Source organism: Rheinheimera soli (assembly GCF_031457405.1).
GTDB lineage: Bacteria > Pseudomonadota > Gammaproteobacteria > Enterobacterales > Alteromonadaceae > Pararheinheimera > Pararheinheimera soli_A.
Map to the genome: position 1 here is coordinate 1 of NZ_JAVDWR010000023.1, position 50,547 is coordinate 50,547.

General features: G+C 46.1%; 55 protein-coding genes and 1 pseudogene. 26 read left to right on the top strand and 30 right to left on the bottom strand.

Annotated features, from left to right (window positions below):
• The first annotated feature begins 257 nt into the window (after positions 1–257).
• Entirely contained in the window at positions 258–1,826 is a 1,569-nt protein-coding gene (locus J2W69_RS18805; RefSeq protein ID WP_310281388.1) for a methyl-accepting chemotaxis protein, read from the top strand.
• Between the two features lie 36 nt (positions 1,827–1,862).
• Here J2W69_RS18805 and J2W69_RS18810 read toward each other — a convergent pair whose 3' ends face one another.
• Entirely contained in the window at positions 1,863–4,085 is a 2,223-nt protein-coding gene (locus tag J2W69_RS18810; protein ID WP_310281391.1) for a GspE/PulE family protein, read from the bottom strand.
• A gap of 123 nt (positions 4,086–4,208) precedes the next feature.
• On the bottom strand, positions 4,209–4,730 hold the full coding sequence (locus J2W69_RS18815) for a SixA phosphatase family protein (protein ID WP_310281393.1): 522 nt from the start codon (positions 4,728–4,730) through the stop codon (positions 4,209–4,211).
• 62 nt (positions 4,731–4,792) lie between these two features.
• On the opposite strand from J2W69_RS18815, the gene J2W69_RS18820 reads away from it, so the two are divergent.
• The 7 genes from J2W69_RS18820 to J2W69_RS18850 all read left to right on the top strand — a co-directional run bounded on the left by J2W69_RS18820 (position 4,793) and on the right by J2W69_RS18850 (position 10,446).
• Complete coding sequence (locus tag J2W69_RS18820) at positions 4,793–5,419, top strand: energy transducer TonB (protein ID WP_310281394.1); 627 nt, start codon at positions 4,793–4,795, stop codon at positions 5,417–5,419.
• A gap of 53 nt (positions 5,420–5,472) precedes the next feature.
• Positions 5,473–6,042 carry an RNA polymerase sigma factor gene (locus tag J2W69_RS18825; protein ID WP_310281395.1) on the top strand — a complete coding sequence of 190 codons (570 nt, stop codon included), beginning with the start codon at positions 5,473–5,475 and terminating at the stop codon, positions 6,040–6,042.
• Entirely contained in the window at positions 6,035–6,601 is a 567-nt protein-coding gene (locus J2W69_RS18830) for a hypothetical protein (RefSeq protein WP_310281397.1), read from the top strand. Before J2W69_RS18825 ends, J2W69_RS18830 begins: the two co-directional genes overlap by 8 nt.
• Positions 6,602–6,668: 67 nt before the next feature.
• Positions 6,669–7,175 (top strand): M48 metallopeptidase family protein, encoded by a 507-nt coding sequence (locus J2W69_RS18835; protein ID WP_310281399.1) that lies wholly within the window; start codon positions 6,669–6,671, stop codon positions 7,173–7,175.
• Entirely contained in the window at positions 7,172–7,675 is a 504-nt protein-coding gene (locus J2W69_RS18840; RefSeq protein WP_310281401.1) for a gamma-glutamylcyclotransferase family protein, read from the top strand. The genes J2W69_RS18835 and J2W69_RS18840 overlap by 4 nt, the downstream gene beginning before the upstream one ends.
• Positions 7,676–7,679: 4 nt before the next feature.
• Positions 7,680–8,897 carry a serine hydrolase domain-containing protein gene (locus tag J2W69_RS18845; protein WP_310281403.1) on the top strand — a complete coding sequence of 406 codons (1,218 nt, stop codon included), beginning with the start codon at positions 7,680–7,682 and terminating at the stop codon, positions 8,895–8,897.
• 79 nt (positions 8,898–8,976) lie between these two features.
• Positions 8,977–10,446, top strand: a complete 1,470-nt coding sequence (locus J2W69_RS18850; RefSeq protein WP_310281405.1) for a hypothetical protein — start codon at positions 8,977–8,979, stop codon at positions 10,444–10,446.
• A gap of 218 nt (positions 10,447–10,664) precedes the next feature.
• Here the strand turns inward: J2W69_RS18850 and rlmA are convergent, their stop codons facing one another.
• Both rlmA and J2W69_RS18860 read right to left on the bottom strand, forming a co-directional pair.
• Positions 10,665–11,474 (bottom strand): 23S rRNA (guanine(745)-N(1))-methyltransferase, encoded by an 810-nt coding sequence (gene rlmA, locus J2W69_RS18855; RefSeq protein WP_310281407.1) that lies wholly within the window; start codon positions 11,472–11,474, stop codon positions 10,665–10,667.
• A gap of 19 nt (positions 11,475–11,493) precedes the next feature.
• Positions 11,494–11,880, bottom strand: coding sequence for a VOC family protein (locus J2W69_RS18860; protein ID WP_310281409.1), 387 nt, complete (start codon positions 11,878–11,880; stop codon positions 11,494–11,496).
• A gap of 155 nt (positions 11,881–12,035) precedes the next feature.
• Between J2W69_RS18860 and J2W69_RS18865 the strand changes: the two genes are divergently transcribed.
• Positions 12,036–12,368, top strand: coding sequence for a DUF440 family protein (locus J2W69_RS18865; RefSeq protein WP_310281411.1), 333 nt, complete (start codon positions 12,036–12,038; stop codon positions 12,366–12,368).
• Between the two features lie 139 nt (positions 12,369–12,507).
• The gene (locus J2W69_RS18870) at positions 12,508–14,058 is read left to right on the top strand and encodes a hypothetical protein (RefSeq protein WP_310281413.1); all 1,551 of its coding nucleotides are present in this window, start codon (positions 12,508–12,510) and stop codon (positions 14,056–14,058) included.
• Positions 14,059–14,060: 2 nt separating this feature from the next.
• On the opposite strand, the gene J2W69_RS18875 is transcribed toward J2W69_RS18870, so the two are convergent.
• Both J2W69_RS18875 and J2W69_RS18880 read right to left on the bottom strand, forming a co-directional pair.
• Positions 14,061–14,846 (bottom strand): S1/P1 nuclease, encoded by a 786-nt coding sequence (locus tag J2W69_RS18875; RefSeq protein ID WP_310281415.1) that lies wholly within the window; start codon positions 14,844–14,846, stop codon positions 14,061–14,063.
• A gap of 11 nt (positions 14,847–14,857) precedes the next feature.
• A complete protein-coding gene (locus J2W69_RS18880; RefSeq protein ID WP_310281417.1) occupies positions 14,858–15,700 on the bottom strand; it encodes a 23S rRNA (adenine(2030)-N(6))-methyltransferase RlmJ in 843 nt (280 codons plus the stop codon).
• 190 nt (positions 15,701–15,890) lie between these two features.
• On the opposite strand from J2W69_RS18880, the gene J2W69_RS18885 reads away from it, so the two are divergent.
• Positions 15,891–16,778, top strand: coding sequence for a tRNA/rRNA methyltransferase (locus J2W69_RS18885; RefSeq protein WP_310281419.1), 888 nt, complete (start codon positions 15,891–15,893; stop codon positions 16,776–16,778).
• A 34-nt stretch (positions 16,779–16,812) separates the two neighbouring features.
• Here the strand turns inward: J2W69_RS18885 and J2W69_RS18890 are convergent, their stop codons facing one another.
• From J2W69_RS18890 to J2W69_RS18905, 4 genes are all read right to left on the bottom strand, one after another.
• Entirely contained in the window at positions 16,813–17,073 is a 261-nt protein-coding gene (locus J2W69_RS18890; RefSeq protein WP_310281421.1) for a superinfection immunity protein, read from the bottom strand.
• A gap of 111 nt (positions 17,074–17,184) precedes the next feature.
• Positions 17,185–17,904 (bottom strand): LytR/AlgR family response regulator transcription factor, encoded by a 720-nt coding sequence (locus J2W69_RS18895; protein WP_310281422.1) that lies wholly within the window; start codon positions 17,902–17,904, stop codon positions 17,185–17,187.
• The gene (locus tag J2W69_RS18900) at positions 17,897–19,006 is read right to left on the bottom strand and encodes a sensor histidine kinase (protein ID WP_310281424.1); all 1,110 of its coding nucleotides are present in this window, start codon (positions 19,004–19,006) and stop codon (positions 17,897–17,899) included. The genes J2W69_RS18895 and J2W69_RS18900 overlap by 8 nt, the downstream gene beginning before the upstream one ends.
• A gap of 65 nt (positions 19,007–19,071) precedes the next feature.
• Complete coding sequence (locus J2W69_RS18905) at positions 19,072–19,209, bottom strand: hypothetical protein (RefSeq protein WP_310281426.1); 138 nt, start codon at positions 19,207–19,209, stop codon at positions 19,072–19,074.
• Positions 19,210–19,404: 195 nt separating this feature from the next.
• Here J2W69_RS18905 and J2W69_RS18910 point away from each other — a divergent pair, with 195 nt between their 5' ends.
• On the top strand, positions 19,405–20,025 hold the full coding sequence (locus J2W69_RS18910) for a DUF2238 domain-containing protein (RefSeq protein WP_310281428.1): 621 nt from the start codon (positions 19,405–19,407) through the stop codon (positions 20,023–20,025).
• Positions 20,026–20,040: 15 nt separating this feature from the next.
• Here J2W69_RS18910 and J2W69_RS18915 read toward each other — a convergent pair whose 3' ends face one another.
• Positions 20,041–20,664: a lytic transglycosylase domain-containing protein gene (locus tag J2W69_RS18915; RefSeq protein WP_310281430.1), complete on the bottom strand. Its 624-nt coding sequence runs from the start codon at positions 20,662–20,664 to the stop codon at positions 20,041–20,043.
• Positions 20,665–20,951: 287 nt separating this feature from the next.
• On the opposite strand from J2W69_RS18915, the gene ahpC reads away from it, so the two are divergent.
• The 3 genes from ahpC (at position 20,952) to J2W69_RS18930 (ending at position 24,050) form a co-directional block, all read left to right on the top strand.
• Entirely contained in the window at positions 20,952–21,518 is a 567-nt protein-coding gene (gene ahpC / locus J2W69_RS18920) for an alkyl hydroperoxide reductase subunit C (RefSeq protein ID WP_310281432.1), read from the top strand.
• A 162-nt stretch (positions 21,519–21,680) separates the two neighbouring features.
• Positions 21,681–23,225, top strand: coding sequence for an alkyl hydroperoxide reductase subunit F (gene ahpF, locus J2W69_RS18925; RefSeq protein ID WP_310281434.1), 1,545 nt, complete (start codon positions 21,681–21,683; stop codon positions 23,223–23,225).
• A 243-nt stretch (positions 23,226–23,468) separates the two neighbouring features.
• Positions 23,469–24,050: an excalibur calcium-binding domain-containing protein gene (locus J2W69_RS18930; RefSeq protein ID WP_310281436.1), complete on the top strand. Its 582-nt coding sequence runs from the start codon at positions 23,469–23,471 to the stop codon at positions 24,048–24,050.
• Between the two features lie 3 nt (positions 24,051–24,053).
• Here J2W69_RS18930 and J2W69_RS18935 read toward each other — a convergent pair whose 3' ends face one another.
• The 6 genes from J2W69_RS18935 to J2W69_RS18960 form a co-directional block, all read right to left on the bottom strand.
• The gene (locus tag J2W69_RS18935) at positions 24,054–24,452 is read right to left on the bottom strand and encodes a hypothetical protein (RefSeq protein ID WP_310281438.1); all 399 of its coding nucleotides are present in this window, start codon (positions 24,450–24,452) and stop codon (positions 24,054–24,056) included.
• Positions 24,453–24,523: 71 nt separating this feature from the next.
• Entirely contained in the window at positions 24,524–25,546 is a 1,023-nt protein-coding gene (locus tag J2W69_RS18940) for a GGDEF domain-containing protein (protein WP_310281440.1), read from the bottom strand.
• A 141-nt stretch (positions 25,547–25,687) separates the two neighbouring features.
• Positions 25,688–26,236 (bottom strand): NADPH-dependent FMN reductase, encoded by a 549-nt coding sequence (locus J2W69_RS18945; RefSeq protein ID WP_310281442.1) that lies wholly within the window; start codon positions 26,234–26,236, stop codon positions 25,688–25,690.
• 86 nt (positions 26,237–26,322) lie between these two features.
• Positions 26,323–26,832, bottom strand: coding sequence for an inosine/xanthosine triphosphatase (gene yjjX / locus J2W69_RS18950; RefSeq protein WP_310281444.1), 510 nt, complete (start codon positions 26,830–26,832; stop codon positions 26,323–26,325).
• A gap of 81 nt (positions 26,833–26,913) precedes the next feature.
• A complete protein-coding gene (locus J2W69_RS18955; protein WP_008900266.1) occupies positions 26,914–27,615 on the bottom strand; it encodes a YebC/PmpR family DNA-binding transcriptional regulator in 702 nt (233 codons plus the stop codon).
• 31 nt (positions 27,616–27,646) lie between these two features.
• Entirely contained in the window at positions 27,647–28,039 is a 393-nt protein-coding gene (locus J2W69_RS18960; RefSeq protein WP_310281446.1) for a ribonuclease E inhibitor RraB, read from the bottom strand.
• A gap of 171 nt (positions 28,040–28,210) precedes the next feature.
• On the opposite strand from J2W69_RS18960, the gene J2W69_RS18965 reads away from it, so the two are divergent.
• The gene (locus tag J2W69_RS18965; protein WP_310281448.1) at positions 28,211–28,765 is read left to right on the top strand and encodes a hypothetical protein; all 555 of its coding nucleotides are present in this window, start codon (positions 28,211–28,213) and stop codon (positions 28,763–28,765) included.
• A gap of 6 nt (positions 28,766–28,771) precedes the next feature.
• Positions 28,772–29,242: a phosphohistidine phosphatase SixA gene (gene sixA, locus J2W69_RS18970; protein WP_310281450.1), complete on the top strand. Its 471-nt coding sequence runs from the start codon at positions 28,772–28,774 to the stop codon at positions 29,240–29,242.
• On the opposite strand, the gene J2W69_RS18975 is transcribed toward sixA, so the two are convergent.
• Positions 29,200–29,847: an acyl carrier protein phosphodiesterase gene (locus J2W69_RS18975; protein ID WP_310281452.1), complete on the bottom strand. Its 648-nt coding sequence runs from the start codon at positions 29,845–29,847 to the stop codon at positions 29,200–29,202. The genes sixA and J2W69_RS18975 overlap by 43 nt on opposite strands.
• Before the next feature lie 119 nt (positions 29,848–29,966).
• Here J2W69_RS18975 and J2W69_RS18980 point away from each other — a divergent pair, with 119 nt between their 5' ends.
• On the top strand, positions 29,967–30,569 hold the full coding sequence (locus tag J2W69_RS18980) for a DUF2799 domain-containing protein (RefSeq protein WP_310281454.1): 603 nt from the start codon (positions 29,967–29,969) through the stop codon (positions 30,567–30,569).
• Between the two features lie 28 nt (positions 30,570–30,597).
• Positions 30,598–30,984, top strand: a complete 387-nt coding sequence (locus J2W69_RS18985) for a hypothetical protein (protein ID WP_310281456.1) — start codon at positions 30,598–30,600, stop codon at positions 30,982–30,984.
• 10 nt (positions 30,985–30,994) lie between these two features.
• Here J2W69_RS18985 and J2W69_RS18990 read toward each other — a convergent pair whose 3' ends face one another.
• Positions 30,995–31,861 carry a DMT family transporter gene (locus J2W69_RS18990; protein ID WP_310281458.1) on the bottom strand — a complete coding sequence of 289 codons (867 nt, stop codon included), beginning with the start codon at positions 31,859–31,861 and terminating at the stop codon, positions 30,995–30,997.
• Positions 31,862–32,041: 180 nt separating this feature from the next.
• Here J2W69_RS18990 and J2W69_RS18995 point away from each other — a divergent pair, with 180 nt between their 5' ends.
• Positions 32,042–32,884: an alpha/beta hydrolase gene (locus tag J2W69_RS18995; protein ID WP_310281460.1), complete on the top strand. Its 843-nt coding sequence runs from the start codon at positions 32,042–32,044 to the stop codon at positions 32,882–32,884.
• A gap of 33 nt (positions 32,885–32,917) precedes the next feature.
• On the opposite strand, the gene J2W69_RS19000 is transcribed toward J2W69_RS18995, so the two are convergent.
• Both J2W69_RS19000 and J2W69_RS19005 read right to left on the bottom strand, forming a co-directional pair.
• Positions 32,918–33,610: a pirin family protein gene (locus J2W69_RS19000; protein ID WP_310281461.1), complete on the bottom strand. Its 693-nt coding sequence runs from the start codon at positions 33,608–33,610 to the stop codon at positions 32,918–32,920.
• 84 nt (positions 33,611–33,694) lie between these two features.
• On the bottom strand, positions 33,695–34,144 hold the full coding sequence (locus J2W69_RS19005; protein WP_310281462.1) for a DoxX family protein: 450 nt from the start codon (positions 34,142–34,144) through the stop codon (positions 33,695–33,697).
• A 289-nt stretch (positions 34,145–34,433) separates the two neighbouring features.
• Between J2W69_RS19005 and J2W69_RS19010 the strand changes: the two genes are divergently transcribed.
• Positions 34,434–35,348, top strand: coding sequence for a LysR family transcriptional regulator (locus J2W69_RS19010; RefSeq protein ID WP_310281464.1), 915 nt, complete (start codon positions 34,434–34,436; stop codon positions 35,346–35,348).
• Between the two features lie 64 nt (positions 35,349–35,412).
• Complete coding sequence (locus J2W69_RS19015) at positions 35,413–35,997, top strand: HAD family hydrolase (protein ID WP_310281466.1); 585 nt, start codon at positions 35,413–35,415, stop codon at positions 35,995–35,997.
• A gap of 43 nt (positions 35,998–36,040) precedes the next feature.
• On the opposite strand, the gene J2W69_RS19020 is transcribed toward J2W69_RS19015, so the two are convergent.
• From J2W69_RS19020 to imuA, 6 genes are all read right to left on the bottom strand, one after another.
• Positions 36,041–36,781: a transporter substrate-binding domain-containing protein gene (locus tag J2W69_RS19020; protein WP_310281468.1), complete on the bottom strand. Its 741-nt coding sequence runs from the start codon at positions 36,779–36,781 to the stop codon at positions 36,041–36,043.
• 61 nt (positions 36,782–36,842) lie between these two features.
• Entirely contained in the window at positions 36,843–37,643 is an 801-nt protein-coding gene (locus J2W69_RS19025) for an ion transporter (protein ID WP_310281470.1), read from the bottom strand.
• A gap of 60 nt (positions 37,644–37,703) precedes the next feature.
• A complete protein-coding gene (locus tag J2W69_RS19030) occupies positions 37,704–38,102 on the bottom strand; it encodes a hypothetical protein (RefSeq protein WP_310281472.1) in 399 nt (132 codons plus the stop codon).
• Between the two features lie 24 nt (positions 38,103–38,126).
• Complete coding sequence (locus J2W69_RS19035) at positions 38,127–41,240, bottom strand: error-prone DNA polymerase (RefSeq protein WP_310281475.1); 3,114 nt, start codon at positions 41,238–41,240, stop codon at positions 38,127–38,129.
• A complete protein-coding gene (locus J2W69_RS19040) occupies positions 41,240–42,736 on the bottom strand; it encodes a Y-family DNA polymerase (RefSeq protein ID WP_310281477.1) in 1,497 nt (498 codons plus the stop codon). Before J2W69_RS19040 ends, J2W69_RS19035 begins: the two co-directional genes overlap by 1 nt.
• A gap of 11 nt (positions 42,737–42,747) precedes the next feature.
• A complete protein-coding gene (gene imuA, locus J2W69_RS19045; protein WP_310281479.1) occupies positions 42,748–43,431 on the bottom strand; it encodes a translesion DNA synthesis-associated protein ImuA in 684 nt (227 codons plus the stop codon).
• A 200-nt stretch (positions 43,432–43,631) separates the two neighbouring features.
• Here imuA and J2W69_RS19050 point away from each other — a divergent pair, with 200 nt between their 5' ends.
• Positions 43,632–44,819, top strand: coding sequence for an MFS transporter (locus J2W69_RS19050; protein ID WP_310281482.1), 1,188 nt, complete (start codon positions 43,632–43,634; stop codon positions 44,817–44,819).
• 33 nt (positions 44,820–44,852) lie between these two features.
• Here J2W69_RS19050 and J2W69_RS19055 read toward each other — a convergent pair whose 3' ends face one another.
• Entirely contained in the window at positions 44,853–45,200 is a 348-nt protein-coding gene (locus J2W69_RS19055) for an MGMT family protein (protein WP_310281484.1), read from the bottom strand.
• Between the two features lie 83 nt (positions 45,201–45,283).
• Here J2W69_RS19055 and J2W69_RS19060 point away from each other — a divergent pair, with 83 nt between their 5' ends.
• Positions 45,284–45,454, top strand: coding sequence for an oxidoreductase-like domain-containing protein (locus J2W69_RS19060; RefSeq protein WP_310281486.1), 171 nt, complete (start codon positions 45,284–45,286; stop codon positions 45,452–45,454).
• A gap of 22 nt (positions 45,455–45,476) precedes the next feature.
• On the opposite strand, the gene J2W69_RS19065 is transcribed toward J2W69_RS19060, so the two are convergent.
• Positions 45,477–45,890, bottom strand: a complete 414-nt coding sequence (locus J2W69_RS19065) for a YccF domain-containing protein (protein ID WP_310281488.1) — start codon at positions 45,888–45,890, stop codon at positions 45,477–45,479.
• A gap of 631 nt (positions 45,891–46,521) precedes the next feature.
• Between J2W69_RS19065 and J2W69_RS19070 the strand changes: the two genes are divergently transcribed.
• The gene (locus tag J2W69_RS19070; protein ID WP_310281490.1) at positions 46,522–48,753 is read left to right on the top strand and encodes a S46 family peptidase; all 2,232 of its coding nucleotides are present in this window, start codon (positions 46,522–46,524) and stop codon (positions 48,751–48,753) included.
• A 123-nt stretch (positions 48,754–48,876) separates the two neighbouring features.
• Here the strand turns inward: J2W69_RS19070 and J2W69_RS19080 are convergent.
• A pseudogene (locus tag J2W69_RS19080) lies at positions 48,877–49,920 on the bottom strand (integron integrase).
• A 154-nt stretch (positions 49,921–50,074) separates the two neighbouring features.
• Here J2W69_RS19080 and J2W69_RS19085 point away from each other — a divergent pair.
• Entirely contained in the window at positions 50,075–50,455 is a 381-nt protein-coding gene (locus J2W69_RS19085; protein ID WP_310281494.1) for a hypothetical protein, read from the top strand.
• The last annotated feature ends 92 nt before the right edge of the window (positions 50,456–50,547 follow it).

The following is a 50,547-nucleotide window of genomic DNA, read 5'->3' on the forward strand; positions in this document are numbered from 1 at the left end:
GATCCAGTAATTGGTCTGTAATTGGCATTCTTTATCCCTTCCAAGGAGTTAGGTAGAATGCCACTTACACAGATTTTTTTACACTCTCAATTTTTTGAGTTTTTTTGTAGTGATTTTGTGCGTTTTTTAAAGCTTGTCCTATCTATGCAGTGGATCTACTGCTAACTTTTTATCAGTATTTTCATATTCCTCTATTCAATCCAATCCATACCCTGTTGATTTTAACCTGTTGTGGTCCACTATGGAGAGTGTCACCAATGCGTAAGAACCTACCTGTTACCGAAAAAGAACGTACTTTTCCCAAAGAGCAACAGCTTATTTCCTCTACAGATATCAAAGGCACCATTTTGCATTGTAACGATGCTTTTGCTTCGATCAGCGGCTTTAGCAAAGAAGAATTAGTGGGTAAACCTCATAATATTGTCAGGCACCCTGATATGCCTGAAGCCGCATTTCAAACCATGTGGGGCTATTTACAGCAAGGCAAACCCTGGATGGGACTGGTAAAAAACCGCTGTAAAAATGGAGATTATTATTGGGTCAATGCTTACGTCACTCCTGTTACAGAACATGGTCGGGTCGTAGGTTATGAATCGGTACGTACTGTGCCAAGCAGGGCTCAGGTGGCTCATGCAGAGCAGTTGTATAAAGCTATTAATGCCGGGAAAAATACTGCAAAAGCAGCTTCAGATGTAGCCGCTGATTTACGTTGGGCACTGCTGCCCTTGTTGGCCGTACTTGTCTCATTGCTGTTATGGTGGGCTTTGGGCCCGGTAGCTGCTGCCATTGCTTTTGTTGTCACTGCGTTATTAAGTTATAGCCTGGGTGTCTATCGTTTAAAACAATCCTTGTCGGGGCTGGTTGATTTATTGCCCACAGCTTTTACCGACCCTTTGGCTGTGGCCTCCTATGCAAAACATCAGGGCAGGTTAGGACAGCTGGAAGTGGCTCTGTTGGCAGAGTCTGCTCATTTAAATACTGTATTAACCCGGATTGAAGATGCGTCGACAAAAGTGGCTGTGCAGTCTGATCAGGTACGAAGTTTATCTGTCGATGCTGCTGACAGTATTCGAAAGCAGCAGATGCAAACAGAGCAAGTAGCGACTGCGATGAATCAAATGACCACTACTATTGCTGAAGTTTCATGTCATGTGCAGGACACGGCCAGTAAAGCCGACGACGCCGACGCTTTAGCCCGTTCTGGATCAACTGTGGCGGCACAGACCCGTGGAGCCATGCAACAGTTACAAAAAACAGTCAATGATATCAGTCAGTCAGTGGCAGATTTGGCTGAGCAAACCAACAAAATTGTGGGTGCTGCACAAATTATTGAGCAGATCGCAGAGCAAACTAACTTGCTGGCATTAAACGCTGCTATTGAAGCTGCACGGGCTGGTGAACAAGGCCGGGGTTTTGCCGTGGTCGCTGATGAAGTGCGGCTGCTGGCGTCTCGTACTACCGCATCAACCAAAGAGATTTATGACATTATTCAGCAGCTGTCGACCAAAGCCAAAGCTTCAGTGCTGGTCGCTGAAAATGGTCGCAAAGATGCTGAGCTTGGAGTGACTCAGGTCGCTCAGACTGAGAAGGTGCTGGAAGGTATTAGTGTGGCGGTCAGCAGTATTGCCGCTATGGCGGGACAAATGGCGGCCGCTGTAGAAGAGCAGGCTCATGTGGCTGAAGATATTAACCGGCAAATTGTCAGTATCTCGGATCTTGCCGCTACCTCACTAAGTCAGGGTACGGCTGTCAGCAAAAGTGGTAAAGATTTACAAAACACCTCTGAGCAATTGCATGAGCTGGTGGAGCGTTTCCGCAAAGTTTAACTTGTAGGACCAACAACTAAAGCCGGGGAACCGGCTTTAGTCTTCAAATACCGAAATGGCCTGCAACTGCTTAAAATCTGTCATACCAGACAACACCTTTAAAATGCCATCCTGCACTAAAGTACGCATCCCATCACCTATAGCCTGCTGCTGAATTTGCTCTATGCTGGCTTTGTGATAAATCAGCTGGCGAACCTTAGAAGTGATAGGCAACAGCTCATGCACACCAACCCTGCCTTTATAGCCTGTTTGTTCACAGGCTGGACAGCCTTTGGCTCTGTAGAGTGTCAGCGGAGTTTTTAGCTCCAGTTCAGGTGCAAAAGCCAAACCATAATGCCGCTGTAGATAATCCAGTTCAATTTGCCCGGGTTGATAAGCTTCTTTGCATTTGCCACATAAAGTGCGGACCAGCCGCTGCGCCAGAATACCAATACAGGCATCTGCAAAGTTGATAGGATCTATACCAATATCAATCAGACGGGTTATGGTTTCAGGGGCTGAGTTCGTATGTAGTGTGGATAATACTAAGTGTCCGGTCAGCGAAGCTTCGATACCAGCATGAGCCGTTTCTTTGTCACGCATTTCACCTATTAAAATAATATCAGGGTCTGCCCTTAAAAAAGCCCGTAGTGCGACAGCAAAAGTTAAACCCGACTTATTATTCATTTGTACTTGCTGCAAACCTGGCTGGGTGATTTCCACCGGATCTTCAGCAGTCCATATTTTTTTATCTGTGGTATTCAGCCGGCCTAAGATGGCATGCAAAGTCGTGGTTTTGCCTGAACCTGTGGGGCCGACGACCAGTAACACGCCATGAGGGTGTTTAATCATTTGCGACATCATCTGATAGTTACGGGGACTCAGTTGCAGCTTGTCAAAGGGCAAAGCTTCACCACTGGCTAAAATCCGCATCACCACGCCTTCACCAAATACTGTCGGCAAAGTCGCAACCCTCACTTCGATAACTTTACTGGCCAGCTTCACGCTGAATTTCCCGTCCTGTGGCAGGCGTTTTTCGGCTATATCCAGTCTGGCCATAATTTTGATCCGGGATACTACTGGCGGCATAAAAGCTGGCGGGATTTGGATCAGTTCACGGCACTCACCATCTACCCGCAAACGTACCCGGCAGGAGCTTTTCCCTTTGCCGGATTCAATATGAATATCTGAAGCATTCAGACGCTGAGCGTCCATGAGCACCCTGTTCACCAGCTTAACCACCACAGGGGTTTCTTCAGAAATACCTTCGTCTTCCTGTTGCAGAGTCTCCAGCGTCAGGTCGTCATCGGCTTCATTTAATAAATCGCCCAGTTCAGTTAAGTTATCTTCTTGCTGACCTTTGATGTAATGGTCAATATCATCAGGCAAGGCCACATAGATATCGTAGCTCAGTAAGCCTGTGGCTCGTTCCACTTCCATCAGGGTGTCGGCATGGTTGGGGTTCGTCAGCACTATCACCACTTTGCCTGTTTGATCTTCGAGGATCACCAGATGGTTTTTCAATAGATAAGAGCGGTTCAGTTTGGCGTTTAGTGCATGTAGCTGATATTTTTCCGGTTCAAAACCAATAAAACTAACCTGATAAAAAGCCTCCAGTGATAAACCCAGTTGCTCTTTACTGACTTTATAATCCGAGAGGATTTTATTTACTTGGGTGGCAAAATCCTGTGTCGGCAGGTTTAATTGCTGCAACTGACTGGCGGAAATTAAATTGCGATGCTGCAAATAATCAAAAGGCCCACGGGTGGCGCCTAATTCATAGCGGAATTTCTGCCCCAGTAATTGCGCCAGCTGAGTGGCTTTATCAGAGTCTTCCTGACTGAAAGCTGCAGAATTTTTGGCATTGATCAGTTGGATCACCCCTAACAACACATTTTGTTCGGTAATAGGCACGGCAAGCACAGATTTAGTGCGAAAACCGGATTTCTGGTCAAACTGCCGGGCAAAATTCAGCTTAGGATGGATCTGTTGCAGTTCCTGCTCATCATAAGCGTCTTTGATTAGCACTGATTTTTTACTTAAAGCAACAAAACCTGCGATAGATTGTGGGCCTATAGGCACCCGTATTTCCGTCAGTTCTGAGCCGGTTTTAAAGCGCGAATAAATATCCTGACTGTGATAACTGCGCTGATAAATGGTGATACGTTCAGCCGAAAAAAGCTGCAGTATTTGTGCTTCCAGCTCTGGAAAGACATCCAGAAAACGCTCTGAGTTATGGATGGACTGGAACAGCTCTAACAACTTCTGATAAAACGCCATAAAACCCCTGCACCAGACTGTAGCTTGCCAAAGAAAGGAAAATTTTTACTATGTTCAGTCTAGCATAGGGGATTTTTTTTGCCCTGAGGCGCTGTAGCTAAGTGTTTGATCCTAGAGTGTGATTTAAATAGTTTTCGCCTGGCAAATGGCGGGTTGTGAAATGGCAAAACTAAGCAACTGGTAGCCTTGCTCAGACTGCTTTAACTGATAAACCACGCCGTAGTCCTGCTCGCCGATTTGCGGCGGCGTTAACTGGCTCAGCAGATGAATAAGTTCTGGCGTGGTATTGCTATGGCCTACTACCAGTACCGGGCTGTTTTGTTGTTGGATGGCTTTGGCAAGGGCTGCTAAATCCCGCGCGTCATACGCTTTGACTGAGGCTGTTGGCTGGTTAAGCCGTATTTGCTCTGCTGTTTGTTGGGTTCTTTGATAACCACTGTGGTAAATGCTGGTCAAAGTTGCAGGGATCAGTACAGCCATAGCTTGAGCCTGGGCCAGACCACAAGCACTTAACTCCGGGTCTTTATTCGCAGATTTCACTTTTTCGGCATGGCGCACCAGATAAATTTCAGCGGGCGCTGCCTGCAGCCTGAACACAAAACTGCTTAATACTGTGACTGCAGCTACAGCTATTACTTTTTTCATCACGGCTTAACCCCTTTTTCTCTGCTGTTTCGTCTAACTGAAAAACAACAGGAGAATGCCAGATGAATACTATGGATACCAGCACAGACAGAGCAAAATTGATGGCAGCCGCTATACCGGCTTTACTGATCACTTTTTTATTGTTTGCTTTGATGCAGCAGTTAATAGGAGCTGACAGAGTTTCTATCCGACCAGGCCCCACAGCTATTGAGCATGAACTGCACGAACCGAGAAAAGACAGTCCGGCCAACACCATAATACGAACTTTGCCGGAGCCACAAAAACCTGTGGCAAGACCAGAATCTATGGCGGGAGAAACGACAGGAGACTCAGGGCCTTTGTTGGAGTTGTCTGTGGAACCTGTATTGCCGAGTCTGGATTTAGGTGGATCAAGTGAATTTATCCAGATGGATAAAACAGCCACTGCTATGGTCCGTATTGACCCCAGATACCCGGCAGAGGCAGCTAAAAATGGCATAGAAGGCTGGGTTAAATTAAGTTTTTCCATCGATGTCACAGGCGCAGTGATTGATGTTGAAGTGCTGGACGCTGAACCCAAGCGTATTTTTGACCGGGAAGCGGTAAAAGCCTTACGCTCATGGAAATATCAACCTCAGATGAGCAATGGCAAAGCTGTGGTACAACGTAATTTGCAAGTTCAGCTGGATTTTAGTCTGGATAAAGCATAAAACTCAAAGCCAGCACTTCTGTGGTGCTGGCTTGGCCGAAAGAGGAGTAAGGGATGCTGCTATCCTGGTTTAATCGAAGTGGGGCTCTGCCAGAGTCTGACCCTCAGCGGCTGATGCAAGGTTATATTCAAACGGACAATCCTGCTTACCTTGCCCAACTGATCCAATGTTATGGTGATGATTTGTATCACTTTTTACTAAAGCAAAGTGATGCGGCACTGGCCGCTGATCTGAGTCAGCAAAGCTGGTTAAAGGTCATGGAGCAAAAACAACAGTTTGCCGGACACAGCAGTTTTAAAACCTGGTTGTTTGCTATAGGCCGTCATTTGCTACTGGATGAATTCAGAAAACAAAAACGCTGGGTCTATGAAATCAGCGAAGACTTAGCATCGGACTATAACAGCCCGGCTGCAGCAGTGGAGCAGCAGCAAAGTGAACTGAAGTTGCAGCATTTATTAGAGCGGCTGCCGTTATTGCAACGCGAAACTTTATTGCTGCAACTGGAAGGATTCAGCGTGCTGCAAATAGCGCAGATCACCAAAGCAGAAGCTGAAACCGTTAAAAGTCGTCTTCGTTATGCACGGCAGGCGTTGGCAAAACAGCTTGGAGAGCACGATGAATAAGCTGGATGAAAAACTACAACAGTTGTATCAGCAAAGTAAAACTGAGCAGCCTATGCCTGAACAACTCAGGCAACAGTTGTTACAGCTCAAGCCTGAGCAGCGTAAAACTAACTGGAAATCCTTATGGCCTGCAGTACAGGGACTGGCGGCTTCTGTGGCTTTAATTTGGTTAGCGCAACAAATCTGGTGGCAACCAGCCTATTACCAAATCGTGTTGCAGTCGGATGTGAACTACCATCAGGTGCAGTTGCACAGTCTGGCAAAAAACGAGACGTCGCCACAGCAAACGGCTTATCAGCAACGGTACCAGCAGTATCAGCAAGCCCGTCACCAACTTGAGCAAAGTAAAAGTCTGGTTGGTCAACTCAGTTTTAGTGGTCAGCACTGGCAAGTAGAAGTCTGTGACCAGCTATTGGTGAAAATTGATCAGCAACTGGCACTGGAACTACAAAAGGACCTGCCATGGCATGCCGGACAATGGGTAGAGCTGAAAACGGGTCAGCAGGGGCAAATTCTGGCAATCATCTCTGGCAAAGCGGCTCTGCAGTGCAATAGTTAAAAGAAAGGTTCACGGCAGGGCTTTTATTTTTTACACTAAGCATCGTTTTAGTTGTGGATGATGCTTAGTGGAACCCCAGTTAACTTTTCTGACCTCTTATCCCGAAGCTGTGCGAACGCAGGTGCAGTCGCTGATTGCACAGGGGCGTCTGGCTGAAGTGCTGGCAACCCGCTATCCACAGATGTCGCATGATATTCAGAATGACAAAACTTTGTATCAGTTTACTCAGGAGCTGAAACAACGTTTTGTTAAGTCCAGTCCACCTGTCAGTAAGGTCTGTTTTGATGGAAAAATTCATCTGGACAACAGCTTAGGTTTGCATAGTTTTGTCAGCAGGGTGCAAGGCGGCAAACTGAAAGCGAAACAGGAAATCCGTATTTCTGCTTTTTTTAAACAACTGCCTTTTGCTCTGCTAAAAATGGTTGTGGTGCACGAACTGGCACATTTGCGGGAAAAAGATCATAACAAAGCCTTTTATCAATTGTGTCAGCATATGGAACCCCAGTATCATCAATTGGAATTCGATTTACGTCTGTTTTTAACTTTGAGACAGCTGGAAGGGAAAGCGGTATGAAGCCTGATGGTGATGCAGTTTTTGTGTATGGTTTGTTGATGTTACCCCAAGTCGTTTTTGCTATTACAGGCAAAGACTATGTGGTGCAAGACGCCAGCCTGCCTGATTACAAAAGGTATGGTTTAAGCCAGCAACATGCTAATACGCCTGTGCCTGCCTTAGCTCATTGTCCCGGGCATTTGCAGCATGGAAAGGTGCTTTTGGGGGTATTGCCTGAAGAACTGGAAAAGCTGGATTTTTTTGAAGAGCTGGACTCTGGTTTATACCTGCGCGAGAAGGTAAGAGTACAATCTTTGGGTCTATGGATAGACGCCTGGTGTTATACAGTAGGGCCAGCCTTGCAGCCTTATCTGACCGGAGAATGGTCTTTGCAACAGGTCAGTGAAAGCCATATAGCGCATTTAATTACACAGCTGATACCGTCGATGTTAACGACTTATCATAACTTACAGGCCAATACCGGCACTAAAACAAAGGCAAGCCCTTTGTCTGAGGACTGACACTTTGAAATTAATCCAATTACTGGTGGGCGCATTCCTCGTCCTTTCCCCCCAGTTACTGGCAGCTGATGTTGATAAACTGGCTACCAACTTTGACTGGCATTTCCGCCAGACGCTAAAAAAGAACAATATTCCAGGTGCTGCTTACGCTATTGTCAAAGACAACAGAGTTGTAAAAGTAGGTGCTTATGGAGTGCGAAATATAGACACTAAATCGAATATAGATGCCTATACCGTATTCCGGCTGGCTTCAGTTTCTAAAACCTTTACTGGTCAGCTGTCGTCTTTGCTGGTGCATCAGGGCCATTTTAAGCTGGATGATCCTGTCACCCGCTATGTGCCGGCTTTTTCTTTTAAAAGCCCAAGCCATACCGGTGCTTTGAAAGTGGAACACTTATTATCACAAAGTGCAGGTTTAGTGCCTAATACCTATGATGATCTGATTGAAGCCAACCAGACGCCAGCCCAGATTTTACCTAAGTTTCGGTATTTAAACCCTCGTTGTGCGCCAGGCAAATGTTATGGTTATCAGAATGTGTTGTTCAGCCTGATCCGGCCTGTTATGGAAAAAACCACAGGCAGCAGCTTTGAAAGCCTGATGGAACAAAAACTGTTTAAACCATTAAAAATGCCAACAGCCTCAGTGGGTTACTCTGCATTTTTAGCCTCCAAAAACCGGGCTATGCCTCATGTCAGAATGAAAAAAGGCTGGGCTGAAGCAAAAGTAAATCCAAGCTATTACCGGGTCAGTCCTGCCGCAGGTGTCAATGCCAGCGTCATGGATATGAGTCAATGGCTGATAGCGCAGTTAGGTCATTACCCGGCGGTGCTCAGCCCGGCTATGCTGCAGGATGTGCGCAGCAAAAGAATTAAAGTGGCTGATGATTTAGGTGGCCGCACCTGGGGCCAGTACGTCACCACTTCGCATTATGGTTTAGGTGTGCGTATTTTTAACTTTGGTGGTAATGAAGTCTTTTATCACGGTGGCTGGGTGAAAGGTTATCGTACTGAAATGGCCTATTCCAAAGAAAAAGGTGTAGGATTGGTCGTGCTGATTAACGCTGAAACCAATCTGGTGGGGGATTTATCCACCTGGTTCTGGTCCAATTTACTGGGTGTTAAACCGCAGACCCAAAAACGTATTGCAGCCCAAATGCAGCAAGAATGGGAAATGGAGATGGAATCTGACGTTGAGTGGCAGGTGCCGTTATTGGCAGACTAACACTGGACAGATGCAAAGGACTGCTATACTCACCTTTGGTACAAACAAAGTGGCCCGCTGAAAAGGATAGATGCCCGATATGTCGATGGGAACCATAAGTCAGTCTTCGTATAGTAAAACCGTAAAAACTATCCTGAGCAAAGTCCACGATGCCACAGCGCTGAATGATTCAGTCTATGAAGTGGCGACTGATTATTTTCGTCATGCGAAGCAGCAAGATGAAAAACTTCAGCAATTACAATTGCAAGTACGCAAGCTGGAAAAAAAAACTGATCTGTCTTCCAGTGAACAAAAGCAATTGGCCGAAGCTCAGTCTGCGTTAAAACTTTATATGCGTATGCTTGATGACAGCAGGGTAGAGCGGTACAGAGCCTTAAAAGCTGTGTGTATATCAGTATTGCAGTTAACCGAAGGCGAAAACTTTGACGAGACAGTCCAGATGTCGTCGAAGTTTTTGGGCACTATTCAACTGTTAGCGCCAAGCAACGGCAAATATGTCGCCGCAGTGAACCAGAAGTTTAAACATCTGTACAAAGGCATTTTAAGTTTGCGTTTACTCGACCGCTTGTTGCTGGATAACGAGCTGAACAATAACTATGTGCTGGGCAAGATGCGTGCTGTTAAAGAGATGCGGGATAACTCAGAGGCAGCTTATAAAGCCGACTATTCACCTTTCCGTGATGATGTGCAGCTACCTTTATTGATGGCGGCGATACTGCAGGACATAGGCACCTACCATCCGGATGCTTTGGCTATTCTCAAAGGTGCAGATGGCGATCTGGATGAGTTTCGGGTGTTGGATGATGAAAACCGCGTCGCACTTTTGAAGATCAACTATCAGGAAACTTTAAGTTATGTCACTAAAGGCCTGGCCTGTGACCGTTATGTCGGGAATTCAAAAGAAGAGCGGGAGCTGTTTAATCAAAACGAACAAGACAAGCTGAATTTTGTCTATACCTTGCTTAAAAACGCTATTAAACCCGAAGGTGGCGTAGGTAACTTACTGAAAATTCCGCAAATTTATACCTCTGTTGTATTGTCGACTAAGTTAAACCACAGCTATGAGTCTTTACCTAAAGCTGCTCTTGTGCTGCAAAGTGGTGTAGAGCGAGGTTATTACCATAAAGCTGCTGTTGATTCGCTGATTAAAATTACCGGCCTCTTTCCTCAGGGTTATGGTGTCACTTATATTCCAAAAGATTCAGACAAACGCGATTTAGACAGATACGAATATGCACTGGTTGTATCTTTGTATCCGCCTGCCACTGATATGCCCATATGCCGTGTCGTGACACGCAGTATGGCGTTCAGTAACACAGGCACTAATGTGGTGATCAGTGTGGATAACAATTTGTATTTTCCAACGGCGCGGAAAAAGCTGGAAAAAATGAGCGAAGAGCGTTTATTAGAAATTCTGAGTAAGCTGGTATCCAATTTTGAAGAACGTAAAAATATGGAATTAATCCCCAAATGCTGGTTTCCGGACGAGTATTTTTCCTACAGTAAAAATCAGAATTTATGGAACAGAGTGACCACTATTCAGAATTGATATGGCCTTGTCAGTGAAATAAAAAAAGCCCGGCTACAGAGCCGGGCGAAAAATAGCGGTTCTGGGAGATGAGTGAAACCGCTTGCGCTAAACAGCTTAAAGTCTGCGTAGCATAAAGATGAAGGCGGTTGGTATATAACGCTTTAATTCAATAGCCTCTATCGATTTAACAGATTAAAAGCACAGGGGGTGTTTTACCTTTCTGCTTGGCCCATGTTTCAATGATTTTTTCGATACAAGTCCAGATAAAAATTCAGGCTGATTTGAGGTGAGCTTTGAGCAAATTGCTGCTTTTGTTCGGGTTTGAACTTCCAGGCCAAAGGTGTCATTTCCAGCAGGTTCAGTACCATGTCTGCAGGTACATCAGTCAGTTGCTGTTTTAATTCCTGCCGTTGTTGATGCACAAAACCCGGGATAGTTTCAATTGCATCGCTGTGCAGGCGCACAGAGCTGTAGACCTGCTGTTTGATCTCCACTAAATGTTCTGGTGCTGGTGTGACTGTCAGCAGAGCTCCTTCAGTTTTTAATACCCGCGCCAGTTCTTCCGGCTCGCAAGGCGCACAAAGTTTAAGTGCTGCATCAAAACTCTGATCGGCAAAAGGCAGATGCCAGGCACTGGCAACACAAAAGTGAATAGCAGGGTAGGCTTTTGCCGCCTTTTTAATGGCGGTTTTTGCGATATCCACACCATACATAGTGGCTTCTTTGTCTGCCAGAGCCTGCATCAGCCTGTTGCTGTAATAACCTTCACCGCAACCTAAATCCAGCAGCACAGGTTGTTGTGCTAATACAGAAGCAAAAGTTTGGTTCACCGCATCGGACAACAACTGATAATAACCAGCATTTAAGAAATCACGGCGGCATTGCATCATCAGTGCTGAATCGCCCGGCACTTTGGAGTTCTTTTGTTGGACTGGCAGTAAATGCAAATAACCCTCTTTGGCCAGATCAAAACTATGGCCCTGAGCACAAGCAAAACTGTTGTGGTGTTGAGTCAGGCTCTGTTGGCAAAGCGGGCAAAGGTACATAACAACTCCGGTCACTCAGTTAATTCAGTTGCAACAAGTCCCAGCGGGTACCGTACAAGTCTTCAAACACAGCCACAGTACCATAAGCTTCCTCGCGGGGTGTTTCGAGAAACTTTACGCCTTGTTGTTGCATTTGTTTGTGATCACGCCAGAAATCGTCTGTGTTTAAAAACAGGAATACCCGGCCACCACATTGATTGCCAATTTGTTGCTTTTGTTGCTCATTGCTGGCTTTAGCTAACAAAATAGCAGTTCCTGCTGCGCCCTGGGGCCGCACTACCACCCACCTTTTTTCACCTTGTGGGCTGTCTTCCACTAATTCAAAACCCAGTTTTTGCGTGTAAAACTCTATGGCTTCGTCATAGTCAGCCACTAACAGGCTGATTAAACCTAAACTTTGTTTCATAACCCTTGCTCCGGACTGAAGAAAAAGTGGCGCTATGCTACCGATCCGAAGCAGTGGATACCAGCAAATATTGGCTTTTTAGGGTTGAGTTGCTGGGCAGCTGAGGATGGCTGTTGTTATACTGCGGTCTTTATTTTGTCTGTGTGGAGAAAAAAATGTCTGGTGCAGAACTGGAACTCTGGTCTTTGGATGAGTTGTGTGATCACGCTTTTGCGATTTTTGAAGAGTTAGCAGAAGAGAACTTATCGGCAGAAGATTATGTGTTGTATCAACAACATGCAGCAGCATCTGCTTATGTGGATTTAGTGCCTGCCACCGATGACTGGGTGGATATGATTGCCATGGATATTGACCCTGAACTGCATGTGGAGGCCCGCATTGGTTTGGCTGATGTGAATGCGGTTGCAGAAATAGTTTTGGCCAGAATTTTATTGTCAAAAGAAAAATTTGAAACTTTATGTCATGCCCGCTGGCGCGGACAGGACTAAATCGGGTTAAAAAATTAGCCAAGCATCAGATTTAATACCATTTTTTCTGAATTTTCCTTTTGCGCTCAGCCAGCTTACGCCTACACTCAATAAGTGTTTGTCGAACGATCCTTGATCGATAAGAAAATGAGGCAAAAGCTTGAGTCTGACCCGATTTGATTTTAGTAAGTTATTTGATCTCAATGTATTAGTGATTGAGTCTGATCCCGCCTCTGGTCATCAGTTCAAACAAATACTGACCGGCCTTGGGATCAAAAAAACCGAACTAAGTCGGACTGTGTTGCCTTTGCTTGGCGGTGAAACCTCAACTGCTTACGATGTAATTTTTCTCGATTATGATGTTGAGCCTTCGATATCCGGCACCGATCTGATTGAGCTGTTGCTGCACAAAAATATCGTCAGCCCATTGTGTCGTCTGGTCGTGTTGTCTACTGCTCCTGAACGGCAAAAGTATGGGATGGATTATCCTTTCCATCAGGTTGATTTTCTCGACAGGCCCTGCAATAAATTTCATATCGACGAGCAGTTAAAACTGCATGTGCGCTTAAAGGCCTTTATGGATCAGGTTCTGCCGCTGATCCATAAGCGCCGTTATGTTGATGCTTTTAAGCTGATTAATGAATTACAACAAAAAGCCGGGGCTGACACTCCTGTTGCAGTGCTGCAACTAAAAGCTGAAATTTTGCTGGAAGTGGGGGTGTATGATGCCGCCTCAGCCGTGATTAAATCGGCTTGTGCCAAACAACAAGACTGGGCTTTGTGGCTGCAATTTTTATTGGATTATGAACAAGGTGAGCTGGAGTCTTGCCACAACTTTTTAGCCAATGCTGAAGAGCTGCCACGTTATCAGGAAAGAAAAGAAGTCTGGCAAATTTATCTGGCGTTAGAAAACGAAGACTACGCAGCGGCGCTTCATATCGCATTAAAAATTCCGCCCGCCGCTATGTCAACTCAACTGACTCAGTTAGTGCAACTGGTGCTGATGATGTCGGATAAAGCAGAGCAAGCCATTGAACTGATAGAACGCAAAAGGCGACTGGCGGGCAGTGGTTATCAATTTTGTGTTTTAACTGTGACTTTGTGCAAGTTGTTGTTGTATCTGATGGCGCAAGCTGGTGCAGAGCAAAATCCGACACCCAATCAGGTGATGTTGCAGCAATGCTTCCGCCAGTTGATCACAGATAAAGAAGCCAGCCAGTTTGCGGCTGATATTATCTGGTTGCAGGGCAGTTTGCTGGCTCAGGCCGAAGGCAATGAAGCCGCTATTGTGTTTTTAGAAAAACAGAAGCAGCATTTAGCCGCAATGCAGATGTCTGTGGCCAGCTTGTGTCAGGGCGCAACTTTAATGGCCAGTCTGGGCAAAATGAACGCGGCTTTTGATTTGATGTATTTAGGCAATAAAGCTCTGAATCTGTTGCCACACAGTATGCATAAAGTCTATGCCGGTTCTGTGCATCAGCAGGCGTTTTACCTGATGTATAGCGCACAAGACAGAGGCCAGATCTATGCTCAAATGGGCTTAAGGCACGAAAAAGACGGCGATTTGCGACCTGCGGTAAAAATGTATTACCAGGCTTATCTGGCTGAACCCAGCTACTTGAACCATCAGGAGCATCTGGCCAATTTGCTCCGCCAATTAAAACTGAGCCGATTTAAAAGCTTTGTGCTGGACGACTTTAACCGCCGCTGATGTTAATCAGCGTCAGCTGGATTAAAACTTTGCTCCAGCACTAATGCCAGACGCACAGCAGCTTGCTGCAACCGTTGTTCCAGCTGAGGCAGATGCTGGTGCTGATAACTTTCGCCTATAAGCATACCGGGTTTATAGCCCTGATAAATCAGCTTCACCAGCAAGACCGACTCGTTCGCCCAGTCCAAAACACTGACACTTTGCCATTGCTGTTGTTTGGCCAGCAGCGCCTGATACAAAGCCTGTTGCTTCGCATCATCCTGATAAGAGGCGGCTTCAAGTAAACGGCTGTCCCAGACCCCATGTAAATTTGACGGCTCGCCGGCAAAATACACCGCAGTTCTGTTGCCGCCCAGATCATCGGCATAACCTGCATGCAAAGGCTGATGCAAATCAGCGATAAAGTGCCCTACAAACAACAAGGCTTCTAACTGAGTTTTTGACGGCGCAAAAGGCGTCAGCTTTTTCCGCTCTTGCTCAATGGCAGACAATACACAACCTTCAGCAGGGCAGTGTTGCATGGTCAATTTGCTATCAGAACGTTTGATATTGACGTAATGCCAGACTTTGGTGTGCTGATACTCTGGTAAGGAGCGCACCTGATCCGGCCAGGAGCAGGCTTGGGTAAAATCGGGCTGGTCATGTAACTGCATCAATTGTTGCACTTTATTCTGGCTGACCGGGCTTAACAACTGATAGGCGATAGAGCACACCATTTGATGACCTAGTTCACCAAAAGCAAATACAGGGCTGCAAAACAACGCCAGAGCTAAAACCAGAGTACGCATTGGGTCTTTCCTTATTCATCGACCAGTTGAGTGACTTGCCACTGCGCCGCCGGGCTTTGTGAAAGCAAAGGTGCCAGCTCTTGTAAGCAATTTTCCATATCCTGTTTCAGCGTAAAAGGCGGGTTAATTACCAGCATGCCGCTGCCTGTCATACCAAAACCTTCGTTATCCGGCAAAGGGCTATATTCTATCCGCAGCTGATTACGAATTTGTGTATCCACCAGGGCATCAATAAAGCTTTCAACCGCCTGGCGTTCTATCACCGGATACCAGATAGCATAAGTACCTTGTGGAAAGCGCTGGTAGGCTTGTTGCAGGCCTTTGACCAGATCCTGATATTCAGTTTTTAATTCATAAGGCGGGTCAATCAGCACTAAGCCACGTTTGGATAAAGGCGGCAACATAGCGCGTAAGCCAGCCCAGGCATCCATTTTTTCAATACGACAAAACTTACGACGCTGAAACTGGCTGGCCAGAATAGGCTGATCACTTGGGTGTAATTCAGTGGCCTGGATGGTGTCTGTAGCACGACACAGCAAATCGGCAATTTTTGGTGAACCCGGATAAAAAGCTAAGTCGTCGCTATCGTTCACCCGCCTGATGGTATCCACATAGGCTTTGATATCGGCATTGCTGCCCTGATAGTTCCAGAGTTTGCCAATACCTGTCTGGTATTCCGCAGTTTTTTGTGCCTGTTCACTGTGCAGGCTGTATAAACCTGCTCCGGCATGAGTATCGTGATAGCAAAACGGCTTATCTTTGCGTTTTAAGTAATTCAGAATGCAAATTTGCACCAGATGTTTAATCACATCAGCGTGATTGCCTGCATGATAACTATGACGATAACTCAGCATAAGAAGACTCTTTTAACGGTAATGTTTCAGTGTTTTTCGCAGTAATAGCGGCACAAGGCGCCAGCATACTGCGCCAGAGCAGAAAGGCAAGTATTCTGTGTATCGCGGTAAGTCATAAGTTGCTTGGGGTTCTGGCTGATGCAGTGTTAAAATCTGCCCAATCAGCGACAGCGCCCGTACAGGATCTCCCTTGAATCGCAAAACCCCAGCACCACAGCATAAAAAAGCACAACCTGGTTCAGAATTACAAAAGCCATGGACTAAAACCAAAGCAGCTGCAGCCAAAAAACCAGAAACAAAAGCTGCTCAGCTTAAAACTGTGTCTGCCAAAGTATTAAAACAAAACCGCCAGGAAGAAGCGAAAATTTATGGTGAAAATGCCTGCCGTGTTGCCTTTTTACAGCGCCCTGAAGCTTTGGTGCGTTTGTATTTAAGCGAGCAGATGGCGCCTGAGTTTGCTGATCTGATGAAGTATTTAGCGGCCAATAAAAAAGCCTATCATGTGGTGTCTGAAGCCGAGCTTGAGAAAGTAGCAGGCAGCCAGCATCACGGTGGTGTGGTGCTGTTGGTGAAACGTAAGCCAGTGCTATCGCTGGCCACTTATTTAACTCAAAACGGCCGCAAAAAGCAGGATTGTTTACTCGCGTTAGATGGGGTAGGTAATCCACACAATTTAGGTGCTATAGCCCGCAGCTGCGCTCACTTTGGTATCAGTGGCATAGTGATGAAAGACCCGGATTTACTGGCGCACGGCGCTGCAGCTCGCACTGCTGAAGGTGGTGTTGAGTTTGTCGAAGGTTTAAGTTGTGACAACCTGCCGCTGGCCTTACAGCTGTGTAAACAAGCCGGTTATACCCTGGTAACCACTTCCAGCCATGGCGGCGTATCGCTGTACAGCAGCCAACTGCCCGCTAAAGTCGTGATAGTCTTCGGTGAAGAGATGTTTGGTGTCTCTCAATCTGTGGCTAAATCTGCTGATATAGCGCTGCAAATTCCTGGTACTGGCAAAGTGGAATCGTTAAACGTCAGCGTGGCTGCCAGCCTGATTTTAGGCGAATGGTATCGTCAGCAGCAGTAAAGGCACTACGTACTCCATTTATGAAAAGCCCTGATTAAACAGGGCTTTTTTCTGGTTGTTTTTTTTCCATCATTTTTCCTGTCACAGCCCAGACGATCAGCGCGCCCCAGGCAATGATGGAAAAACCTGCTGGTATATTGGCAACTAAAATCAGTTTTAAATGTTTGCGGTTAAAGGCCAAAGCAAGCAAAGCTGGCAAAAAGTAGACAGCCAGAAACAGGGGTAAAAAAACCAGCCATTGTGTCAGTGAAGCTGCAGCAAAAGCATTGCTAAAGGTCGTTATCATTTCGTTCATCTTTTAATCCTCTGTGTGATCCAAGTCTGTGATAGAACAACTTCAGAGTAAAAGATCCGTCAGATTATGCCTGCTAAAAAGTGATTTTCGGCCAAAATCACAGAAATACGGTTAACCCCAGGCATTAAACAACTGTTTTAGCTGCTGCACCTGACGGCGGCTGACTTCCACTGCAGAGCCATCCTGTAGTACTGCAATCATGGTGCCGGCAGCCAGGCCTGGTTCGATTTGTCTGATAGCATCAATACGCACTATGTCGGAGCGGCTGACTTTAAAAAACTGCTGAGGGTTTAGGCGCATCTCTACCCTGGATAAAGAGCTGTGTAAAAAACTTTTACCATCCTCGCAGTACACAGCGGTGTGGTTGCCAATACTTTCAAAACGCTGAATTTCGTTTAATCTTTTGATCCGGCTTATCTCGCCAAATTTCAGCAAAATGCCGTGCTGTTCAGGCAAATAACTGTGCTGCTGACCTGAAGCCTGCTGTTGCTCCAGCTTTTGAATAGTGCGTTCCAGTCGTTCTGGCGCAACAGGTTTTAATAAATAATCCAGCGCATTCAGTTCAAAAGCGTCCAGTGCGTATTGATCAAAAGCTGTGCAAAACACAAAACGGCAATTCTGTTGTATTTGAGAGGCCAGTTGTAGCCCTGATAACCCCGGCATCTGAATATCTAAAAACACCAGGTCAAAAGCCTGCTGCTGCATCAGCTCCAAAGCTTGCTCCGCTGTACTGGCTTCAGCCTCAATACTGATCCGGGGGTAAGGGCTCAGTAAACGCTTGAGTTCGGCTCTGGCTAAACGTTCATCATCCACCACTAAGGTTTTAAACATAAGGCAGCTCCATCCGTACTTCAAACTGCTGCTCTGTTTTAGTCTGCTGCCAGCGAATGTTATCACCCAGTTGCAACTGAAGACGTTGCTGTAGGTTGTTAAGCGAGCTGCCTGTGCCTTTAAAAGGGCTGGCCGCCTTGTAGCTGTTGCTGACTGACAACACCCAGACGGAGTGGCCTGTTTTTTCTGCTTTTACTTTTAACCAGCCAGGTGCTGCATTAGGGCTAATACCGTGCTTAATTGCATTTTCAATCAGTGTTAAGACAGTCAGCCCCGGCAATTTTTGTGTCAGACAGTCTTCAGCGAATTCAATACAAGTCTCCAGCCGTTGCTCCAGCCTTACCTGTTCTATGTGCAGATAAAATTCTGCGGTTTGCCATTCCTCCGCCAAAGTGGCGACAGGCCGCATCTGAGTTTGTAAATGAATACGCAGCAGTTCAGATAAATGAGTGACGGTTTGTGCGGCCTGCTGCTGATCTTCAAAAATTAAGGCTCGTACAGAATTTAAGGCATTAAATAAAAAGTGTGGACTGAGCTGGTAGGTCAGTTGCTGAATTTGTGCTTGTTGCATCTGGTGTTGTAATTGCTTTTTTTGCTGCATATTGTGCCAAAACAAATAAATCATGCTCCAGCCAAGCAACACGATAAGTGAATTAAAACCACCCAAAAGCCATTGATTAAAATGAGAAAACTCCATCAGAACTTGTTGGTTTTGATGATTAAAGCTGACGGTGTCGATTTGGGTTGTTTTCAAAAATTCCAGATTAGCCGTTAACATCGAAGTGCCTGACCAAAATAACGACAACCCTATTAAATACAAAAAACACCACAGGACGGGTAACAGTTTTTTCGGGGTATTGACCAGATATAATTTCAACACAGGCCTTAACAACAGGTGAGTGAGCAGCAATGAGCTTGCACCGTCAATCAATCCCCGTATTAAAAAGCGTGAGGCTATGTTGTTATTCTGGATGTCCAGGAAAGGTTGCATCATCACCAGGTAGCTGGCAAAAAACAACAAAACAAAAATCAACTGACCCAGCAGATAGGCTTTGCTAAAGCGGGTCGATAACTGAACCGCACGACAAAAAAAATCAGACAAGATAAGATTTCCAAAATTAAATAAACGCAGATGTTTTACCGCAGCAAGGAAAAAACAACAAGGGCTCAGGGCAGTATACTGAGCAAAGTGCCCAAAGCCGGTGCTGTTTTTAACGTCAGGTAAGGACCCATAGCCAGAATACAACTCAGGCTTATAAAACTCAGGACAAAAGCTGTACATCGTTGTTTGATATTTTCCATCATGCCGCCACCATCAATAAAGCTGATATAGAGTGTGTTGCAAGGGCGTGTATTTGTTTTATTAAAAGTGACCGGCGGTGAGTTAAGGGGATAAAAGGTTATTCAGGCAGTTGCACCTGGTGACTGCAACCAGTTCTTGTGTTTTTTCTGCTTTATTGGTTTGATAGAGTTAACTACTTAGGGAAAGGTGATATCGGCATGAAACAAGGCGTATGGCTGGCAGTATTTTTTGTGGTCCTGATATGGTCAGGCATAGAGCCAAAAGACCAGTTCACCTGGTTTCTGGAAGTTTTACCCGCTTTAATTGGTCTGGTGGTGCTGGCTGTTACTAAAGGCCGTTTTCCACTGACACCTTTGCTTTATGGCTTAATTTTGCTTCATTCGGTGATTTTGATGGTTGGGGGGCATTACACTTATGCTGAAGTGCCCTTATTTGACTGGATCCGTGACTGGACGGGCGGCGATCGCAACAATTACGATAAAGTAGGGCATTTAGCTCAGGGTTTTATTCCTGTGATTATTTGCCGCGAAATTATTCTGCGTAAAGGTTTAATTTTTGGTCAAAGCTGGCAATGTTTTTTTAGTATTTGTTTTTGTTTAGCTTTTAGCGCTTTTTACGAACTGATTGAATGGTGGGTCGCCTTAGCTACAGGTGAAGATGCCGAAGCCTTTTTAGGCACTCAGGGTTATGTCTGGGATACTCAGTCCGATATGCTGTGGGCTCTGATCGGTGCTGTGCTGGGCTGGTTTATGCTGAAAAACCTGCATGATAAACAGCTGCGCCAACTCAGAGCTGCTGCAGACAAAACTCCTGGTTAGACAGTGACAAACCTGTCAGCTGGCCTGGACGGCTTGCTGATAGCGGGACCAGAGTAACTGAACCCGCTCTACATAAGTTTGAGTTTCAGCATAAGGCGGAATGCCCTGATGTTTATCCACAGCACCAGGGCCTGCATTGTAGGCTGCCATTGCCAGTTTGATATCGCCTTTATAACGTTTCAGTAAAAACGCCAGATAAGAAGCGCCTCCCTGAATATTCTGCTGTTGATGCCAGACATCGGTTACCCCCACCTCATTGGCTGTGTCCGGCATCAACTGCATTAAGCCAGCTGCACCACTTTTGGATAAAGCTTTGGGATTAAAAGCTGATTCGGCATGAATGATGGCTCTTAAGAGGGCAGGGTCTAACTGATGATGCAAAGCTGCTGCCGCTATTTCATGCTGATACTTCTGTAAAAACAGTGGGGTATTGTGCCAGTTCACTGTGCTTTTCAGGTTGCAGGCAAAACAATCAAAACGAACTTTGATATAAGGTCGGTTTTTGGGGGCTCTGTCGGAAAAGGCTGTGACGCCATTGGCTTGCTGGTAGCGATACACTGCAGGGGGTTCTGCAATCACAGCAGGGGCCAGGAATAAAAAAACACAGCCTGTCAGGGCTTTAGTTGCTTGAAGTTTCAATTTATGCCCCCACTTTATACCTGACTTATTGAGCATAGTCATTCTTTGCCCTTTTTGTGACCTTCATCAGCAAAGATAGATTGCAGTTCAGAACCCTGTGTTTTTAGTGTTGTCATAGTGGCACTTTAGAATAAAGTGGAAAAACAGATAAATAGCTGAGTTGTTCAATCGTAAAAACAGATTAGCTATATAGATTTATTTCGTTATCTCAAATCGTTCGGAGCGGCTATTCTCTCTCCCATCGAAGCGAGTTCAATTTTAGTAACCAACCAACATGGAGTAAGACAATGTCTTCAATTATCAACAGCACCATCAAGCCATTTAAAGCGACTGCCTTCCATCACGGTAAATTTGTTCCAGTGACTGAACAGGATCTGGCTGGCAAATGGTCAGTAGTAGTATTCTACCCAGCTGACTTCACTTTCGTTTGCCCAACTGAATTAGGCGACCTGGCTGATTTCTACCCTAAGTTCCAGGAAATCGGTGTTGAAGTGTACTCAGTATCTACTGACACGCATTTCACTCACAAAGCGTGGCACGATGCGTCAGACACTATCAAAAAAATCAACTACCCAATGATCGGCGACCCAACTGGCGCAATCACTCGTAACTTCGGTGTGATGATCGAGGAAGAAGGTTTAGCTTTACGTGGTACTTTCGTCATCAACCCACAAGGCGAAATCAAAGTTGCTGAAATTCACGACTTAGGTATAGGCCGTAGCGCTGCAGAACTGTTCCGTAAAGTTCAGGCTGCACAATACGTTGCAAACCACGACGGTGAAGTATGTCCAGCTAAATGGACTCCGGGTGAAGCGACTTTAGCTCCATCTTTAGACCTGGTTGGTAAAATCTAAGTCTGATTAAGACTGCAGGGGCTGAGTTCTCAGCCCCTATTCCAAACAAATATGTGAGTTTTGCTCACCAGTATTTACTGGTACGGCGAAGCTTTGTCCAAAAGGGCAGTGGCAATCCACCTGAAGGTGGCTGTAACTGTGGCTATAAGAAAGGGGCCAAATATGTTAGATACCAATTTAAAGAACCAATTAAAAACCTATTTGCAAAACCTGAAAAGCCCGGTGGAGCTGGTAGTTGCGTTAGACGGCAGCGATAAAGCAGCCGAGTTAAAAAGTCTGGCTGAAGATATCGCCGGTTTAAGTTCGCTGATCCATTTAAAAGATGAGACAGACCCTGCAGTATTAAAGCCATCTATGCTGGTGCGCTCTACTGCGAAAAACACTCAAATTCGGTTTGCTGGTGTGCCTATGGGCCACGAGTTTACCTCCCTGGTACTGGCTTTATTGCATTCAGGTGGCCATAGCATTAAAGAAGAAGCTGCTGTACTTGAGCAAATTTCTGCTTTGCAGGGTGAGTTTAACTTTGAAGTTTTTGTGTCGTTAAGCTGCCAGACTTGTCCTGAAGTTGTGCAGGCGCTGAATTTAATGGCGGCAGTAAACCCGAATATTAAAACTACTATGATTGACGGTGCTGTATTCCCTGATGAAGTCAGCAAACGTAACATCATGGCCGTGCCTACAGTCTATTTAAATGGTCAGCAGTTCTCTCAGGGCGCTATTACACTGACCAATATTCTGAACAAAGTCGATAGCGGCGCCGCCTCTCGTCAGGCTGAAGCGCTGAAAACTAAAGACAACTTCGACATGCTGATTGTTGGTGGTGGTCCAGCTGGTTCTGCAGCTGCTATTTATGCAGCCCGTAAAGGCCTGAACACAGGTATTGTGGCTGAGCGTTTTGGTGGTCAGGTGGCTGATACTGTAGGTATTGAGAACTTTATTTCTGTCAAAGAAACTGAAGGTCCAAAACTGGTGGCTAACTTAGAGTCTCATGTTCGTCAGTACGAAGTGGACATTATGAACAGCCAAAAAGCAGTGAAGCTTGGTAAAAACGACTTGTTTGAAATCACGCTTGAAAACGGCGCTGTGCTGAAAAGTAAAAGTATAGTGTTATCCCCAGGCGCACGCTGGAGAGAGATGAATGTGCCTGGTGAAAAAGAATACCGTGGCAAAGGTGTAGCCTACTGCCCACACTGTGATGGTCCTTTATTTAAAGGCAAAAAAGTTGCAGTGATAGGTGGTGGTAACTCTGGTATTGAAGCAGCTATCGACTTAGCTGGCATAGTGCAGCATGTGACAGTGCTGGAATTTGACAGCACCTTGCGTGCAGACGCAGTGCTGATTAAAAAAGCGCAGTCTATGGGCAACATCACTATTATCACCCAGGCACAAACTACAGAAGTGCTGGGTGATGGTCAGCGCGTAGTTGGCTTGCAGTACACAGACCGTACCAATGGTGAGAGCAAGACTGTGGAACTGGCCGGTATCTTTGTACAAATTGGTTTAGTGCCCAATACCGAATGGTTACGTGGTGCTGTGGAATTAACGCCACGGGGTGAAATCATGGTCGACAGCCATGGCCAGACGTCATTAAAAGGCGTGTTTGCAGCAGGTGATGCAACCAATACACCCTATAAGCAAATCATTATTGCGATGGGCAGTGGCGCAACAGCGGCTTTAGGGGCTTTTGATTACCTGATCCGCAACTAACAGCTCACCCCGCTATATACCCAAAGTAATTGGAGTTGCAGGTAGGCGACAAGAGCATGAGACCCCAGGAGCATAGTAGTCCTATGTGACTGGGGCTAAAGCTAGCAGTCAACAAAGCTGTAGCTTCAAGTACGAAGGGGATAAAGGTCGCTTTGAGAAAGGCGGCCTTTTTTTATGCTTGTAAAATAAAAGCGATTTAGGTTAAATAAGGTGTTTTTAAAACAGCAACAACAGGACGTTGACATGTTACATCAGGGAAAGTTAAAAGAGTGGGATAGTGCTCAAGGGACTGGTTTTCTGCAGCAGGATAAAGCAGGACCAGATATTCGGATCTGCAGCAGCGGCTTTCGTAAGAAGCCAGATCAGCTAAACAATGGCGACCTGATCTTTTTTCAGATTGAAGTCGATTCAGAAGGTAAAGCCCAAGCGGCTTCTGCTTACAAAGCGGGTCAACGTTTTGCGCCTGCACCTGCATTAAAAAAGCCTGCGCTCTCCACTCTGCCATTCCAGCAGTTATTATCGGTAGTGGTTACTGTGACTATTCTGGCTTGGCTGGGTTATCAGTCTGTGTATTTGTTTAGTGCACATGCTGCCCCGGCTTTACCTGTGATAACAGAGCCAGCACCGTCAGATGAGCCGGTGTCGCCCGCTAGACAAACCCGGTACGAGCAGCACTTTCAATGTGAAGGTAAGCAACATTGTTCTGAAATGTTATCTTGCGACGAGGCTAAATTCTATTTAAAAAACTGCCCTGATGTGATGATTGATGGCGATAATGATGGTATTCCATGTGAACGCCAGCACTGTGGTCACAGACGCTTTTAATCATCAGCTCAAAGCCTGGCGTTTTTCAAATAAGCTTTTGCTGTATCCGACAGCAAAATAAATCATCAGGCTATGGAACACCATCACGGCAGCATAAGTTAAAGCGGCATTCACAAAATGTTCTGATGCAATAATGCCTTGTGGGCTGCTGAAGGTCAGTACCGCCTGTATCAGCGCATCACTTAAAATCAGTGCATAAATTACTTTATGGCTTTGTGCCTGAGTTAAAAAGGCGTTTTGTTGTTTAGAGTACTGATACACCAGATACACGGTTAAAGCAGGCAATAACAACACATCCTGAATAAATCCCAGCTTTATGGCTGAAAAGTAGTTGGCTAAAGCCAGAACCAGCAGCACCAGAATTTGAAAAGCAAAAAAACGGCTGATAATAAAAGACAACATAAAACACCCCTGCACGAGATTAATTAAGTCAGCTTAAAGTATTACCGGATAAATGGCGCTTCGACTTAAGTCTAAGACGAGTTGCTTTTGTCTGCTTCAGGACCTGTAGCTATCACCACCTGATTGCGGCCCTGATGTTTGGCCTGATACAAGGCCACATCGGCCTGTTGCAGCCAGCTCTCCCAGTCAGTTGCTTGTTGCACTGTGGCAATGCCAATAGAGGTCGTCAGGGCTGAACCGTCAGGTAAAGATAACTGATGCCAAACCGCATGACGGATTTTTTCCGCTAAACGATGTAAATCGGCCAGTTGGATCTCTTTGATCAGCAATACAAACTCTTCACCACCGTAACGGAATACGGAATCCTGCTGACGGATCATTTGTTTTAATAAAGGCACCAACTGACTCAGAATTTGATCGCCGGACTGATGGCCAAAGTTATCGTTGACACGCTTAAAGTGGTCCAAGTCCAGCAGCATTAAGCCACTGACACTATTTTTTTGTTGGTATAAATCAATGGCAGCTGTCAGTTCGTCGGTCAGAGAATGGCGGGTCGCTGCACCTGTCAGTGGATCTGTGGTGGCTAAATGCCTTAATTCTTTACGTTGCAAATGAGTGCGATAAGCAAAAATATAAGCAAAAATACTGGTGATGAAAGTTGTAGTAATAAAAGCCAGCAGTTGAAAGCCATTATTAAAAATGCGGGAATGATCAGCAAAATGCAGTGACACAATAGCGCTGACCATGAGTAACAATAAGAGTAAGGCTTTGATGGGGGCTACTAAAAAGAAGATAAACACCATCAAAGGATAAATCCAGAACAGCACATCCTGCCCGAGCTTCATACAAACTAAAACGGCACCAAAACAAAATACGGCAGCCATCAGAAAGCCCGGCTTTTCGGTATCCCCGGTACGCCACGCCATCCAGACTGAAACTGTACTGACGGCTATCATCAGCAAGTCCACTATGCCGACCAAATAGCTGCCAGTTGCCAAACGGTATAAAGCGTAAGGCAATAAAGTACAGCTGGCGATTACGCCAACCAAAGTAATCATCGACAGGTGGAAATTGTCTTTTAAGCGCTGTAGCAAGTTTCGGTCCTTGGCAAGTTGGGGATGGCTGTGTCAAACCATGTGACTTCTTATGCTGAGTCTTACTCTGACAAAGAAAGCAGATGAACACAACTCTGTTGTTTTATCTGCTTTTTATCAGAGTAAGTTATTGCTAAGTCTTTAGTTTTTAAAACGTAATGCCAACTCTTGTAAGGCAGCCAATTGCTGCACTATCAGGCTTTGAATACGCTCATCGGTCAGTTTGCCGTCGCTATCGAAAGTATTTGCAAAAGCGTTACAGAAGACTTCAGGCTTATTCACCAGATGCAGATCTAAAAATACACAAACCTGACGCAAATGATACTGAGCCCGGGACGTACCCATACCACCACCTGAGCCCATAATAGCTGCTACTTTACCCGCCATTAATTCATTGTTGGGTTCACGGGACACCCAATCCAGAGCGTTTTTCAGCGCAGGAGCAATAGAGTAGTTGTATTCAGGGCAGGCCAGCAGCAAAGCATCAGCTTTAGCAAATTGAGCCAGCAGGCGTTCTACTGCGGCAGGTTTAGCAGGAAGGTCTGCATTGTAAAATGGCAGTTCAGATAAATCCGCCAGTTCAATCTGCATGCCCTCTGGTGCATGCTCAATTGCATACTCTACTAAAGCTTTGTTGGTTGATTTGGCTCTTAAGCTACCGCAGAGCGCCAGTACTTTTAATCCAGACATGTCATATTCCCTTTGATAAATGGTGGGATCTCTACACTAAGTCTGAAGTGGATGAATAACAACCTTAATTCTTTATTTTGCGCCAGTCAGAACAAATCCGGATTTAAAAAAGGGATCATCGCCAGAATTAAGGCCTGATGATACACCGAACTACGGCTGAGTTTGTTGTGGGTCAGCAGGGCAATAGCGCCGCCTTTTTGTTTGATATTGTTTTGCTCAAACATGGCATCCATCACATCCCCCAGCTCTTCACCTGCTTTTAGTTGTGCCAAAGCCACAGGCGGCAACATTAAACTGGCTGAACGGGCTTTGCCTATGTTGCCCTGATGTTCAATCACCATCCAGGCAAAGGTGAAATCCCCATCTAAACCTGCTTCTATCGCCACACGATAATCTGCTTTGCAGTCTGCTAATGCCGCCACTCTGTTCATGGCACCCAATAAGGTTTCATCACTGCTCATGGGCTGAGCTGCAACGCCACTGGGCACAGCTACACCTTGTACATCCAAAGTTTCAGCGGGGAAGAGTTCAGCAAAAGCAGAAGCCACGGCTTTGATTTTGGCCGGATTAGCAGAGGCTACCTGAATCATTAACATCACAACACCTGTTGATCAGAGATCCCGAATTTCAGAAAAAACAAAGGCGACCAAGGCCGCCTTCATTGTCAGTGTGCAGTATTAACCTGCTAAACCCACGTACACATGTTGTACGTCATCGTCGGCGTCAATGGCTTCCAAAAAGGCTTCCACTTCGGCGCGGGCTGCGTCATCTAAAGTCACAGGATTATTTGGACGATACACCAGCTTGGCTGAGGTGACGTTAAAACCAAAAGCAGGTAAAGCTTTGCTGACGGCGTCGAGATCAGTAGGTTCAGTCAGGAACACGCTGTCGCCTTCTTCACCTTCTTCAAAATCCTGTGCGCCAGCTTCAATGGCTGCTACTTCTAAATCGGCATCAGGTGTCACAGCATGAGCAACAATTTCGCCTAAGTATTTGAAGTCCCATGATACTGAACCTGAACCGCCTAACTGACCTTTACGGAACAGCACACGGATACTCTGGGCCGAGCGGTTTTTGTTGTCTGTTAAACATTCAACAATAACAGGCACCTGATGTGGGGCAAAACCTTCATACACGACGGTTTCATAGTTAGCCGGGCCATCCAGTAAACCTGCACCTTTTTTAATGGCGCGCTCTAAAGTCTCACGAGGCATTGAGGCTTTTTTGGCGGCTTCAACTGCAACACGTAATTTAGAGTTCATATCAGGGTCGGCACCGTTACGGGCTGCAACCATAATTTCTTTGGCTAATTTAGTAAAAATACGGCCTTTGGCAGCCGAGGCGTCGGCTTTATGTTTAACTTTCCATTGAGCGCCCATTGCTTCTCTCTCGTATCTGTATCAGTAAAAATTAATGCTGGTGACCACAGTCAGGGTCGCAGTCGTCGCCATGTTCATCATCAAAGTCGTCATCGCCGTCCTGATGTTGCATCACGCCCCAGCCATCATTGTGACCGCTGAATTTTTTAGCGAACTTATCCAGTTCAGCTTCACGTGTGGTAATAGCTGCATGCTCTGGCACCATGGTTTGACTGACAATCAGCTCCCATTGCTCCAGATCGTTGAAGTGCAGTTCTACTTCACCTTGCAGCTCTGACGCTACTAAAGCGGCCATAGCTTTTTCTGCATAGTCTTTGTTTTTAAACACCAGATAAAAATCGATGGCCAGAGGCTGGCTTAAATCTATTCCGGCGTCCATTAAGGCACGCAGCATATCGCCATTGCCGTCATCAGGAAATTGCATGGTCCGCTCTCCACATCAGTTTAATAGGCCGAACCGGTCGACCCGGTGCGGCAAGTGGCCGGATTATAGCAATATTCTCTGGCTGATTGGTATGGCAATCTGGTATTGAACTTGACCCTTGTCACGGATAGTTGCAGACTCATCCAAAGTAGAATTAAAGAGTTTGTCCTGATGAAAGCATTTTTGTTTGTATTGTTTTGTGTGAGCTCACCGCTTTGGGCTTGTCTGCATGCCAGTCATGGCATCCACGGCATGGTATTACTGCAGGTGGAAGATCAGTTCATTGCCTCTCATCTGCCTTTTCCTACAGGCAAACACGCCCATCAGATTGTGCTTCAGGTCAGCAGTGAACTGCCGGAGCAAGTCCTGCAGGCGCTAACAGCAAAAAGCCTGGTCACACTGGAGCCACAGCCTTTTGCGTTACAGGATTTACAGCAGGGCAAGCTAAAGACCTTTAATGCACAAGTCTATTTGGGGCACTTTGAACGGGGTGGCAAAGAGCTTGGCACTGTCACTGTGCTGGTGCAGCAAAAACTGCTGGATAAAGCTGTGGGCGCAGTGGCGGAGCAAGACGGGCTTTATCGCATTGGGCTCAAGCAAGGCGAGCTGCTGGTGAGGGCTATAACAGGCGAAGGTGCTGTGGATGAAATTTTGTATCAGGCCAAAGGCAAAAATGCAGAGCAACTTTATTTTGAAAGTGCAGATTTTGCACCTCAAGCGAAGTAAAACCTGATGCTGCTGTATTTAGTGCGTCACGCTACGGCGCAGGACAGAGCTTTGGGACTGCCGGATCCAAGTCGTGATTTGGTGGATAAAGGCATTAAACAATGCCAAAAACTGGCGGATTTTTGTAAAAAACAGCAGTTAAATCCGCAACTGTTGCTGACCAGTCCTTTCAACAGAGCCGAACAAACAGCACTGTTGCTGCATCAGCATGCCGACTGGCCTGAACCTCAAAAACAAGCCTGGCTGATTATTGATACTCTGCCTGAAGTGCAGCGCAAGGCTTTAACTGAACTGATCAAACAAGGGGTTGAGTCTGTCTGCTGTGTGGGTCATGAACCTGATATTTCTGCGTTGCTGGCGCTGTTACTGAATACCAATGCAGAGCATTTTTATATTAAAAAAGCATCCATTACAGCTCTTGATTTGAGCCCTGATCAGGTGGTATTGCTCTGGTCTTTACCTGTGGCTTTGCTGTAACGCTCAAAGGCCAGTAGTGGGGCCTGTTCTATGGCGGCTTGTTGAATAAAGCTTTGTAACTGCGGGAAAAAGCTGAGAAACACTGCTTCGGTTTCTACCTGCAGCTGTGGCAATTCATCTGCAATAGAGACATAGCGGGCAGTAAAGCGGCCATGCAGCGCCATACGGCGTAAAGCCTGTTGAATACCTTCAAGTTGTGCGTAACGGCCAAACCAGTCTTGTTCAGTCACTGCTTTAAAGGTTCTGGCCATAGCATCTGGCATTTGCGGCAAGTCGTTTTGTAACTGGCGATACAGTTGAGCTTTATAGTCACTAAAGTCTGAAGCAAAAAAGTGGCTCCAGTGTTTAATCAGGCAAAAATCAAACATCATATCCAAAGCTATAGGGGAAAAACGCCGTACTTGTGGGCTAAACAGCAAGCGGGCTGCACGAACGTGCGGATGGTGATCGGTAAACCAGTCCACAGCTCTGTGATTGTATAAACCGGCGGCCATTGCAGGGCTTAATAACTCAAGCCGGGTGCCATGGTAAAAGTCACCCAATAAATTACCAATACGGGAATCAGTGTTGGGTTGTGCTAACAGCAGATGGGCCAGATAATTCATTACACCACGGGATTTCTGCAAAACTGCGTTTAGTCTAAGGCAAAAAAGATGTATTTGCTGAACTAATCCGCTATAAGTAAGTGTCTTAAAATTAAGAGAAATACAAAGGGATAAGTGACATGAAACAAGGTGTTTTACTGATAGCTGTATTGGCGCTTACAGGTTGTAGCAGCATCAGTCCACAGGAATGTCAGATTGGAGACTGGTTTGCTATTGGCAAAACTGATGGCCAGCAAGGGGTCGCCAGCACTAAATTTCGCAGCTACCAAAAAGAATGTGCAGAACATGGGGTAGGGTCTGATTTTAAAGCCTATGAGCAAGGCCATGCTGAAGGGGTTATGTTGTATTGCACTTACGATGCAGGCCGGGAGTTGGGCCAAAGTGGCGGTGCTTATAACAAAGTGTGTACCGGTGCTTTAGAGCCGCAGTTTCGTTTAGGTTATGACAGAGGTCGTAAGTGGTATCAGGCTGAATCTGCGCTGCTGAATTTACAAAAAACCTTGCAGCGAAATGCCGGCACTATAGATCAATTGGAACAACGTATCGACGACAACAGCAAAGAGTTGACTGTGCTGAAGGACAAACAGCAGAAACAAAAGCTGTTGGATGAAAACCGTAATCTGCAGCAACAGCTGCGTGAGCTGAACCAAATGCAAGGCCAGTTACAGCGTGATTTGAAACAAGCCGAATTACAGTTTAGTTTGATCCAGCAAGATGGCTAAAAAGGGAGCTGACTAAGGTGGACAACAGATGAAGCTTTTTTGTGGTCTGTTATTGAGTATGCCTTTGCTGGTGTGGTCTGCACCTTTGGATCTGACCTGGACTACAGAAAAACTGTTGATCGCAGGTCAGCGCAGTCGCTTGCCTCATCAACCCCAATGGCCGGAAAAACAGACAGATTTTGTTGCCTACAGTATGACTGGCGTGTTGCCTGACGGCATCCATTGCCAGTTAGAACTAAGACTGCAGGACGAACTCTTGCTTAGCTTACCTTGCACCAAACGTTATGTGCTGGAACGGCCTTTACGTATTACACCTGCTATGAGGCTGGAGTTGTACCTGCATAACACCAACCTGTTTAGTCCTGGTGAAGAAGTGATTTTACGCAACAGAGTGTCGCTGGATGTAGCTCCTTAGGTTGATTGAATCAGCTTGGCTGTGGGCTTTGGCTTAACCAGGCCTGAGCTACACCAGAAGCCAGAATCAGCAGCGCGCCCAGCCATTGTAAAACAGACATAGGTTCGGCAAACAGCAGCCATGCAGCGATAATAACCACTACAGGTTCCAGATAAGCCAGAGTCCCAAACACTCTGGTGGGTAAATGTTGAATGGCTTGCAATGCAAACACCAAAGCTAAAAACCCCGGAAATAACCCTGCAATCACCAGCCAGACCCATTGATCCGCTTCAGGCCAGGGCTGATCCGCGACCAAAGGCAATACGCAAAGCGAGCCTGTCAGCAACTGATAAAAACTTTTGTGATACAGAGGCACAGTATCAGGCACTTTTTTATTGAATAAAATAAAAGCCGTGTAGGTAACTAAAGAAGCCAATGCAAACCAAAGGCCTTGTTGCTGTTCAACACGGCTGCCAAGCTGAAATTCCTGCAGCATAAAAAAGCCAAAAAAAGCCAGTATGATCAATAATAAAGTGCGACTGGTTAAGCGTTCAGCAAACAGAAAATGCGCGATAATGGCCGACAAGGCCGGAGCCAGATAGACCAGCAAAATAGCCAGAGTTAAAGAGATGGTCTGAATTGCAGATAAAAAACACAAAATAAAACTGGCCAGCAACACACCATTCAGCAGCACTAAGGCTGGTGGTTTCCCCTTTAACAGCCGTAATTGCCCTGTTAAGCTTAAATACAATGCCAGAATACAGGCGCCAAAACCTAAGCGGTAAAAAGTAAGGCTGGCCGGGTCAACAGCACTGTAGCGGGCTATTAAACCTATAGTGCCCATCATAGCTGCGGCTAAAGCGGCCATATAAAAGTAACGGTAAGACGATAAAAACATGCAATAGCCACTGCTGACCAAACCAGGAAGATCGTCACTGTAGCGACCCGCTTTGCACAATTCAAGTGGCTCTTTTAACGACAGTTTTGACTGTATTTAGTAACAACTTTTTATTTGTTGTTTTCAGCGAAGCTGGGTAGGCTCAACTTTTTTGACACTATGTTTGCTGAAGGACATATTATGCGTTCGCTGATTTTTGCTTTGCCTTTGGTCATGTTGATCTCTGCCTGTTCGGAACCAGCACCCCAGCCAAAAGTCTCTACTGCTTTGGCTGAAGTCACAGTACTGACCGAAGCTTTTGCCATGCCGGGTTTGAACCGCCACAGGCAAGTGCGATTGTATTTACCTCCCGGTTATGCCACTTCGGATAAAAGATACCCTGTACTTTATATGCACGATGGTCAGAACCTGTTTGATGAGGCTACAGCTTATGCGGGTGAGTGGGGCGTCGATGAAACATTAAATGAGCTGGCGTCCGCAGGCCAGCTTGAACTGATCGTAGTGGCGATAGATAACGGTGGCGAAAAGCGCATGACTGAGCTGAACCCTGTGGATCATGCGAAGTTTGGTAAAGCCGAAGGCAAAGCTTATGTGGAGTTTATTGCCACTACAGTGAAGCCTTATATAGACCAGCACTATAGAACTTCAGCTGATGTGGAACACACAGCTATTATGGGCAGCTCTTTAGGCGGTTTAATCAGCCATTACGCCATACTGCAATTTCCACAGGTGTTTGGCAAAGCTGGTATTTTTTCACCTTCGTATTGGATCACGGGTGAAGAGGTCAGATGGTTTAAAAATCATCCGGCGGCTAAGGACGCACGTCTGTATTTTTATATGGGTGGTAAAGAAGGCGACTCTATGGTGCCAGACCTGCAAAGGGTGTATCAGGCCGTGCTAAGCCAAGGTCATCCGGCTGAATTGACTCAGTATCATCTGGTGGCTGACGCTGAGCACAACGAAGCGGCCTGGCGTGCTGAATTTAAAACAGCAGTTTTGTGGTTGTTTAGTTCCAACCCATAGCAAAAAGCAGAGTCATAGACTCTGCTTTAAGTTTTAAGGCAAATCAAACCACAAGGCTTGCACTGGTCCTTGAATAGCTAAAGCTTTCAGTTCAGTTTCTTTGCTGATTTTTGCGCCATCACCTGGCTGCATAGCTGTGCCGTTTAACTCCAGTTCCCCTTCAATTAAATGCAGGTAGAAGTTGCGTTTGGCAGTCACTGGCAATTCAATCACATCATGCTCGCTTAACAACAGCTGGGATAAACAGGCATCCTGTTTGATCTGTAGCGTACCATCACGACCATCCGGAGAAATCACCAAAGTTAAGCCTGCTTCGGCCTTAAAGTCTTTTTGCTGATAACCAGGCTCACCACCAAATTGATTGGGCTGGATCCAAATCTGCAAAAATTTTAAGTTGTCTTTATCACTGGCGTTAAATTCGCTGTGATAAATACCTTTGCCTGCGCTCATCAACTGAAATTCACCCGCAGGTAAAGTTTTTACATTGCCTGCTGAATCTTTGTGGGCAATTTGACCTTGCAGCACATAACTGATGATTTCCATATCCTGATGGCCATGGGTGTCAAAGCCTGCAGCTGCATCTACTTCGTCATCGTTAATCACTCGCAGCGCTGAAAACCCCATATGAGCCGGGTCGTAATAACGGCCAAAAGAAAAAGTGTGTTTGCTGTTTAACCAGCCAAAATTGGCTGTGCCGCGCTCAGCGGAACGTCTTAATTCAATCATAATATCCCTCGTACTTGAAGCTACAGCCGGTGGGCTGAGTGTGGACAGGCTCTCTCTTTTGCAGAGAGAGCCACCTGGTTGGAATTATGAGTTCAGTTTTTTCGCGATAATGGCGTCGACCGAAGCTTTACCTGCACCGCTGAATAACAGAGAAACACTGGCTGCTAACAAGGCTAAGGCAAATTCGTAGCCGTTGGTGCTCATAAAGAAACCGTTGGCAAAGTGCACTTTAAAGATGGCCACTAACATGGCGATAATTAAGGTCACTGCTGCAGGGCGGGTTAAAACACCAAACACCAGAGCCAAACCACCAAAAAACTCAGCCGCACCAGCTAAAAAGGCCATCAAAACACCAGGCGCCAGGCCTATGCTTTCCATCCAGCCACCTGTGCCTTCTAAACCGTAGCCACCAAACCAGCCAAATAATTTTTGTGCACCGTGTGCGGCAAAAATAATACCAACTGGAACTCGTAATGCTAAAGCGCCAAAACCTGCGTTAGTACTGAAAATTTGTTGTAAAGTTGCTTTGTTCATTTGTATTCACCTTTAAATAAATTGATGTTAAACCCTTCTTTCTTGAAGCTGCAGCTTTGTTGACCAGACTCTCTCACCCCAATCACATAGTTACCTATGCTCATGGGGCCTCGTTCGCTTGTCGCCTCACTGCAACTCCAATTACTTTGGGTTTGTATTAGGGTTGTCAGACTGCTTTAAACCGCTTGTCAGTTCCGATGTCTGTACTTTAGAGCAGCTTGCATTTTTAAAAAAGCGGAATAAACTGAGTTAATCATTCAAAATATTTGAACATGCAAGTAAAGGTATTATGGCTAATCATCCTATTCTGACGTTGGACGCTTTGCGTGCGCTGGATGCTATCGACCGCAAGGGCAGCTTTGCCGCTGCGGCTGAACACTTATACAAAGTGCCTTCCGCCTTAAGCTATACCATAGCCAAACTTGAGGCTGATCTTGAAGTACAGCTGTTTGACCGTTCCAAACAAAAAGCACAGCTGACACCTGCTGGTCAGTTGCTGTTGCAACAGGGACGTGAATTATTGCAGGCAGCCAGCCGGTTACAGGATGCGATTAAACAAGTGGATACCGGCTGGGAGACGCAGTTTGTGATAGCCAAAGACAGCATAGTGCCGTATCCGCCGGTACTGAGCCTTATTCATGAATTTATGGCGCTTGGCAAAATGACCGAAGTCAGTATGCGTGAAGAAGTGTTAGGCGGTGGCTGGGAGGCGCTGGAAACAGGTCGGGCGCAAATTGCTTTGGGGGTATCGGCCGATATGCCCAAAGGAAAATACGAATTGGTGCCTATAGGCGAAGTAGAGTTTGTGTTTGCGTTGTCGCCGCAACATGAACTGGCCAATATCAACAGACAAATTGATTTAGCCGATGTGGAGCAGGAAACGGCTATAGTGGTATCGGATTCGGCTTTGGATGCGCCTAAACGTAGTTCCGGTTTATTTACCACCCGCCGCGTACTTAGAGTCAGTTCAATGCAGGCCAAAATTGCCGCTCAGGTGCAGGGTTTAGGGGTTGGATTTTTACCAAAACATTTAATTCAGGACGAATTAGCCAGAGGTTTATTAATCGCCAAAAAAACCAGCATTCCACGCGAAAAGGCGATGTTGTATCTGGCCTGGCAAAAACAAGGGCAGGGCAAAGCACTGCAGTGGTTTAGTGAAGCCTTTAGCCACTACCCCTGGTTAAAAGTCTGGTCTGGTGCCTAACTGGGCTATGTTGTGGTTTTGTACGTACTTTAATACCAGGAATACAAAGTGAAAGAGATGGGCATTGAATAAAAAAATTAAAGCTGTAGTGTTTGATTTGGATGGCACTTTGGTCGATTCCAAACTGGATTTTTCCGAGCTGCGTCGCCGTCTAGGCTGGCCTGAGCAAACGCTGATCCTGGAGCATTTAGCCACCTTAGATTGTGCTTTGAAGAAACAACAGGCAGAGCGGATTATTATCGACTTTGAACTCGAGGGGGCACGTAACGCCAGTTGGATGCCTAATGCTGAGGTGTTGCTACAACAACTGAACCGGCAAAATATGCCGATGGCAATCTTAACCCGCAATATGCGGCAGGCCACCGACCTTTGTATGCAGGCGCTGAATATTCCTATTGCTTTGGTGCTGACCCGTGACGAGGCTCCGGCTAAACCTCAGCCTGAAGGTTTATGGCTGATAGCTGAGCAGTTGGGAGTGGCTCCAGATCAAATACTTTATGTGGGCGACTATCTGTTTGATATCCAAACAGCCCGCAACGCAGGTGCCTATTGTTGTTTATACCGTTATGGCGATAACCATATTTATGCGGAGCTGGCTGATGTCGTAGTGGATGATCTGCTGGAGTTAGCGGATTGGTTGCAGCTGTGAGCTGGATTTTTGTTTCTAGTGTGGTTGCGGATGCAACAGGACCTTAATCAGTTAAACTTTCCTGCAGCTTGTAGTGCTGTTTAAGCTGCTTTATCTGTTGGTTGTGGCTGTGTAAAAAACGGTCAAAAGCCTGGATCAGCTCCGGATGTCTGGCGCTGGATAAGTGAAAACTGACAGGGGAAAATGGCAATGCAGTGCCTGGTACTAAAGTGCCGGCTTGCTGCATTTGCTCTAATAAGAAGTTTGCCACATTCAGTTCAACATCGGCTGCGTCCACCCGGCCCATCAGTACCATCTTCAGTGCCGACTCAGCATCCGGAGTTTCTACTAATTTAAAATCATAAGCAGGCTGTACTTTAAGTAAATGATCCGGAGTAAAACCACGTGGTACTGCAATGCTTTTTACTTTATTCAGCGGTAGATGCTGGCGCAACACAGGCACCATGGTAGTTCCGAGTATATGAACTGCACTTTGACTAAAAAACAGCTCAGGTTGGTGTTGCCTCGCCTGTCGCCACAGTGGATTGTCCGGATAGATAAAATCCACTTCGTCTTCAAGATTTAATCTTTTGCCGGGTAAATTTACAATCTTAAATTGTATGTGCTGATGAGTTGCAAAAAGTTGCAATAAAGCTTCAGCAAAGCTGTCGGTTTCAGGGGTATTAAAATCGTAATGGGGTTTATAGCTGATATTGTGCGTACCCAGAGTGTAAGTCGTTTTTTCAGCTGCAGTTGCAAAACCCGCACTACAGAAAATACTAATGATCAGCAACCAGGGGCGCATTGAAACTCACTTTCGCAAAACAAGACCTGTTTAATTTAGCAAACAATACCCTTTGGTTTCATCAAATTTCTCGATCCAGCACTTTTGGCAAGCGACGGTGTTTTTCTTTGGCTTCTTTAATGGCATCACTAAAAGCGGACGCCAGAATACCTGTTGGCACTGCTATCATACAGATACCTGTTACCGCAGTGATACCAGCCAGAATACGGCCAAGCAGGGTAATAGGGTACACATCGCCATAACCTACAGTAGTTAAAGTCGCGACAGCCCACCAGGTTGCGCGGGGAATAGAACCAAAAGCTTCGGGTTGAGTATCACCTTCCACCAGATAGAGACAAGTGGCGGCAAAAAGTAAAATAACCAGCCCAAAAATGGCGCTGACCAGCAGCTCATAAGTACGGCTGCGGATAGCGACTGTTATGCATTCCAGTGCGATGGAGAAGCGGCCAAGCCTTGCCAGCCTGACCACACGTATTAATAACACCAGACGTAAAATGACGCCGCCATTGCCAAGATAAAGCGAAAAAGCAACCAGAATCGCCAGTAAGTCGGCCATAGCAAAAAAAGAAAAAAAATGCTGCCAACGGGTTCTGACCGAATCATTTTCAACACAGGTCCAGAGTCTGGCCATATATTCCAGTAAAAACAGTGAACCTAAAGCCAGCTCAGTGTAACGAAACCAGTGTTCATGGCCTCGGCGGATATTAGGTTCGGTTTGGACAATAGCCAATAAAATACCCAGAATAATCACCAGAGCAATGGCTATATTCAGAGGCGACATACCGCGGCCTGAATACAATACAGGGTCTAACTGATGAGCCAGCCGGTAGCGTAAATGATGTAAAAAACTGCTTTCAGGCATCAGTCACAAAGTAGTAAAGGGTTTTAGTGATTGTCCGGGCTAGTGGCTGATTTAGCAAGACTAAAATCCTGTTAGTACTTGCGCTAAGGTGCCCAGACTATGTTGCGATAACGCCAGTTGCCGTTCCTGCTCAGTTAAAATACCGACAAAAGGAGTGCGGCGGCGTAACTTACGTAAGTAAGGGCTGTCTTCTGTGATGCCTGCACAAAACTCTTTTGGTTGAGAATAAAGCTCTAACACGGACTGCCAGTGCAGATAAGCTCCATAGCCAAGCTGGCCGTTATCGCGTCGTTCTTCCAGTTTGGTTTTGACCTGCTCCAATAAAGCAGGCTCCGCCAGTAATTTAGCCGCAATAGCCTGATGCAGTACCAGAATTTGCCGGTCGATATTTTCATCTTTGATGCCGGTTTTTTTCACCCTGTAGGGTTTGTCTCTGTTTTTGCTTTTAGGTGTCCACATGGTTTTTATTTGTTCTGATTAAAATTAGTGAAACTCTCTGGAATAGGATCTGAGTGATCCTAACAACGGCGTCAGATCGGTTAAACGCCCGGCGATAATATGAATAACACCCTCTTTTTTCTCCAGAATGCCATTTACTTTCAATAGTTTAGATTTTAGATACGGCTGGCGCTGCGCCGAAGCTGTAGCCGACCAGACCACTAAATTGCTAAAACCTGTGCCATCTTCCAGCGTAATAAAAGTCACGCCCGACGCTGTACCAGGGCTTTGTCGTGCTGTGACTAAACCTATTACAGTCACCACCGACTTATGGTTCAGTGCAGGAAGCTCTGCTGTCTGTGCAAATTTTCCCAGCAGCCCTTGTTGCTTTAATAACTGAACAGGATGAGTGCGTAAACTCAGGCCTGTGCTTTGATAATCTTCGACTACTTCAGAGAGCTCAGTGGGCATCGGCAACTGGTACTGAGTTTGATAAGGTTCCGCCGCCAGTAAAGGCAATTTATGTTGCTGATCCAGTAATTGCCAGCGCGCCTGATAACGTTGCCCCGATAGTTGCTGCAAGGCATTGGCACTGGCAAGGGCTGTTAAATCACTATCAGACAAACCCCTTTGTGCTACTTCAGCCAGTTGCTGATAACCTGCTGTGGGTCTGTGTTCCAGTAGCAGCTGTGCACCTTGTCGGCTTAAACCTTTCACCAAGCGAAGGCCTAAACGAATTGCAAAAGCCGATTTAGCTGAAGAAGAGGCAGGAACCATTAAATGGTCCCAATCGGATTGATTCACGCTCACCGGCAACACTTCGACATCATGCATTCGGGCATCCTGGATCAACTGGCTGGGCGCATAAAAGCCCATAGGCTGGCTATTGAGCAAAGCCACATAAAAAGCCACAGGGTAATAATGTTTTAAATAAGCTGAGACATAAGCCAATACGGCAAAACTGGCTGAGTGCGATTCAGGAAAACCATATTCACCAAAACCACAAATTTGCTGGTAAATACGTTCGGCAAATTCTTGCTGATAGCCTCTGCTTAACATGCCGTCTATGAGTTTTTGTTTAAACTGAATAAGCTCGCCGGTTTTTTTCCAGCTGGCCATAGCTCGGCGTAACTGATCGGCTTCACCGCCACTAAAACCTGCTGCTACCATCGCCAGTTTAATCACTTGCTCTTGAAAAATAGGCACACCTAAAGTACGTTCCAGCACGTTTTGCACTGCAGGGGAAGGGTAAGACACTGCTTCTTCGCCATGACGGCGTTTTAAATATGGATGCACCATATCGCCCTGAATAGGGCCGGGTCGTACTATGGCTATCTGGATTACTAAGTCGTAATAACATTGCGGGCGCAGCCGTGGCAGCATCGACATTTGAGCCCGTGATTCAATCTGAAATAAACCTATAGTGTCGGCTTTTTGAATCGCTTTATAAACTGCAGGGTCGTCACCTGCTCTGGTGATGGCCGCTATGCTTAAATCGGTATGCTGGTAACGCCTGACCAAATCAAACGCCTTACGAATGGCGCTGAGCATACCCAAAGCCAGCACATCTACTTTTAACAGCTTTAATGATTCCAGATCATCTTTATCCCACTGGATCACTGTGCGATCGGCCATGGCTGCATTTTCCACTGGCACCAATTCGTACAAAGGCCCCTGGGATATAACAAAACCTCCTACATGCTGAGATAAATGCCGTGGCATGCCCACCAATTGCTGCACCAGTTGTACCAACAGCTGAGCTTTTTTGGCTTGTGGATCCAGCCCCAACTGCGTCAACTGACTACTCCAGTGCTGGCTTTTATCGCGCCTGTGCAGATTTTTTAACAAAAATTCCACCTGATGCAGCTCAAAGCCCAAAGCTTTACTGATATCCCGAAAGGCGCTTTTAAAGCGATAACAAATCACTGTTGCGGCTAAAGCTGCGCGTTCACGGCCATATTTTTGGTAAATATACTGGATCACTTCTTCACGGCGTTCATGTTCAAAATCGACGTCTATATCAGGAGGTTCTGCCCGCTCTATTGAAATAAAGCGTTCAATTAATACCTGAATTTGGCGGGGATCCACAGCCGTAATAGCCAGGCAATAGCAAACCACAGAGTTAGCCGCTGAACCCCGGCCCTGATACAAAATCTGTTGTTTCTGCGCAAATACCACCAAATCGTGAATAGTTAAAAAATAGTAGGGGTAATTCAGTTGCTCTATTAAATCCAGCTCTTTGTTAATTGTTTGCTGGATATCGTCTGGTACGCCTTCAGGGAAACGTTGCTGTTCACCTTTTTTAACCAGTGCGCGTAAATGCTGTATGGCTGTCAAACCTTCAGGTACCAGTTCGGCCGGATACTGGTAACTCAGTTCATCCAATGAAAAGCTGCATAAATCGGCCAGTTTTTGGCTGTTATCCAAAAGCTCAGCCGGAAATAACTGCTGCAGTTTTTTGATAGGCCTTAAGCTTTGTTCGGCGTTGCTTAACAGTTGCCTCGCCATATCAGGCACAGCTTTGCCAGCTTTAATGGCGCTTAATGCATGTTGCAAAGGCAAGCGACTGGCCTGATGCATTAATACTTCACCTGTAGCGCAGCAGGGCAGTTGCAGCTGCTGCGCCAGTTGCTGGCAGTAGGGCAGATAAAACTGATCCTGGCTTTGTAATTTGCGGCTGGCGCCTAACCATAAACGTGCTGCATGATGTTGCTGTAGCCAGTTGCCCCAGTACTGATCGGTCTGATCATCGCCACTGGGCAGCCAGAGGATCTGGCAATGCTGAATACGCTGAATATCCCATTCGGCTAACTGGTAAGATCCTTTTTCAGCGCGGCGTCTGGCCTGGGTAATAATGCGGCATAACTCGCTGTAGGCGGTTTTGTTCGTGCAGAGTAATACCAACCGTAACTGTGGGTTCAGTACCAGCAAAGAGCCAATGATCAGTTTCAGCGGCAACTGTTTTTCTTTGATCTGATGGTGAGCGCGTACTACGCCTGCCAGCGAGCATTCATCAGTGATAGCCAAAGCTGTGTAGCTTAAAACTGCGGCCTGTTGCACTAATTCAGCCGGACTGGAAGCGCCTTGTAAAAATGAAAAATGGCTCTGACAGACTAATTCGGCATAGCCAGTAGTTTTAATGGCGACAGGGCTTTTCATCAGCTGAAGTACCCCTGCAGATACAATTGCTCCGGCTGCTGTAAGTCACGAAACAACCACAACCACTGGCCTTGTGCATTCTGAGCCACATAATAATCGCGGTGTTGGCTCTGTTGTTGCCACCAGCCACTGCTTAAGCGTTCAGGGCCATAGTGTAGCTGCAACTGCTGTTGCTGCTCTGCATCAAGCGCCAAAGGCGGCTCCACTAAAAATGCCGGTCGCACCGCAGCTAAAGCACCGGCAATAACAGCTTGTGGCTCTAAAGCTGAAGCATAGCTACTGGCCTGCTCTGGCAATAAATCATTGTGTAAACAAGGGCTTTTTACCTGTTCTTTACCCAAACGGGCCTGTAGTAATGACAAGAGCTGCAAGGCTGAGTACAGCTGTTCTTTACCGGCGCCCAAATTGCCAGCAAACAGGGTTTTGTACTGAGCGTAACGCGGCCCGGCGCGGCGAAGGCTGAGTTTCAGCTGTATCACGGCGTTGTTCAGCTTTAAGCGTTCCAGCTGCAATTCGCTGATTTTTAGCCAGTCTTTGCTTTGGTATTCGCCCTGAGCTGAATGCAGTTGCAGCTGTTGTTGCTGATCCTGGCGCTGTAATAAACTAAGTTCTAACTGATAGGCCAGTTGATCCCGTTGTTGTAAATACAGCTGCAATAAGCCAAACAAGTGCTTAAGCGGCCCCAGTAACTGGTCGCTGCGCTCCATTTCGTACAGCAGTTCCAGTTGTTGTTCAAACTGCTCAACTGGCTGAATAAACTGCAGCAAACCGGGTTTGGCTCCTGTCAGTTGCTGCAAATACTGCAGCATTTCAACGCCAAAACGCCGCACCAGTTCAGCCTGTGGGATCTTTAACAGATCATCAAGCTGTGTAAGCCCTAGCCGCTGTAATTGTTCCAGTAGTTTTTCTGGTAATTGAGCCTGGTGCAGTGGCAGCGCTTTGAGTTGCTGCTGAATTTTATCCTTTTGCAGTAAAAACTGATCCCAGCCTTGCATCGCCAATAAACGCGCCACTAAAGGCTGCTGTGCTGTAGCAAAATGATACTGATAACCGGCTTGTTGCAACACTTGTTGTATCTGTTGCCAGAACTGCAGAGCCCCCCCATACAAAGCCAGCATAGGGCTGAGTTTTAGTACTAAACCCGAATCCGCTTGCAGCGCTATATCACCGCAGTATTGATACAACAGCTGGGCTAATTGCTGCAGCTGCTGTTGTTCTTGCTCAGCCTGATGCGGCAGAAGTTGCAGTTGATGACATAAAGAGGCGGCTGAAGCTAATCCCATGCCCAAAGTTAAACCAGCCTGGCGCGCAGCTGAGTTGAATTGCAGCAACTGATGGTCAGCGCCTACTATCGCCAGAGGTGCAGTTAAATTGAGGTTGTTATTACTTTTATTCTGGCCTGACAAGGCTGTAGTTGTGTTTTGCAGCAATAACAACTTATCCAGCTGCAACTGCGGGAAATATAAATACAACCAAAACTCCATCCGCTCAGACATAGCAAATAGCCTCAGCTGACTCGTGATAAAGGCGGACGGCCATGCTGTTCGTGCTGTAGCTCCGGCTTTATAAACTGCGGATACAACTCTGCCCATGGCAGCACTAATTCTTGTTGTTGCCAGCCGCCTTTACGTTTCAGAATGCGGATCTGCAACCCAGTTGTAGCTGGAGTGAGTTGTAAACTTAAAGCCCAGGGCAGCAGTTGTTGTTCCGCCTGTGCCGGGCGGAAAAAATACAACTGGCTTTGGCCTTGCTCTGCGGCTAATTGCAAACGTTTGAGCTGAGTTAAATTCAGGCTGTTTTGCCACAGCAATACATCCATACAACTGCCACTTTTTAAGCACAGTTCAGCGGCCCAAAGGGCATCCGCAGAGCGAGGGGCATTCAGTTGTAACACCTGATGCAAAGGCCGTTTTTGCTGCAACAAATACTCAGCACAAAGGCTGGCAGGTGGATTGATCCAGATTTGCAGCAGCTCAGATCCGGATCCTGCCAATGCTTTTTGGATCAATTGCAGTTCAGCACAAGCGCCATGGCTTTGTAATTCAACGACATTATGCTGTGGCCAGCCGCCGCCCAGAAGCTTATCCAAAGCGGTAAAGCCTGTGCTTTGACAATGTTCATAAGGGGCTTGGGTTTGACTGGCCTGCCAGATCAGTTGTCTGTTCTGTAGCTGTTGCAGCAGAGCATTCATGATTTTTATCTCAAAATACTGTATATAAAAACAGTATAAAAGATCTGTTTTGGATCGCAAGGACAAAGTCAGAGTTTTTGTATTCAGCTGTATCTGATGGCTAAGGAGGTAATAATTATGTTAATGTGCGCGGCTTTTCCGCCTCCTGTTTATCTGATCTGCTTTGCCCTCTGGCGGCTGATTTGACTTATGGTACTGATATGACTGAAACCAATAGCTTTACTGCAAAAACCTGGATCCTGATCCTGAGTTTAGTGCTGATTGCCCTGACTTTGCGGCCCTCAATGGCCTCTATCGGGCCTTTATTGCCCTTCATGCAACCTGAATTACATCTGTCTTTTACTCAGGCTTCGTTACTGACGATGTTGCCTGTATTGGCTATGGGTCTTGGCATCTTTTTTGCGCATCAACTGGCGTTATGGTTTGGCTCTTATCAGGTTGTGTTCTGGGCGTCCATCGCTATAGCAGCAGCGACAGCGCAGCGTTATTGGGCTGTGGGCGCTTTGGATCTCACCTTAAGTGCCATAGTGGCTGGTTTAGGTATTGCCATGGTGCAAGCCGTGGTACCTGGGGTGATTAAACAAAAATTTGGCACTAAAGCACCTTTAGTCATGGGCTGGTATATATCCGCCATTATTGCCGGAGCTGCTTTAACTGCATCCCTGGCGGCTTTTTGGGCCGACTGGGCTCAAAGCTGGCGTGTGGCTTTATCCGGCTGGGTAGTTTTATCTGTGTTGGCTTTGGTGTTGTGGTTTTCACAAAAAAACGCCATTCAGAACCTGCCTGTAGCTCAGTCGCAACAAAAACCACTGAGCTTTAGTAAACATGGCCGCTCCTGGACTTTGGCACTATTTTTTGGCCTGGTGACTTGTGCCTTTACCTGTGTGTTGGCCTGGTTGCCAGCTTATTATGTAGAGCAAGGCTGGAGTGAACAAAAAAGTGGTTTGCTGCTGGGCTTGTTGCTTTGTATGGAGGTGGTATCAGGTTTTGTCAGCCCCTGGCTGGCAAGTCGTAAGCTGGATCGTCGTCCTGTGATGCTGGTTTTATTAGTGTTGATGGCCACAGGTTTTGCTGGTTTAGTGGTGGCACCGCAGCTGGGTTTAATCTGGGCTTCGTTATTAGGTTTAGGTATTGGTGGCTTATTTCCATTGTCTTTGATTGTGTCTATGGACCATCAGCATCAGCCTGCTGCTGCAGCCAGTCTGACCGCTTTTGTCCAGGGTATAGGTTATACGCTGGCGGCTTTTTCGCCTTTGATTGCTGGTTTTATCCGGGATTTCAGCCAAAGCTTCAGTATCAGTTGGTTATTGTTAGCTGCTATAGCAGTGCTGCTGATGGTGATGGCTACACGTTTTAATCCTGTATTTTATGAAAGTCGTTTTGAATGATTTTTGTGTTGGCAGTTTTTGCTGAATTTCAGATCAATACTGCAGTTTAAATAACAATTCGGCCAAATCGGGTTGCCACCAGAAGTCTTTGGCTACCCGGCCATTTCGAACTATCACACCTTCAGAGAGCAGCAATTGTTGCTGCTCCAACGCTTGGGGTGTACCTGCAGCAAAAGCCAGCTGGCCACCGGAGCGCATCACTCTGTACCAGGGCAGTTGCAGTTCATCCGGTGCTAACCCCAGGGTTTTACCCACCAAACGGGCACGGCCAGGCAAACCTGCTAAATCAGCTATCTGACCATAACTGGCAATTTTTCCGGCTGGAATTTGTAACACCGTTTGCCAGATCTTTTGTTGTTTAGATGGAGATTGTTGTTGCATCACATCACCAGGTTGAAACGCCGGCTGGCTGATAATTATCGGACAATGCTACAATGCCGCCGCCTTTTTTGCCGGAGTTTTTCATGTTTATCACTATTGACGGAATTCGGCTGCGTATTCCAACCGAAGAGCCTGTAGCGCCAGAAAGCAGCGACTGTTGTGGCAGTGGCAGCTGTTGTCCTTGTGTCTGGGATTATTACCGAGCTCAGCAAAAAGCCTGGGTGGGGCAACAGGAGCAAGAGTCTGATCAGTAACTCTTACTCCTTAAATCGTCGCTTAATAGGCTTTGTTCACTACAGTCCGGCCTATAGGCGCCAGGCTTAAAGTGGCCAGTTTTAAGTGGGCTAAGCCAAAGGGAATACCTATGATGGTAATAAAACAGGCCACGGCATGAAACAAATGGCCCAAGGCCAGCCAGAAACCTGCAAATACAAACCAAATCACATTACCGATAAAACCCAGCGGGCCAGTACCAATATCAGAAATTCGGTTTAAACGCTCACGGTTGACGTGCTCGTTGCCAAAAGGCCAAAACGCCATTTCACCTATGACAAAACAGGCGCGGCCAAAAGGAATAAATACAATACTTACAAAACAGAGTAAGCCAATAAACCACCAGGCCAGCCCCATTAAAAAGCCACCCATCACAAACCATAAAATATTAAATATCAGCCTTAATACACTCATCATAGCTCTCCTTTTTTAGCTTCTGCCAAAAAGGTTACAAGATTAAGGCCAGTTTTAATTTTTTATAAATCAAATAGATAGAAAATATTGATGAAGGCCGAACTGTGAAAAATACCACTTAATAGTGAATTTCACCTCCGATTTGGTTACTGATCAGCAGTGTTTCATAGTCGCTGAACTACAGCAGATGTTCAACTGGCGTCCGTTTACAGCTTGAGGTTTTAAGCTGTCGACAGTTTAGGGCGTGTTGACGTTTCAGGGTTATTTTTGCAGCAGTCTGGCCGGTTTTTATGCAAGGCAGCGCGAGTGCAGTGTAGTTATTCTACATAAACGAGTGCTAACGCAGCAGAAAAGCCGGCCAGGCGCTGCCCTTCGGGTTCGTCTGGCGGCGCCTTGCTCCTTGTCACTCGTCACTCGTCACTCATTTAGAATAACTAAACTTCGCTCCTCGTTTCGCGATCAAAGCGTCGCCAGAACGAACAAATTTAATCTCGAAAGGTCAACACGCCCTAGTTAAATGACGCTTAAATCCTGAGTATTGCCTTAACAAGGTTGCGCCGGAGCTTTTAACATGGATAATTTGCCCTGTGCTTTCAAAGGCTAAAACTACAACTAAAAAATACCAAGGAATTGTATGAAATCTGTATACCTGCTTAGCACTGTGGCGCTTAGCCTCAGCTTTGCCACTCTAGCCGACGAAGGGCAGTGGCAGCCGTATCAACTGGCTGAATTACAAAAAGAACTGACAGCTAAAGGCATTGATATTCCGGGCAAACAACTGGCTGATTTAAGCCAGTACCCAATGAATGCGATTGTAAGTATGGGGTATTGCTCTGCTTCTTTTGTATCGCCTAAAGGCCTGGTGGTCACCAACCATCACTGTGCTTACAACGCCATTCAGAACAACTCCACCAAAGACAATAACCTGATTGATAAAGGTTTTTTAGCCAAAACTATGGCTGAAGAATTACCGGCAGGGCCGCAGGAACGCTTGTATATCACTGAAGCTGTCACTGATGTAACAGCACAAATTACCGGTTCACTGGCGGCTGATTTATCAGGAAAAGAGCGTTATGAGGCGATAGAAGCGAACCGTAAAGCACTAATTAAAGACTGCGAAATTGACCCGAATTACCGCTGCTCTGTGGTGAGTTTCCATCATGGTATGGAATATTTCCAGATCAAACAGCTGATGTTACAGGACGTGCGTTTAGTCTATGCACCGTCAGAGGCGGTCGGAAACTACGGTGGTGATATCGACAACTTTGAGTACCCACGTCATACAGGCGATTACACCTTTATCCGTGGTTATGTCGGCAAAGACGGTAAACCAGCGCCTTATTCAGTGGATAACGTACCGTACCAAAGCAAAAACTTTTTAAAAGTGAATGCCAATGGTGTACGGCAGGGCGACGGTATTTTATTAGCAGGATACCCTGGCCAAACCAGCCGTTATCGTTTAGCCGATGAAATCTCTTTTGCAGCCGACTGGCAATATCCGGCCCAGGTGAAAACCTATCAGCAAATGATCAACACCATAGACAGCTTAGGCGCTGCAGATGCTGATTTAAAAGTGAAATACTCCTCTACCGTAAAAAGTCACAATAACCGTATGAAAAAACTGCAGGGCTTATTGGACGGTTTTAAAGTAACTGATATTCAGGCTATTAAAGTGCAACGTGAGCAGGCACTGCTGGACTGGATTAAAGCCGATGAAAGCCGCAAACCCTACCAGCAAAGTATGGATGCATTAAAACAACTGATTAAAACCGAGCAGGCTTTTACTCAGCAAACTTATTACTTTGAAGCAGCCAAACGCAGCGATTTATTGCAAGCCGCTATTTTGTTGTATCGCTTAGCGCAGGAAAACCAAAAAACTGACGCGATGCGCGAAATGGGTTTTCAGCACCGTGATTTAAAAATGATTGAAGGCCGCTTAGCCCGGATGGAAAAAAGCTTTCACCCTACTATGGACTTAGCCCTTTGGTCAGAACAGTTGGCCGATTATATGGCGCAGCCAGACTCTGTACGTGTAGCAGAATTGGATGCCGCTTTAGGCTTAACAGCAGGCATGACCCAAGCTCAAATTGCCGAAAAGTTAACGGCACTTTATCCACAAAGCAGCCTGACAAGCACTGAAGGCCGTAAAGCCTGGCTGGGTAAAACGCCAGCTGATTTTGCCGAAAGCTCAGACCCTTTTATTCGTATCGCCGTAGCAATTTCTGACAAAAATATGGCCTTAGAAACACAAGATAAAGAGTTAAAAGGCCAGCTATCCACAGTGCGCCCGGCTTATATGCAGGCCATTATTGCCTACAACAAAGCGCAGGGAAAACCAGTGTACCCGGATGCTAATAGCACCTTGCGTATCACTTACGGTTCAGTGGACGGTTATCCGGCCAAAGACGGCGTGTATAAAACGCCATTTACCTCAGTGAAAGGCTTAATTGCCAAACGCCAGGCAGACTACCCTTTTAACGCCCCACAAAACCTGGTGGATGCCTATCAGGCTGGCAAAACGGAAGGCTATTTTTATGCCGACTTAGCAGCCCAAACCAAAGCACCCTGGTTCTGCGGTATTTTCAGTTGCCCAAAAAGCGAAGTAAAAACCTTTAACTCGGTGCCGGTAAACTTCTTATCCAGCGCCGACACCACAGGCGGCAACTCAGGCTCAGCTGTGATGAACGGCAAAGGCGAACTGGTTGGTTTAAACTTCGACTCGACTTATGAGTCGATCACCAAAGACTGGTATTTCAACCCGGAAATCACCCGCGCCATTCATGTCGATATCCGCTATGTATTGTGGATGATGCACTATGTTGATAATGCAGATAATTTATTAGCGGAGATGGAAATAGTAAGGTAAACGGTAAGGGCGGGTCTTGCACCCGCCCGTCTATGGATACCGCGGTAGCCGTTGACGGGTCGGGACAAGCCACGCTCCCTGCAACCCTCCCGCTTATGATTCAAGCTGAAACCATCCAAACCTTCACCCATTCAGCAATAAAGACAACGGGCTTTTCACCGCATTACCACCCCGGTTTAATACATGGGTATAAATTTGAGTGGTTTTCACATCGCTGTGACCGAGTTGCTCCTGCACGGTGCGAATATCGACACCGGCTTCTAATAAATGGGTGGCACAAATTCATCGGGAATGAATTTGAACAGCCGCAGGCTGGCCCGCAGGGGAAACTACATGGATGTAGTTTCTAAAGGAATGGCGTAATGTGTGGCACGTTACATTCTTTGATATTTTCGCCAATCGCGCTGCTACTTTTATCGCCCGTCTGACGGTAGTTTCATCCAGATGATGCCGATGTATTAACTTGGACTCGGGATCAAGGCTAAGCAGGCTCGACGGAAATAAATAATGCCAGCCAATCTCTTTTGGCGCAGCCAGATATTTTCTGGCCAAAGCAAAAGGCAACCAAACTCCTGCATAAGAAGGGTTATGCAGATCGGTCTGAAAATACTGCTTTACATGTTCTATCTGCAGTTTCAGGGCAGGAATCAGTTCAGGCGCTAAGGTAACTCTGCGGTTTTTATTACCTTTACCCTGCCACACCAGCACTGACAAATAATCAAAATCAATGTCTTGAACTCGTAACCTGACAGCTTCCATTAAGCGCAAACCACTACCGTACATCATTTGAGCCAATAGTTTGTATTTCGGTTCAATCAAAGCTAACAACTGCTGAACCTCAACACGAGTGAGCACTACAGGTAATTTTTTTGCAACACGGGCTTTATTAAAATTAAGGTTTAGCGACAGTGGTCGCAAGATAATATACCTATACAAAAAGCTCAGTGCATTTAAAGCAGTTGCCTGAGTTTTGATGGCCACAGTGCGTTGATTGGAAAGGTAAGATAAAAACTGCTCCACATCGGCATCCGACAGCTGGTTAGGGTGGCGTTTGTTATGGAATAAAATATAGAACCTGATCCAATACAAATATGTCTCGACGGTACGTTTGGCATAACGACGCGACACCATAAATTCCCTTACGTAATCCAAAAAGGGCGAGGCCATTTTTCGCTCCTGAATAACTGTTTAAATAAACAGTGGTTCGGCTTGGGTAAAAAATCTACTAACTAGCGTACTGCTTGTATAGATTTTGTCGGTCATAAATTTAGTGATTGCAGAAAAAGTTGTTGAAATAGAGGTACATCAGAGTTAGTTTTGTATGAGTAAAAATCATGAAAGAAGGCAGAAAAATGTTCAACTTGCGGGCAAAGAACCTTCTATTAAATTGTTAGCTGTTGGTATGAGTATGGATTGCATCAACCAAATTAAAGAAAAACTTGAGAAATATCCCGATCTAAAATGGGAGCTGGACGGCTCAACTATATCAGTATCACCAGAGAATGGGTTCACAGTTTGGCTTGCGGAATCAGAGCAAGGTTGTACTGTAGGTTACAACGGTTGGCACGAAGAGTTTTCAGATAAAAATGAAGCGTTAAATTGTTTTGCTTTAGGCCTCAGTGAAAAGTGTCGATTAAAAGTCTTTATTAAAGGCAAGACAGAATATAAATGGGTCATGGAAGCATTTGAAGACGGTAACTGAGTATGTAAAATTTTCTGTGTAAGTGGCTGTTTATCATAGTGATACACGATCACCGTACATGATGATGAACTGATTCATCGCCGGTTTCCAGT

Excerpts from the sequence above, each read along its gene's own strand:
- J2W69_RS18995 (WP_310281460.1), top strand. The coding sequence starts at position 32,042 with ATGCGTTCGCTGATTTTTGCTTTGCCTTTGGTCATGTTGATCTCTGCC.
- J2W69_RS19000 (WP_310281461.1), bottom strand. The coding sequence starts at position 33,610 with ATGATTGAATTAAGACGTTCCGCTGAGCGCGGCACAGCCAATTTTGGC.
- J2W69_RS18875 (WP_310281415.1), bottom strand. The coding sequence starts at position 14,846 with ATGCGTACTCTGGTTTTAGCTCTGGCGTTGTTTTGCAGCCCTGTATTT.
- J2W69_RS18860 (WP_310281409.1), bottom strand. The coding sequence starts at position 11,880 with ATGAAACAAAGTTTAGGTTTAATCAGCCTGTTAGTGGCTGACTATGAC.
- J2W69_RS18975 (WP_310281452.1), bottom strand. The coding sequence starts at position 29,847 with ATGAATTATCTGGCCCATCTGCTGTTAGCACAACCCAACACTGATTCC.
- J2W69_RS18960 (WP_310281446.1), bottom strand. The coding sequence starts at position 28,039 with ATGCAATTTCCTGATGACGGCAATGGCGATATGCTGCGTGCCTTAATG.
- J2W69_RS18830 (WP_310281397.1), top strand. The coding sequence starts at position 6,035 with ATGAATAAGCTGGATGAAAAACTACAACAGTTGTATCAGCAAAGTAAA.
- J2W69_RS18895 (WP_310281422.1), bottom strand. The coding sequence starts at position 17,904 with ATGTTTAAAACCTTAGTGGTGGATGATGAACGTTTAGCCAGAGCCGAA.
- J2W69_RS18945 (WP_310281442.1), bottom strand. The coding sequence starts at position 26,236 with ATGTCTGGATTAAAAGTACTGGCGCTCTGCGGTAGCTTAAGAGCCAAA.
- yjjX (WP_310281444.1), bottom strand. The coding sequence starts at position 26,832 with ATGTTAATGATTCAGGTAGCCTCTGCTAATCCGGCCAAAATCAAAGCC.
- imuA (WP_310281479.1), bottom strand. The coding sequence starts at position 43,431 with ATGAATGCTCTGCTGCAACAGCTACAGAACAGACAACTGATCTGGCAG.
- J2W69_RS18910 (WP_310281428.1), top strand. The coding sequence starts at position 19,405 with ATGAAACAAGGCGTATGGCTGGCAGTATTTTTTGTGGTCCTGATATGG.
- J2W69_RS19020 (WP_310281468.1), bottom strand. The coding sequence starts at position 36,781 with ATGCGCCCCTGGTTGCTGATCATTAGTATTTTCTGTAGTGCGGGTTTT.
- J2W69_RS19060 (WP_310281486.1), top strand. The coding sequence starts at position 45,284 with ATGTTTATCACTATTGACGGAATTCGGCTGCGTATTCCAACCGAAGAG.
- J2W69_RS18905 (WP_310281426.1), bottom strand. The coding sequence starts at position 19,209 with ATGATGGAAAATATCAAACAACGATGTACAGCTTTTGTCCTGAGTTTT.
- J2W69_RS19055 (WP_310281484.1), bottom strand. The coding sequence starts at position 45,200 with ATGCAACAACAATCTCCATCTAAACAACAAAAGATCTGGCAAACGGTG.
- ahpC (WP_310281432.1), top strand. The coding sequence starts at position 20,952 with ATGTCTTCAATTATCAACAGCACCATCAAGCCATTTAAAGCGACTGCC.
- J2W69_RS18810 (WP_310281391.1), bottom strand. The coding sequence starts at position 4,085 with ATGGCGTTTTATCAGAAGTTGTTAGAGCTGTTCCAGTCCATCCATAAC.
- J2W69_RS18825 (WP_310281395.1), top strand. The coding sequence starts at position 5,473 with ATGCTGCTATCCTGGTTTAATCGAAGTGGGGCTCTGCCAGAGTCTGAC.
- J2W69_RS19085 (WP_310281494.1), top strand. The coding sequence starts at position 50,075 with ATGAGTAAAAATCATGAAAGAAGGCAGAAAAATGTTCAACTTGCGGGC.
- J2W69_RS18840 (WP_310281401.1), top strand. The coding sequence starts at position 7,172 with ATGAAGCCTGATGGTGATGCAGTTTTTGTGTATGGTTTGTTGATGTTA.
- ahpF (WP_310281434.1), top strand. The coding sequence starts at position 21,681 with ATGTTAGATACCAATTTAAAGAACCAATTAAAAACCTATTTGCAAAAC.
- J2W69_RS19040 (WP_310281477.1), bottom strand. The coding sequence starts at position 42,736 with ATGTCTGAGCGGATGGAGTTTTGGTTGTATTTATATTTCCCGCAGTTG.
- sixA (WP_310281450.1), top strand. The coding sequence starts at position 28,772 with ATGCTGCTGTATTTAGTGCGTCACGCTACGGCGCAGGACAGAGCTTTG.
- J2W69_RS18955 (WP_008900266.1), bottom strand. The coding sequence starts at position 27,615 with ATGGGCGCTCAATGGAAAGTTAAACATAAAGCCGACGCCTCGGCTGCC.
- J2W69_RS18815 (WP_310281393.1), bottom strand. The coding sequence starts at position 4,730 with ATGAAAAAAGTAATAGCTGTAGCTGCAGTCACAGTATTAAGCAGTTTT.
- J2W69_RS19005 (WP_310281462.1), bottom strand. The coding sequence starts at position 34,144 with ATGAACAAAGCAACTTTACAACAAATTTTCAGTACTAACGCAGGTTTT.
- J2W69_RS18820 (WP_310281394.1), top strand. The coding sequence starts at position 4,793 with ATGAATACTATGGATACCAGCACAGACAGAGCAAAATTGATGGCAGCC.
- J2W69_RS18850 (WP_310281405.1), top strand. The coding sequence starts at position 8,977 with ATGTCGATGGGAACCATAAGTCAGTCTTCGTATAGTAAAACCGTAAAA.
- J2W69_RS18930 (WP_310281436.1), top strand. The coding sequence starts at position 23,469 with ATGTTACATCAGGGAAAGTTAAAAGAGTGGGATAGTGCTCAAGGGACT.
- J2W69_RS18880 (WP_310281417.1), bottom strand. The coding sequence starts at position 15,700 with ATGCTGAGTTATCGTCATAGTTATCATGCAGGCAATCACGCTGATGTG.
- J2W69_RS19065 (WP_310281488.1), bottom strand. The coding sequence starts at position 45,890 with ATGATGAGTGTATTAAGGCTGATATTTAATATTTTATGGTTTGTGATG.
- J2W69_RS18985 (WP_310281456.1), top strand. The coding sequence starts at position 30,598 with ATGAAGCTTTTTTGTGGTCTGTTATTGAGTATGCCTTTGCTGGTGTGG.
- J2W69_RS18890 (WP_310281421.1), bottom strand. The coding sequence starts at position 17,073 with ATGAACGAAATGATAACGACCTTTAGCAATGCTTTTGCTGCAGCTTCA.
- J2W69_RS18965 (WP_310281448.1), top strand. The coding sequence starts at position 28,211 with ATGAAAGCATTTTTGTTTGTATTGTTTTGTGTGAGCTCACCGCTTTGG.
- J2W69_RS18935 (WP_310281438.1), bottom strand. The coding sequence starts at position 24,452 with ATGTTGTCTTTTATTATCAGCCGTTTTTTTGCTTTTCAAATTCTGGTG.
- J2W69_RS19030 (WP_310281472.1), bottom strand. The coding sequence starts at position 38,102 with ATGTGGACACCTAAAAGCAAAAACAGAGACAAACCCTACAGGGTGAAA.
- rlmA (WP_310281407.1), bottom strand. The coding sequence starts at position 11,474 with ATGTACCTTTGCCCGCTTTGCCAACAGAGCCTGACTCAACACCACAAC.
- J2W69_RS18805 (WP_310281388.1), top strand. The coding sequence starts at position 258 with ATGCGTAAGAACCTACCTGTTACCGAAAAAGAACGTACTTTTCCCAAA.
- J2W69_RS18980 (WP_310281454.1), top strand. The coding sequence starts at position 29,967 with ATGAAACAAGGTGTTTTACTGATAGCTGTATTGGCGCTTACAGGTTGT.
- J2W69_RS19025 (WP_310281470.1), bottom strand. The coding sequence starts at position 37,643 with ATGCCTGAAAGCAGTTTTTTACATCATTTACGCTACCGGCTGGCTCAT.
- J2W69_RS19070 (WP_310281490.1), top strand. The coding sequence starts at position 46,522 with ATGAAATCTGTATACCTGCTTAGCACTGTGGCGCTTAGCCTCAGCTTT.
- J2W69_RS18990 (WP_310281458.1), bottom strand. The coding sequence starts at position 31,861 with ATGTTTTTATCGTCTTACCGTTACTTTTATATGGCCGCTTTAGCCGCA.
- J2W69_RS19035 (WP_310281475.1), bottom strand. The coding sequence starts at position 41,240 with ATGAAAAGCCCTGTCGCCATTAAAACTACTGGCTATGCCGAATTAGTC.
- J2W69_RS19050 (WP_310281482.1), top strand. The coding sequence starts at position 43,632 with ATGACTGAAACCAATAGCTTTACTGCAAAAACCTGGATCCTGATCCTG.
- J2W69_RS19010 (WP_310281464.1), top strand. The coding sequence starts at position 34,434 with ATGGCTAATCATCCTATTCTGACGTTGGACGCTTTGCGTGCGCTGGAT.
- J2W69_RS18865 (WP_310281411.1), top strand. The coding sequence starts at position 12,036 with ATGTCTGGTGCAGAACTGGAACTCTGGTCTTTGGATGAGTTGTGTGAT.